General features: G+C 37.0%; 55 protein-coding genes and 2 pseudogenes (1 of these 57 only partly in view). 44 read left to right on the top strand and 13 right to left on the bottom strand.

The window, feature by feature from the left end; translation table 11 throughout:
- Positions 1 to 8: 8 nt before the first annotated feature.
- From XYLOR_RS05500 to XYLOR_RS13300, 3 genes are read left to right on the top strand one after another with little or no spacing between them, the layout of a single operon-like run.
- A complete protein-coding gene (locus XYLOR_RS05500) occupies positions 9 to 818 on the top strand; it encodes a DUF4843 domain-containing protein (protein ID WP_169730555.1) in 810 nt (269 codons plus the stop codon).
- An 8-nt stretch (positions 819 to 826) separates the two neighbouring features.
- A complete protein-coding gene (locus XYLOR_RS05495; protein WP_036877662.1) occupies positions 827 to 2,407 on the top strand; it encodes a PKD-like family lipoprotein in 1,581 nt (526 codons plus the stop codon).
- Positions 2,408 to 2,419: 12 nt separating this feature from the next.
- Entirely contained in the window at positions 2,420 to 3,535 is a 1,116-nt protein-coding gene (locus tag XYLOR_RS13300; protein ID WP_084608531.1) for a thioredoxin fold domain-containing protein, read from the top strand.
- Between the two features lie 413 nt (positions 3,536 to 3,948).
- Here XYLOR_RS13300 and XYLOR_RS05485 read toward each other — a convergent pair whose 3' ends face one another.
- Positions 3,949 to 4,533 carry a hypothetical protein gene (locus XYLOR_RS05485; protein ID WP_154655676.1) on the bottom strand — a complete coding sequence of 195 codons (585 nt, stop codon included), beginning with the start codon at positions 4,531 to 4,533 and terminating at the stop codon, positions 3,949 to 3,951.
- 1,063 nt (positions 4,534 to 5,596) lie between these two features.
- On the opposite strand from XYLOR_RS05485, the gene XYLOR_RS13295 reads away from it, so the two are divergent.
- Together XYLOR_RS13295 and XYLOR_RS13290 are read left to right on the top strand one after the other, a co-directional pair.
- Positions 5,597 to 6,601 (top strand): alpha/beta fold hydrolase, encoded by a 1,005-nt coding sequence (locus XYLOR_RS13295; protein ID WP_051508888.1) that lies wholly within the window; start codon positions 5,597 to 5,599, stop codon positions 6,599 to 6,601.
- Positions 6,602 to 6,903: 302 nt separating this feature from the next.
- Positions 6,904 to 8,070 carry a tetratricopeptide repeat protein gene (locus tag XYLOR_RS13290; RefSeq protein ID WP_051508887.1) on the top strand — a complete coding sequence of 389 codons (1,167 nt, stop codon included), beginning with the start codon at positions 6,904 to 6,906 and terminating at the stop codon, positions 8,068 to 8,070.
- A gap of 395 nt (positions 8,071 to 8,465) precedes the next feature.
- Here the strand turns inward: XYLOR_RS13290 and XYLOR_RS05470 are convergent, their stop codons facing one another.
- On the bottom strand, positions 8,466 to 10,541 hold the full coding sequence (locus XYLOR_RS05470) for a hypothetical protein (RefSeq protein WP_154655675.1): 2,076 nt from the start codon (positions 10,539 to 10,541) through the stop codon (positions 8,466 to 8,468).
- A 2-nt stretch (positions 10,542 to 10,543) separates the two neighbouring features.
- Positions 10,544 to 11,152: a hypothetical protein gene (locus tag XYLOR_RS05465; RefSeq protein ID WP_036877659.1), complete on the bottom strand. Its 609-nt coding sequence runs from the start codon at positions 11,150 to 11,152 to the stop codon at positions 10,544 to 10,546.
- Positions 11,153 to 11,922: 770 nt separating this feature from the next.
- Here XYLOR_RS05465 and XYLOR_RS05460 point away from each other — a divergent pair.
- From XYLOR_RS05460 to XYLOR_RS05425, 8 genes are all read left to right on the top strand, one after another.
- The gene (locus XYLOR_RS05460) at positions 11,923 to 12,339 is read left to right on the top strand and encodes a hypothetical protein (protein ID WP_036877658.1); all 417 of its coding nucleotides are present in this window, start codon (positions 11,923 to 11,925) and stop codon (positions 12,337 to 12,339) included.
- A 435-nt stretch (positions 12,340 to 12,774) separates the two neighbouring features.
- Positions 12,775 to 13,242 (top strand): D-Ala-D-Ala carboxypeptidase family metallohydrolase, encoded by a 468-nt coding sequence (locus XYLOR_RS13590; protein WP_036877657.1) that lies wholly within the window; start codon positions 12,775 to 12,777, stop codon positions 13,240 to 13,242.
- Between the two features lie 28 nt (positions 13,243 to 13,270).
- A complete protein-coding gene (locus XYLOR_RS05450; RefSeq protein ID WP_036877655.1) occupies positions 13,271 to 14,191 on the top strand; it encodes a DUF4373 domain-containing protein in 921 nt (306 codons plus the stop codon).
- A gap of 4 nt (positions 14,192 to 14,195) precedes the next feature.
- A complete protein-coding gene (locus XYLOR_RS05445; RefSeq protein WP_036877654.1) occupies positions 14,196 to 16,070 on the top strand; it encodes a bifunctional DNA primase/helicase in 1,875 nt (624 codons plus the stop codon).
- Positions 16,071 to 16,798: 728 nt separating this feature from the next.
- Positions 16,799 to 17,071 carry a hypothetical protein gene (locus tag XYLOR_RS05440; RefSeq protein WP_036877652.1) on the top strand — a complete coding sequence of 91 codons (273 nt, stop codon included), beginning with the start codon at positions 16,799 to 16,801 and terminating at the stop codon, positions 17,069 to 17,071.
- A 2-nt stretch (positions 17,072 to 17,073) separates the two neighbouring features.
- A complete protein-coding gene (locus tag XYLOR_RS05435) occupies positions 17,074 to 19,173 on the top strand; it encodes a VapE domain-containing protein (protein ID WP_036877650.1) in 2,100 nt (699 codons plus the stop codon).
- Positions 19,174 to 19,405: 232 nt separating this feature from the next.
- Positions 19,406 to 19,933: a host-nuclease inhibitor Gam family protein gene (locus XYLOR_RS05430; RefSeq protein WP_051508885.1), complete on the top strand. Its 528-nt coding sequence runs from the start codon at positions 19,406 to 19,408 to the stop codon at positions 19,931 to 19,933.
- Positions 19,930 to 20,571 (top strand): DNA/RNA non-specific endonuclease, encoded by a 642-nt coding sequence (locus XYLOR_RS05425; RefSeq protein ID WP_036877648.1) that lies wholly within the window; start codon positions 19,930 to 19,932, stop codon positions 20,569 to 20,571. Before XYLOR_RS05430 ends, XYLOR_RS05425 begins: the two co-directional genes overlap by 4 nt.
- A 113-nt stretch (positions 20,572 to 20,684) precedes the next feature.
- Here XYLOR_RS05425 and XYLOR_RS14225 read toward each other — a convergent pair.
- Positions 20,685 to 20,918, bottom strand: a pseudogene (locus tag XYLOR_RS14225) (transposase); the annotation flags it as partial.
- A gap of 353 nt (positions 20,919 to 21,271) precedes the next feature.
- Between XYLOR_RS14225 and XYLOR_RS05415 the strand changes: the two are divergent.
- The 10 genes from XYLOR_RS05415 (at position 21,272) to XYLOR_RS05370 (ending at position 30,143) form a co-directional block, all read left to right on the top strand.
- Positions 21,272 to 21,961, top strand: a complete 690-nt coding sequence (locus XYLOR_RS05415) for a hypothetical protein (RefSeq protein WP_154655674.1) — start codon at positions 21,272 to 21,274, stop codon at positions 21,959 to 21,961.
- Positions 21,942 to 22,790, top strand: a complete 849-nt coding sequence (locus XYLOR_RS05410; RefSeq protein ID WP_036877642.1) for a putative phage abortive infection protein — start codon at positions 21,942 to 21,944, stop codon at positions 22,788 to 22,790. Before XYLOR_RS05415 ends, XYLOR_RS05410 begins: the two co-directional genes overlap by 20 nt.
- A gap of 68 nt (positions 22,791 to 22,858) precedes the next feature.
- Positions 22,859 to 23,722: an abortive infection system antitoxin AbiGi family protein gene (locus XYLOR_RS05405; RefSeq protein WP_169730553.1), complete on the top strand. Its 864-nt coding sequence runs from the start codon at positions 22,859 to 22,861 to the stop codon at positions 23,720 to 23,722.
- A gap of 6 nt (positions 23,723 to 23,728) precedes the next feature.
- Positions 23,729 to 24,919 carry a hypothetical protein gene (locus XYLOR_RS13280; RefSeq protein WP_051508884.1) on the top strand — a complete coding sequence of 397 codons (1,191 nt, stop codon included), beginning with the start codon at positions 23,729 to 23,731 and terminating at the stop codon, positions 24,917 to 24,919.
- 108 nt (positions 24,920 to 25,027) lie between these two features.
- The gene (locus tag XYLOR_RS05395) at positions 25,028 to 25,360 is read left to right on the top strand and encodes a transposase (RefSeq protein ID WP_036877639.1); all 333 of its coding nucleotides are present in this window, start codon (positions 25,028 to 25,030) and stop codon (positions 25,358 to 25,360) included.
- A gap of 10 nt (positions 25,361 to 25,370) precedes the next feature.
- On the top strand, positions 25,371 to 25,715 hold the full coding sequence (locus XYLOR_RS05390) for a hypothetical protein (RefSeq protein ID WP_036877638.1): 345 nt from the start codon (positions 25,371 to 25,373) through the stop codon (positions 25,713 to 25,715).
- Positions 25,716 to 26,086: 371 nt separating this feature from the next.
- Complete coding sequence (locus XYLOR_RS05385; protein ID WP_036877637.1) at positions 26,087 to 26,494, top strand: pilus assembly protein HicB; 408 nt, start codon at positions 26,087 to 26,089, stop codon at positions 26,492 to 26,494.
- Positions 26,495 to 26,880: 386 nt separating this feature from the next.
- Positions 26,881 to 27,624 carry a hypothetical protein gene (locus tag XYLOR_RS05380; RefSeq protein WP_036877636.1) on the top strand — a complete coding sequence of 248 codons (744 nt, stop codon included), beginning with the start codon at positions 26,881 to 26,883 and terminating at the stop codon, positions 27,622 to 27,624.
- Between the two features lie 109 nt (positions 27,625 to 27,733).
- Positions 27,734 to 28,441 (top strand): hypothetical protein, encoded by a 708-nt coding sequence (locus XYLOR_RS05375; protein ID WP_036877635.1) that lies wholly within the window; start codon positions 27,734 to 27,736, stop codon positions 28,439 to 28,441.
- Between the two features lie 349 nt (positions 28,442 to 28,790).
- Positions 28,791 to 30,143, top strand: a complete 1,353-nt coding sequence (locus XYLOR_RS05370; RefSeq protein WP_084608529.1) for a S41 family peptidase — start codon at positions 28,791 to 28,793, stop codon at positions 30,141 to 30,143.
- Between the two features lie 260 nt (positions 30,144 to 30,403).
- On the opposite strand, the pseudogene XYLOR_RS13580 reads toward XYLOR_RS05370, so the two are convergent.
- Positions 30,404 to 30,526 (bottom strand): annotated as a pseudogene (locus XYLOR_RS13580) (energy transducer TonB); the annotation flags it as partial.
- 149 nt (positions 30,527 to 30,675) lie between these two features.
- Here XYLOR_RS13580 and XYLOR_RS13275 point away from each other — a divergent pair.
- The gene (locus tag XYLOR_RS13275) at positions 30,676 to 31,416 is read left to right on the top strand and encodes a hypothetical protein (RefSeq protein ID WP_051508883.1); all 741 of its coding nucleotides are present in this window, start codon (positions 30,676 to 30,678) and stop codon (positions 31,414 to 31,416) included.
- A gap of 42 nt (positions 31,417 to 31,458) precedes the next feature.
- On the opposite strand, the gene XYLOR_RS13575 is transcribed toward XYLOR_RS13275, so the two are convergent.
- Genes XYLOR_RS13575 through XYLOR_RS05350 form a run of 3 tightly spaced genes read right to left on the bottom strand, consistent with a single transcriptional unit; the run spans position 31,459 to position 33,485 of the window.
- Positions 31,459 to 32,217: an energy transducer TonB gene (locus tag XYLOR_RS13575; RefSeq protein WP_084608527.1), complete on the bottom strand. Its 759-nt coding sequence runs from the start codon at positions 32,215 to 32,217 to the stop codon at positions 31,459 to 31,461.
- A gap of 21 nt (positions 32,218 to 32,238) precedes the next feature.
- On the bottom strand, positions 32,239 to 33,018 hold the full coding sequence (locus XYLOR_RS14000) for an energy transducer TonB (RefSeq protein WP_245601952.1): 780 nt from the start codon (positions 33,016 to 33,018) through the stop codon (positions 32,239 to 32,241).
- 11 nt (positions 33,019 to 33,029) lie between these two features.
- Positions 33,030 to 33,485, bottom strand: coding sequence for an energy transducer TonB (locus tag XYLOR_RS05350; protein ID WP_036877633.1), 456 nt, complete (start codon positions 33,483 to 33,485; stop codon positions 33,030 to 33,032).
- Positions 33,486 to 33,772: 287 nt separating this feature from the next.
- On the opposite strand from XYLOR_RS05350, the gene XYLOR_RS05345 reads away from it, so the two are divergent.
- From XYLOR_RS05345 to XYLOR_RS05275, 15 genes are all read left to right on the top strand, one after another.
- Positions 33,773 to 35,011, top strand: coding sequence for a glucuronyl esterase domain-containing protein (locus XYLOR_RS05345; RefSeq protein WP_036880740.1), 1,239 nt, complete (start codon positions 33,773 to 33,775; stop codon positions 35,009 to 35,011).
- 825 nt (positions 35,012 to 35,836) lie between these two features.
- Positions 35,837 to 36,163, top strand: a complete 327-nt coding sequence (locus XYLOR_RS05340; RefSeq protein WP_036877631.1) for an ArsR/SmtB family transcription factor — start codon at positions 35,837 to 35,839, stop codon at positions 36,161 to 36,163.
- A gap of 94 nt (positions 36,164 to 36,257) precedes the next feature.
- The gene (locus XYLOR_RS05335) at positions 36,258 to 36,494 is read left to right on the top strand and encodes a thioredoxin family protein (protein WP_036877629.1); all 237 of its coding nucleotides are present in this window, start codon (positions 36,258 to 36,260) and stop codon (positions 36,492 to 36,494) included.
- A 5-nt stretch (positions 36,495 to 36,499) separates the two neighbouring features.
- A complete protein-coding gene (locus tag XYLOR_RS05330; RefSeq protein WP_036877627.1) occupies positions 36,500 to 36,922 on the top strand; it encodes a nitrophenyl compound nitroreductase subunit ArsF family protein in 423 nt (140 codons plus the stop codon).
- A 12-nt stretch (positions 36,923 to 36,934) separates the two neighbouring features.
- Positions 36,935 to 37,642, top strand: coding sequence for an aromatic aminobenezylarsenical efflux permease ArsG family transporter (locus tag XYLOR_RS05325; RefSeq protein ID WP_036880739.1), 708 nt, complete (start codon positions 36,935 to 36,937; stop codon positions 37,640 to 37,642).
- Positions 37,643 to 37,653: 11 nt separating this feature from the next.
- Positions 37,654 to 37,983: an arsenite efflux transporter metallochaperone ArsD gene (gene arsD / locus XYLOR_RS05320; protein WP_036877625.1), complete on the top strand. Its 330-nt coding sequence runs from the start codon at positions 37,654 to 37,656 to the stop codon at positions 37,981 to 37,983.
- 10 nt (positions 37,984 to 37,993) lie between these two features.
- A complete protein-coding gene (arsA, locus tag XYLOR_RS05315) occupies positions 37,994 to 39,706 on the top strand; it encodes an arsenical pump-driving ATPase (protein ID WP_036877623.1) in 1,713 nt (570 codons plus the stop codon).
- Positions 39,707 to 39,709: 3 nt separating this feature from the next.
- The gene (locus XYLOR_RS05310) at positions 39,710 to 40,171 is read left to right on the top strand and encodes an arsenate reductase ArsC (RefSeq protein ID WP_036877621.1); all 462 of its coding nucleotides are present in this window, start codon (positions 39,710 to 39,712) and stop codon (positions 40,169 to 40,171) included.
- 34 nt (positions 40,172 to 40,205) lie between these two features.
- The gene (arsB, locus tag XYLOR_RS05305; RefSeq protein WP_036877620.1) at positions 40,206 to 41,228 is read left to right on the top strand and encodes an ACR3 family arsenite efflux transporter; all 1,023 of its coding nucleotides are present in this window, start codon (positions 40,206 to 40,208) and stop codon (positions 41,226 to 41,228) included.
- A gap of 53 nt (positions 41,229 to 41,281) precedes the next feature.
- A complete protein-coding gene (locus tag XYLOR_RS05300) occupies positions 41,282 to 41,593 on the top strand; it encodes a helix-turn-helix domain-containing protein (RefSeq protein ID WP_036877618.1) in 312 nt (103 codons plus the stop codon).
- Between the two features lie 206 nt (positions 41,594 to 41,799).
- Positions 41,800 to 42,201: an HU family DNA-binding protein gene (locus XYLOR_RS05295; protein WP_036880738.1), complete on the top strand. Its 402-nt coding sequence runs from the start codon at positions 41,800 to 41,802 to the stop codon at positions 42,199 to 42,201.
- A gap of 407 nt (positions 42,202 to 42,608) precedes the next feature.
- Positions 42,609 to 43,430: a prolipoprotein diacylglyceryl transferase gene (lgt, locus tag XYLOR_RS05290; protein WP_036877616.1), complete on the top strand. Its 822-nt coding sequence runs from the start codon at positions 42,609 to 42,611 to the stop codon at positions 43,428 to 43,430.
- A 54-nt stretch (positions 43,431 to 43,484) separates the two neighbouring features.
- Positions 43,485 to 44,279 (top strand): PhzF family phenazine biosynthesis protein, encoded by a 795-nt coding sequence (locus XYLOR_RS05285; RefSeq protein WP_036877614.1) that lies wholly within the window; start codon positions 43,485 to 43,487, stop codon positions 44,277 to 44,279.
- Between the two features lie 5 nt (positions 44,280 to 44,284).
- Positions 44,285 to 44,992, top strand: coding sequence for an MBL fold metallo-hydrolase (locus tag XYLOR_RS05280; RefSeq protein ID WP_036877613.1), 708 nt, complete (start codon positions 44,285 to 44,287; stop codon positions 44,990 to 44,992).
- 157 nt (positions 44,993 to 45,149) lie between these two features.
- On the top strand, positions 45,150 to 46,214 hold the full coding sequence (locus tag XYLOR_RS05275) for an SGNH/GDSL hydrolase family protein (protein WP_036877611.1): 1,065 nt from the start codon (positions 45,150 to 45,152) through the stop codon (positions 46,212 to 46,214).
- Between the two features lie 6 nt (positions 46,215 to 46,220).
- Here XYLOR_RS05275 and XYLOR_RS05270 read toward each other — a convergent pair whose 3' ends face one another.
- The 4 genes from XYLOR_RS05270 to XYLOR_RS05255 are packed head-to-tail and all read right to left on the bottom strand — an operon-like array spanning position 46,221 to position 52,298.
- Positions 46,221 to 47,162, bottom strand: coding sequence for a DMT family transporter (locus XYLOR_RS05270; protein WP_036877609.1), 942 nt, complete (start codon positions 47,160 to 47,162; stop codon positions 46,221 to 46,223).
- On the bottom strand, positions 47,159 to 49,237 hold the full coding sequence (locus XYLOR_RS05265; RefSeq protein WP_036877608.1) for an acetate--CoA ligase family protein: 2,079 nt from the start codon (positions 49,235 to 49,237) through the stop codon (positions 47,159 to 47,161). Before XYLOR_RS05265 ends, XYLOR_RS05270 begins: the two co-directional genes overlap by 4 nt.
- Before the next feature lie 12 nt (positions 49,238 to 49,249).
- Positions 49,250 to 51,400, bottom strand: a complete 2,151-nt coding sequence (locus tag XYLOR_RS05260; protein WP_154655672.1) for a hypothetical protein — start codon at positions 51,398 to 51,400, stop codon at positions 49,250 to 49,252.
- Positions 51,369 to 52,298, bottom strand: a complete 930-nt coding sequence (locus XYLOR_RS05255; RefSeq protein WP_036877604.1) for a hypothetical protein — start codon at positions 52,296 to 52,298, stop codon at positions 51,369 to 51,371. The genes XYLOR_RS05260 and XYLOR_RS05255 overlap by 32 nt, the downstream gene beginning before the upstream one ends.
- A 145-nt stretch (positions 52,299 to 52,443) precedes the next feature.
- Here XYLOR_RS05255 and XYLOR_RS05250 point away from each other — a divergent pair, with 145 nt between their 5' ends.
- From XYLOR_RS05250 to XYLOR_RS05230, 5 genes are all read left to right on the top strand, one after another.
- Positions 52,444 to 52,896, top strand: coding sequence for an NfeD family protein (locus XYLOR_RS05250; RefSeq protein WP_036877601.1), 453 nt, complete (start codon positions 52,444 to 52,446; stop codon positions 52,894 to 52,896).
- A gap of 28 nt (positions 52,897 to 52,924) precedes the next feature.
- Positions 52,925 to 53,878, top strand: a complete 954-nt coding sequence (locus XYLOR_RS05245; protein WP_036877599.1) for an SPFH domain-containing protein — start codon at positions 52,925 to 52,927, stop codon at positions 53,876 to 53,878.
- A gap of 108 nt (positions 53,879 to 53,986) precedes the next feature.
- Entirely contained in the window at positions 53,987 to 55,153 is a 1,167-nt protein-coding gene (locus XYLOR_RS05240) for a trans-sulfuration enzyme family protein (protein WP_036877597.1), read from the top strand.
- Complete coding sequence (locus tag XYLOR_RS05235) at positions 55,150 to 56,325, top strand: MalY/PatB family protein (protein WP_036877596.1); 1,176 nt, start codon at positions 55,150 to 55,152, stop codon at positions 56,323 to 56,325. Before XYLOR_RS05240 ends, XYLOR_RS05235 begins: the two co-directional genes overlap by 4 nt.
- A gap of 75 nt (positions 56,326 to 56,400) precedes the next feature.
- Positions 56,401 to 57,486, top strand: a complete 1,086-nt coding sequence (locus XYLOR_RS05230; RefSeq protein WP_036877595.1) for a UDP-N-acetyl glucosamine 2-epimerase — start codon at positions 56,401 to 56,403, stop codon at positions 57,484 to 57,486.
- Between the two features lie 38 nt (positions 57,487 to 57,524).
- On the opposite strand, the gene XYLOR_RS05225 is transcribed toward XYLOR_RS05230, so the two are convergent.
- A protein-coding gene (locus tag XYLOR_RS05225; RefSeq protein ID WP_036877593.1) for an NADP-dependent malic enzyme crosses the window boundary here: on the bottom strand, positions 57,525 to 57,671 show its 3' end. The gene runs 2,148 nt beyond the window's last position; 147 of the gene's 2,295 nt are visible here — the last part of the coding sequence; the start codon falls outside the window, past its right edge — the gene reads right to left on this strand; the stop codon is at positions 57,525 to 57,527.

Genomic DNA, 57,671 nt, shown 5'->3' with positions numbered 1-57,671 from the left:
TAAATAATATGAGAAAAGTTTTAAGCACAATATTCATTTTATCGCTTCTAATATCAATGGCATCATGCGAGAAAGATTTACCATTGTATAGTGATACTACGTGCAGGTTGAATTTCTATTATAACTTGGACAATACATCAGAGTTTAAACCTGAGATGGCATTGTCATCATATTCATTTGTATATGGAGATCCAAACGTTAAAAGCGACACTCTATGGTTTGATCTTCATAGTATGGGCTTCGTTTCAGATCAAGACAGACCTATAGAGTTTGCAGAGGTAGACACTACTGCTAATATGGCAATACCAGGCAAGCATTACGTAGCATTCAACGATCCCTCTATAGCATCATATTATAAGATGCCTGCAGGGAAGGCAATTACCAAGATACCGGTGGTACTGTTAAGAGATGCATCTCTCAAAGATACGTCGGTCGTACTTAAATTCCGTATCAAGGATAATGGATATTTCACAAAAGGCTACGACTCTTATCAGACAAGAATCATAACATTCTCTGATCGCATGACAGAACCATCTAAATGGACTTATAACTACTCTGGAGACGATGACTATACTTTTAGCCTGGTCGATTATTTTGGTATTTATGGCGTAGTCAAACATAAGTTCTTGATAGATCATACCGGTAAGAAGTGGGACAATGATTATATAGACCAATTTATGACCGGAGATTCTAATTACCGACTATATATTCAAGATAAGATGATTACCGATTTGAAAACTCTAAATAGCGAAAGAGCTGCTCAAGGATTAGGTGAACTATCTGAATCAGATGGCACTATTGTTTCATTTAACAATTAAAATATATTATGAAGAAAAACATTCTATTTATATTAGTTGTGATACTTGTGTTATCACTGTCATCATGTCTTACTGATGATAGTTCAATGGGTATTGACAACGTAGGCAATATTACAGTTAGTGGTATAGCAGATTCATATACAGAAACCGCATATATTGGCCAGGTATTAAATATAACGCCTACTGTTAAAACAGATTATGCTGATAATGACATGCAATACCAATGGCTACTGTTAAGTAGCAAAACAGGCAGCACTACAGCAAACGGTGATACCATAGCACCTGTTATAATAGGAACGAGCAAGGATCTTAACTATAATGTATCTATTTCTCCAGGTACTTATCAAATACGTTTCATTGCAAAATCAAAAACAAATGGTTACACCGTATACATGGTTTCTTCACTTAAAGTGCTGACAAATTTTTCGCAGGGCTTTTATATAATGAAAGAGACAGCAGATCATAATACTGAGTTGGATTTGCTTAACAGCGATGGTGCTATGGAAAGTAATCTGTTTACACAAATTAATGGCAGTCCGATACAAGGCAAACCACAAAAACTTGATATAGACTATAATATGTATTATATCAATCCAGACGATAATGAAATGGAAAGTACAAACAGCATAACTGTTACAACACAAAATAAAAACATATGTGTAAGCCGTAGTACAGATCTGAAAACGATATTTGATAGGAGCAATCTTCTGTTTGATAAAATGGCTGATGACGAGATACCTTATGGCATCATTAATAATTCTGTTGGCTATTTATTCTATTATTCATCCAAAGGTATTCGTGCAATATCAGCCGCAAGTTCATACTCAAGTCCCTGTAGTGGTAAATTTGGAAAGTTATATGCTGTTTGTGGAGGTAGCAAATATATAACTCATGATATTGGATCTTATGGTGGAACAATATTTTGGGATGAGAAAGCGCATAGCTTATTTTTTACAGACTATAATGCCAATCTGTCAGAAGCACAATATGGTGATGGATCAGGACTTGAAACTACACAAAACCTTACCGACTATGATTGTCTGCATATAGGATATAATTATATGAATAGTTCAGGTACGGCTACTGTCATATTGCAAAACAACGCAACAGGTGCAAGATATTTATATCTTACCGAATCTAGCTTTGGACATATATCTTTGAATAACAGATACTTGATTAAGCCCAATACGCATATGTCACGAGCTACGGCTTACAGTACCAATGGCCTTACAGCCAAGTATATATATTGTGTAGATGGTGGCAAAATTTATGCCTCAATATTTGACAATAGTGATTTATCCGAATCAGAGATAAGGCCTCAGGGCATCAATGCAGATGAAACTATTACTTACGTAAGCAATCAGTTTTGGAATGGTGGAGATACTAGTTTTAACAACCTTATTATAGGGACACAAAAAGAAAATCAGTATAAGCTATATTTTTATAATATGGTTGGAGGTATACCACAAGGAGCCCCGATAAATGTAGTAAGCGGAATGGGTAATGTGAAGAGTATACGCTACCTTAATATGATGATAGATACAACGTATTGGGATTTTGGACTGCAAATATTCAATATAAACGATTAAGTAAAAATTAAAATGAAAAAGATTTTATTAATTTCTTTAGTTGCTATGTCATGCCTGATGACAAAAGCACAAACAAACTTTCGTGCAATAGGCTATGATGAAGCTATTGCTACGGCTAAGAGTGAAAACAAAATGGTATTTATTGATTTTTATACAGATTGGTGTGGACCATGTCGTTTGATGTCTCGTGAAGTCTTTCCAAATAAATCTGTTGGAGACTATATGAACAGTCATTTTGTATGTATCAAAGTAAATGCAGAAAAGGGCGAAGGTGTACAACTTTCAAAAACATATAAAATAGAGGGGTATCCTACATTCGTAATAATAAACTCAGATAAAAAAGAGATTTTAAACGTCTGCGGTTATCGTGAGCCGACTGCGTTCATCAATGAAATAGACCGCGCTCTTGACCCCGCTAAAAAACCTGAGATAATGAAAGAGCGTTATGAGAAAGGCGAACGTACACCCGGACTTATCAATGCATATGCATCTTACTTGATAGAAAATATACCTACCGGAAGAAACGTCTCGGAAGAGGATTATGACAAAAAGGTGTTTGAAATTAATAATATGGTATATGATTATTTTACATCATTATCTGATGCCGATCGCTTGAAACACGAAAACATGTTTATATATCAGTCTTTTCTTAACTCTCCATTTGACAAGCCTGCTAGATTTATGATGGCTAATCTTTCACGATTCAATGCAAGTGACAAGTCTGACATAGACTCTATTGTCTCTAAGCTCTACAACCGTGAGGTTCTAGCACTGCTTAGTGGTTCAAAAAACTATGATGAAGCTGAATTCTCTACTCTAAAAAAAGAAATCAAACAATTCAAACTTGATAAGAATGGAACGTTTGATGGTGCTTTGAAATTCATTGAAACGGAATCTAAAAGTGATAAAATAGCTTACATCAATTTTTGCGATAAGAATCTGAAAATATTGACAGATAGTCAAGTAGGCCTTCTTATGGCGAGTTTTTCAAAACATTTTACAGGTGCTGATGCTGCAACCAAAAAGGCTGCAGCAAAGTTCTTGAGAAATCATATAGGAGAACAGTCAGTTGATGTAATTTATTTCACTTCATCTCAAATTGGTAATTTGGAAGGTAGAGGTCATTGAGCTATTAACAGCATCTTGTTAAAAGCTTTAGATATTGTTGCAGAAAAACTCTTCACGTTACTAGCTCAGGATACCCAGAAAGAATATCTATTCCACGGAGCTTAATAGCGTAAAGAAATATCTATATAATAATACAGGCACTTGCTTAATTAGCAAGTGCCTGTATTGTTTTTATAACTGCATGGTCTCCTGGAGATTTAATGCATCAACGTAAACGGCATTATCTCCGCATGAGAATAGTTGTAACTTGTAAATAGAAATAACGAAATAGTTATTTGGTAAAGTAACCTTATTTCATGTGGAGCAAATATGCAAACACTTTCTTCCGCATAAATAGCAAAAGCAAGTTCATTATTTAAACTTTCATTAGGTCATAATGTTGTGACATTGTTCATAGAACAATGAATCAGAATTTAGTTAGTATAGATTAGCGCCTTTTTTGTATTGTTGGGGAAAAGCCATGTATTAAAAAATGTAACATCTGGTTCAATATCAATTATTTCACATGGCTGATATTGCTTGTTTATCTCTTTAATCAAATAGCGATGACCATTTTTTTCTATCAGCTTTAAAAAGAATTCTCCGAAAAGATTATACACACGATCAGGCTTAATGCTATCCAAATAATCGAATAATCTATCATTCGCTCTTTTGGTATAGCAGAAAGAATCATAATCGTCATATTTACCTGATAAATCCCAAATACCTTCAGGAGCCTTTGCCAAAACACACTCGAGTTCTAAATGATCGAAATCTATGTATTGGTCTATCTGATTATAAGTAGGAATCTGAGAGAAAGTCATCTTGCGATACTCCTTTTTGGTTAGGACGTAGAATATAGGATATGATGCTGTGACAGATTTGCGATGAAAATCAGGGATATAGCTTTCAGCCTGCTCCATCATTTTATTCACGCTTTTGTCTAGTTCGCTAATCTGTTGGGTAAAAGCAGACAGGCTAACGATTGATAACAAGATTAAAAAATAAATTCTTTTCATATTTCAATGTTTTTAACGTCATAAATTTATTTAATGGATAAGATCAAACGATTTTAAATTACCATAAAATCTCACAGTATTACCCGTTAAAGGATCAAACACATTTCAGACTGGCCTAAGGCTGGGAAACACAAACAAATAAAATAGAAGGGTAAAAACAGTTTTTTTTGTTATCATAACTTTTAATTTAGTGGTAATATAAACTTATACTTTTTATGAACACCTCAACTATAATAAGTTGCTCGACGTCTTTATATATCGTAAAATTAAATTAAATTAGTGCTGCATGTCTCAAGTAATGATTAATTACGATATTTTTGCAAATATAAAAAATAATATTAAAACATATGCTATATTGTAAGTTATTTAAGTTTTTTTTATAAAAATAGTAATATAAATGCTTAAAAGTGTAACAATATGTATTGTATGAGATTTAAAAAGTGTTTTCTTATATCATTAATATATTTCACAAAGTCAAGTCAAATAACTATTAAGGTAAAGTTTTACTTTTAACTGCATTTAATTTACAGTACAGATATAGTAACAAAAGAATTTTATGAGTATCTCATTAAAAAGTTAGAAACAGGCCTTACCCTGTAAAAGTTGTTTTAAAAACCACAAACCATTGTTAGTTATAGAAATAATACTTAGGTGTTATCTAAAAACATCCATATAGAGTTGTTTTAAAAACCACAAACCACCGTTATTTTTAGCTTGTAGTTTTTAACCCTGAATCCCATCATCTGACTATCTTAAAAACTCAACATGCAGTTTTGAAATAAAAGCATGATAACCTATTCCTCTTTGAAAGATTTAAACAGGTGCCACAAAGTGTGGAGTGAACCTGGAAAGTTGTTTTAAAAACAACAAACCATTGTTTGTTATACAATTAGTTTTCTCAAATCAAAGATGAGAAAATATCTATTACATGAAATATTTTACCAAAAGAGGTGATACGTTCAGATTTTATTGTTATTTTTGCCGTGTCAGAATAATTTTGTATGTTAAAGCTTCGTCGTACTAAGGTGGGTGGATTTTCTGACCACAAAATCAAAATACTTATATGGATAAAACAATAAAAATTTCTCTGAAAGTTAGGCTAAAACATTTGAGGTACAACACTCAGAAGTGTAAGCCATTTGCAGTTCTTTTCATCCTTTGCGCTGCCTTTTTGCTGTTAACCCAATGTTCTGCTCCTCATACCTTACCATATTCAGTATGTCCCACGACTGTCCCTAAGGGAATTACTTTATTATCAGTCAAGATTGACGGATTGGATGCCGATTTCTTTCACGGAACATCTACCACTCCACAAAAGGCTATAGTTCTGTTAGGAGGATCTGAAGGAGGCAGAAGTTGGAGTTATCACCCAGAGTTCATCCAGGAACTTATTGATCATGGGTTTTGCGTTTTATCGCTGCCATACTTTGGGACAGATAGTCTCCCGAAAAATCTTAGAGGCATATCCTTAGAATACTTCCAGAAGGCGTTTCGCTGGTTGTCTGCACAAAAAGATATGGTGATTTCTAACAATTATGCACTGGTTGGTGTTTCTCGCGGAGCAGAGCTGGCATTACTTTTAGGGAGCCGGTATCCGGAGGTTAATGCGGTGGTTGCAATTGACCCAAGCTCAGTTGTTTTCCCTGGCCCCCCAACTGGTTTATTCGATGCCTTGGGTAGGCAACATTCTGCATGGAGTGAGAAAGGACGAGAACTACCCTTTGTGTCGATACCATTTTCTTGGACTTCAATTAAAGGAATGTTTTCTGGCAATAGAACACGGATGTTTGAAAAAGCGTTGCAAGACACAATAAAGGTAAAAGCCGCTACAATTCCTGTTGAGAAAATACATGGACCTGTTCTTGTCATTTCTTTCAAGCGCGATCAGGTCTGGCCATCACCTTTAATGTGCGAGAAAATAGTAGCACGCTTACACGACAAAAACTTTAAATTTTATTATGAACATGCAAGTTATGATGGAGTGCATTCTGATTGGTCAATCAAAGCTTGTCGGACAAACATTATTTCATTCTTAAGTGAACAATTTCTTCCGGTTGAATCAAAATAATGAAAGACTTAGATTCAATATGTACTCAGTGGTTTGATCTTTCCAGATTTTATTACGAGAGTTAATAATGATACAATAGCTCCAGACTCTTCTTGGGAAATAAGGGGAAAACTTTTAATTTTTTATTTAGATAAAGCTAAACCTTATAAACCGGAGGATGGTCCAGCATTGTAGAAAACAAAGAGGTGAGTTGATAGCTTGCCTCTTTGTTTTTAATATAAAGTTCCACAATCATATGTACGTTTTGTAAAATAATTATTACTTTTGCAACTTAAATATGACATTCTTAACAATATAGTATCATGAATAAAGCAATAAGATTCGCCTTTTTATTAATTTTTTCTATTTGCTTTTTTACTTGTATTCCCACGCAAGCAAAAAAAACAGACGTAAGTAATGAGTCTCATATTGAGAACACATACAAACAAAAAGACTCTTTAATAGATAAAATTAATAACTTACAACAGAAACAAGAAGAATTAAAGAGTAAGTATAATGATTTAAGTGAAATTGCAAAATTCAATATAGAGCAATATCATGAGGATACTACTTCTATGATTAATTTCTATACTTGGTTTATTGCTCTCGTTATTGGTATCGTCAGTATCTTAATTCCAATTTTGATTAATAGAAATTATGAAAAACGGTTCATTTCTAAAATCAAAGAATTCGAAATTAGAATAGAAGAGATTAAAGAACAGATGAAAGCAGAAGTACAAAAAGATAAAGATTCAATTTCTGAGTTAAAAGAAAAGATTAATGGCGATATGAAGAAGGCGCAGGAAGCAGCAACAATATCTGAGGCAATACAGTATTTTGCTCAAGCATTGAGTGAGACTGATCCAAATAAACAAATTGAATTGTATAATAAAGCAATTGTATTGAATCCTAATTTTGCAGAAGCATATAATAATCTAGGAACTTTAAAATTTCAATTAATGAAATTCGAAGAAGCTATAGAAAATTTTAATAAGGCGATTGAATTGAACCCTCATTTAACTACTATATATGACAATAGAGGAAATGCAAAAGTTAATTTAAAAAGATATTTAGACGCTATAAATGATTACAATAAAGTTATTGAGTTAGATCCTAATTTTGTTGGCATATATAATAAAAGAGGCTTATGTTATGTTTTCTTGGGGAAATATAAAGAGGCTATCGAAGATTTTGATAAAGCAATAGATTTAAATCCAAATTTTGCAGAAGCATATCACAATAGAGGGAATGCCAAATCTAATTTGGACAAGAATGTAGAAGCAATAGAAGATTATGATAAGGCGATTGAATTAAATCCTAAATTAGCAGAAACATATAATAATAGAGGAAATGTAAAATTAAAGCTTGGCAATTATTTAGAAGCAATAAAAGATTTTGATAAGGCTATTGAAATAAATCCTAATTATACTTTAACTTATAAAAATAGAAAAGAAGCACAAGACAAATTAAACGAGGAGAATAAGGCATAAGCTGTTCCATTTATACGTATAATACGTATGTGATTTGTTCGTAAAATGGCAATGTCAATGCCATAAAACAGTTGCAAATGTATTCATCTGATTGATGCCCAAAAGTCTTTATTAAAGCGTTAGAGACGTTGTCTTTCGTATTCTGCGTACTTCGTGATATGTCCTTAACCACAGAGGGACAAGTTTTTTGTCCTTCTATCTCCTTATGCGTTAAATCTGAACGTATAGGCAATGAGAACAGTGAATAGTTAATTATCCGATTAACTTATAAAATTTCTTGAGCAACCGGTGGGCTGGGTATGTAAAAAATCGAGAGATAATTTGATCTATATCCGAACCAAAGGTTTGATAGCAAAGTGGAAATACATACTTAATATAAATTTTCCACGTTTTTGTTAACCTGTAATTATTATTAGTGTGCCATGAGGTTTCTCTACTATGGGGGATTCCATTGTGATAGTTTGAACAGCATATATCTTATAAGAAATGTCATCACTTTTTGTAACATATGCATAAAGGTGATTGTATTTGTCTATCTCTTTTGGTTCAATAAATATTTTCTCATTTTGATCAATCAATTCTTCTCCATTAGGACCAATCAATTGTTTACCATTTGGATAAATAGATGTCTCTCCATTTGTATTAGTAAAGGATGTCTTTTCTATACAGAAAGACGGCATATCTTTCTTTTTGCAAATAAATAAACACTTCTTTATATTACAATTACCAACAATATATATATTAGCATCTGTTTCAAAATTAATATTTCTAGAGATATCTATTATACAATCATCCGTGGTTAATTTTTTAGAAGCAAGTTTTTGCTCTAATTCCGTATATTTGATAGGTTTTGTTTCGTATTCAAATGAATTGAAAAGTTGGTAAATGCATTTCGAATTTGCAATATATTCAAGTCTAGTAGATAATATTTTACCTATGAATGGATTTTCGTCATCACACTCCTTTTTTAAACATCTTTTTTCAAGCTTTTCACAACTTCCTATATTGAATTCTTTTTTATTAGTTGACTCAGAATCAGTTGTTGTAAACAAATCAGATTGGGGTAAAGCATTATAATATATAAGATTATTATAAATATTTTGGAGTTTGTTTTTGTCATAGCTATCTCTATTTATAATCTCATTATTCTTTTCATTTAAATTTTCTATATTGCTATCAATAAGCTTAACCACAGTTGCCTCTTCAGGAACTTGTGACAAGCTGAAAGCTTTCAACTTGTCACTTTTATACCACTCACTAACAAATTTTTTTATTGTTTTCATGCATCTGATGCAAGCCTCATTTTTATCTATATTATTGGCTGGTAATGGTTCCTCTAGAGGACTCGAATTATAAGCATTATAATAATCTATGGACCATAAGCGAATAAATAAGAGAGAGAGATAATGGTATAATTGATTTTCAATATCTTCATCTGCATTTATCCCTATATCAGAATCAAACATATTAAATTTAAAAAATGAATAAGGATCCTCAGAAAAATATAATGCAGTATCTGTGATTTCCTTAATTGTTCCTGGTATAAGTGGATAGCTTTCTGGAAATGTTTGAGTAAAATTTATAATGTATTTCAAATAAGGGTATTGCTTCTTATAAACATATAATGTTCCCAGCATTATATTGAAATGATAAAACTCTGTTCTTGCATGTTCTTGTGTATCATCATTTGATTGTAAGCCTTCAAAATTATTAATATAGTACGAACTAGCAACTTTCCAATATCTTTGCAACAAAATAGTATTTTCTACAGTTGAAGCATTTTTTAATATAAAAAAAAGGTAAAGATAAGTTCTATTAGAGATAAATTTATTATTAACAGTAAGAATGGTATCTACTATATTACTAAAATCCAAATGTGTTAATTGTTTATCTGTATTTTTTATAATTACACTTATTTGGGATAAAATATCATATAAAAAATCAGAATAGACAACATACGTTCTACTTTTAGCTTTTTCTTGTTCTTTCTGAAAATATTTACATATAACAGATACAGATTTTTTATATATATATTCTTTTCCTTTTTTATATGCAAATTTTAAGATATCGAAAATTGCATAGCAATTATCTTTTGTCATATTTTTCTCCAAATAGGAAAACAAACTATCAACATTATAATAAATTGATATTTTATTGAAAAGTAATATGAGCAAAATAACTAGAAAAACAATATATCCTAAAAAGAAAGATTGTGCATAATATAAAAAAATATAACTTGTAAAGTCCCCTAATATAAAATGAGAAAGACATATAAGACAGGCGAAAATTATCAACAGTGTTTTGAAGCTTTTGAATATATTCTCATCGTAAAATTGTTTGGTTAAATATTCTGAATTATATTTTTCATCTATTCGTTGAATACTCTGAAGAATTAAAGGGAAAGCCATACCAAACATAGCGGCAAATATGGTAATGACAAATGTGTATGTATTTGAAAAGAAATTAAACATAATTATTTTATTGAATCTTTAGTTACTTTTGAATAGCTTTGCTGAATATATTTACGAGTTCCACCGAGAGCAATTTTTCTTATAATGGATCGATTGATTTTGTGATTTTTATATATTATTATCAAAGAATCTTTAGTCCTCTGTTTTATGGCATTTTTAATAATTGCGTTTAACTCAACTATTTGCTTATTATTTTCTTCTAGATCCTTTTCTATCATTTTATTGATTGTTATCAATGATTCAACTTTGTTATTAGTAACAAGATCTTGCTTCTGAGAATTATTAGAAATAATCTTTTTACGAAAGCTACAAGTAAGTGATGTAATGCATATTAATGCAATAATAATTACGCAGACCATACAATGCTTATTAATAATTTGTTTAAAGAACTCTTTAATCTTGCCAGTCTGACTTTTTTTCAGTTTTGGTGGTTGTACAAATTTGGCTTCTGTTGAAAAAACATCTATATTTTGTTCTTCTTGTTCTATCCACCTTTCGACAACTATTTGAGGAATTTTGTATATTTCGGATATTTCTTCTGGACTTTTCCCATTATGGGACTCCTTCAAGATCTCTTCTTTTAAGTCGTTGTAATTTTTTTTTGTTGGCATAAAGAATATATTGGTTTTAAATTACGGTTTCATTTATTAATTTTATTTTAATGCAAAAATATTCTATTTAAGTCTAGCTTTTCTATTGCTAGTTTTAGCCATAATAAATGAACTTTTTGTAATATTCTGCAAAGATATAAAATAATTGTTAATGCTCAAAATTTTATTATCATAATATATCTAATCTTCTTTATGTAAATCATCATTATTGTATTATTCCAGTGTAAAAAAGGTATGATAGTATTCAATAGCTGAATAACAATTAAAGCATTTGTGATCCGTAATATGGTCACCTTATTTGATGAATAAACAGCAAATGCATGTGACTAAATGCACCGGATATTTATTTACATAAGTGATAATAACTGATAATTTATTACCTTTGTACTTGCATTTACGTAAGTATTTGCGTTATTCAAAATTAGCTCAGACACCTTTGATATTTAAATAGACACAAATAATGAGTTGAGTTTGAACCCACAACTAGGGCGTATACTTGATGATGTGTTTGTGTTAGTTAAGAGTAACCATCAAGGGTAATGTCATGTTTACGCCTTATTTTTACATACATATATGATATGTACGCGTACGTATCAAGACCCACCTATGTATGTAATTTAATTTCGTTTTTGTAAATACGTATTAAATATTGTAAATGAAATACTATACGTCGATGTAATGATTGTATTTTGTACATTAATTTATGCATGTAATATTTGTATCTTTTATGATTTTTTTGTACCTTTGCATTTATAAAACTTAAACATACAATGGATCCTATAGGAAATAATCAAACCAAAGTTCTAACAAACGAAGAATGTGTTAATCACTTTATGATGCTATGGCGTGTTTTTCTACCACCCGACGAAAGCAAAGTAGAACTATTCAAAGACCTTATCACAAAACTTTTTGAGGATGAAGTGATAAAAGGTATTATGAGAGACGATAAATTCATTATATTACCGAACTTTGGAGTGCTTGACAAGAAGCATTTTTATAATCTTGTTTATAATGTGTATTCTAAATTTTTAAAAGAAAGCTTGTCTATTAGCTATTTTGAAAAGGTGGCGTCTAGCATATTTTTTTATAATGGAAAATCGAGTAAAACCATTTACAAAAATATTTGCAGGCATAATAATAGCAAACCCCCTAAACGGTATAATATTTTTTTTGGAAAAACCAAATAAAAAAGGGGTTAATTTATGCCACTTTTGGCATAAATTGACCCCTTTTTTTGTTTGGCGAGGCTTTGTTTTATCAGTACCTTTGCAATGTAGAAACAACGTCGTTTCTATGCAAACTTAAAGCCAATGAAAAATATTTCATCAGTGGATAATCATTCCGCAGCATATTGGTTGCTGCCGATAAAGCGAATGACAGATCCGGTCCTCCCACCTTCGGGTGGGGGGAATTCTAACTACAAGAATTTCTCAGGTGAAAACTTTAAACCGCCACAAGTTATTATCAACGTTTTTATCAATATCAATAGTTAACCGCAAGGCGATATTGCTCAATGGTTAATTGATATAAGTCTTTATTTTAGTGATATCTGACAGGGTGCGTGGAAGTACGGAACTTCTTCGTACGGCCACCGCTCTGTCTTTTTTTTAACACAAATCAAAATGGATAAATTGGATATTCATCAATTACTATCAGAACATTTTATGTTGTCTGAATTCATCAGGTCGCATACAGCGGATAACCTGCACATCAACAATACCCCGGATGAGGGTATCATCGAAAATCTTAGAAAACTATGCACCTGCATATTGGAGCCTACACGTATCATGCTGAAAGAGTCTATCATAGTGACTTCAGGTTATCGCTGTAAGCTGCTCAACAAGCGCATTGGCGGTGTTGGCAAGAGCCAGCATCTGTCGGGCAAGGCTGCCGACCTGCATATACGCAGCAAGGAGTATGCCGTGAAACTGTGGCAGATACTAATGACCAACAATCATGTAGACCAGTTGCTATGGGAGCACGACCACCGTGGCAGTGAGTGGATACACGTGAGCTACTCAGACCACCCAAGGCACTTTATAGACCAGAACTTCAAGGCAAACGCCACAATAAATAAAACACTAGATTAAGTATATCAAATCAAAAATAATAAAGAGTATGAAAAAGAAAAGATCAGGCTACATTCAGATAAGTCGCAAACTTATGGAAAGCAAAGGAGTATACGAACTAAGACGCGCCGAAAAGGCAGAGGGCCTAGGTGTATTTATGATGATAGTTTTCGAACTGGCAAAGTATGAAGACGCTATCGGTAATGAAGAAACCCTGCTGATAATATCAATGCTGGCACACAAGAAGAAATCGTACGTATGGCATATCATCAAAGACTTCGGACTTTTTGATGTAGAGGGCGAACATTTCCAGTGCCGACTGCTACAAAAAACATTCAATATTGAGACCATTCTTGGTGACACGCCGTCCGGTGGTGAATCAACGGTGAATGAACGGCCACTCAATGGTGAATCAACGACGCTCTATAAGGTACGCGCAGAGGCGCGCAGATCTCAGATACAAAATACAAGAATACAAAATACAAAGAATATTGGTACTGGTGTACCAATAAGAACCACTACCAGCACCACAGATTTTCATGAATTAATAGAAGATATTTTCCGTTCACCGGATTGGCTTGAGAAGATAGAACAGCGAATGGCTCTTTGCATATGCTCCAACAAAATGATCAGAGAATTTGTAAAACGCAGTTTTATTGATGAGATAGAGATGAACGGATGTTACGATGACGGCGAACCGTTTACCATATCACGTGCCAAGCGCTACTTCGTGAACTGGATACGTCCGGGCAAGGCTCCACGTGAGGAACTGAACAAGAAGATTAACAATATGCTCCGCTTCAATGTAGAGCAGGCTAAGAGAAAGGCCGGCAAACCGTTTGACGGCTACGGCACGATAGATTCGAAGGGGCGGCGCAGAGGGCCACACGGTGAGATTGTACCGATGGATGCACCTGCCTGTATGGACGACATGATGGAATGGAACAACAAAACGCAATGCTGGGAGTAGGGCGATGAAAGAATACAAGGAGACAAAGCGTGGATTTCTGATTGTACCCAAAGCTGACTTCGACTTAAAGCATATCAAGGGCGATATTGCCCGCAGTACGTGTCCTGCATGCCGTGATGATCGTGGTCATCCGGGCGATACCTCCGTCAAGCTGAATCTGAAGACAGGTATCGGTAAGTGCTTTCATTGCGGAAGGACGTTCATCCTCAAAGAGAAATGCCGAACCTATAACGACCGTTCACGGCCTGTGCACAAGCACGATTATAAGTTGCCTAAATGTGACGACCTCAAGATATTGCACTCGCCTGATATCATAGCCTATCTCAAGAGCCGTAAACTTGACGACGAAGACCTCATGATGAGGATGCATGTGATGGAGGGTGTGCGCAACTTTAAAGGCTTGGATTTCGCCTGCATGGCTTTCCCCGGATACGATGGCAAAGTGGCTGTAAACTGTATGTATCGCACTGTAGACAAACGGCTACTTCAGGACTCGGATTGCGAGCTGATACCATGGAATATTGATGCCGCCCTTGGGCAGACCGAACTGTTCATCACCGAGGGCCGTATGGATGCTCTGTCGATAGCACACTGCGGATATGAGAATGTGATAAGCGTAGCCAATGGGTCGAACTTTGAGGTCTGCAATTTTGACCGTTTCAAGTATTCGCATCTCGACAATCTGAAGACTATCTACATAGCCGGCGACATGGATACTCCGGGACAGAAACTACGTAAGAACCTTGCTCTATACTTCGGTGAGAGCCGTTGCAAGATAGTAGAGTGGAGCTGGCCTGTAGGGAAAGAAATGGAGGAGGTCAATGATGCCAACGAGTGTCTGATAGAGGGCGGTAAGGAAGCCGTGAAATACTGCATAGACAACGCGGTAGACTGTCCGCTGTCGGGTGTCGTTACTCTGACTGATGTAGAGGATGGCATGGATGATATCCGTGATAACGGACTGCCTGATGGCAAGTCGATCGGTCTCTATGAACTGGATAACAACATGCGGTTTCTTGAAGGGCAGTTTATCGTCCTCACCGGTTCGCCCGGTACAGGTAAGAGTACTTTCGCCGACTTCATAGCTGTTCGCCTGTTGGTCAGATTCGGATGGAAATGTGCGGTATTCTCGCCTGAGAAAAGGCCTATACAGGAGCATTACACTGAGTATGCCTCAAAACTTTTGGGTTATAATGTGCATGATAAAGTGAACGTGCACGATGGGGCTTACGATCGGTGCAAGAGGTATATGGACAGTAATATCTTCCACATAGGCGGTGACATCAAGAAGGATATGCCGACGATACTGCATACGGCAGAGCAGTTGATCATCAAGGAGGATATCAAACTGTTGCTCATAGACCCGTTTGCGTATATCGACCTGAGCCATGAGAGTGGCGTTACCGACTATGAGAAGATAAACGAGAACATCAGGATGCTGGCCGAATTTGCCACCGACAAGTGTATCTGTGTAATACTGGTAGCGCATCCCCGCAAGCCTGTTCTGCTATCGAGCGGCAAGATGGCGATGCCCACACTGTACGACATCAGTGGCAGTTCGATGTTCTACAACCTCTGCGATACTGGTATCATTATGCACAAGGACGATTCGATAAACAGAATCGTGGTTTACGTAGACAAGATAAGGAGTCAGCCGAGGATGGGAACCGTAGGTCATGCAGCCATATGTTTCGACCCCGAAAGTGGCAGGTACAACATCTGTCATGCCGACACGAGTGATGCCAAGATGGTTAGGTATATCGACTATACGATCAATCACAAGAACTGGGTACCAAGGAATGATGCTGAACAGGGTACATTCAACTTTGAGGATGATGATGACATACCGCCTGTCAAAGGGGATGGCTGTCCGTTTTAAGGATTGCTAATCCTTAAGATCTATTCTTCGTGGTTGCTGGCTTGTTCATTTTCTTTTGTGTGTACAAAAGAAAACCGAACCAAAAGAAAAAACGCAAACACGCTGCGAAGCTACTCCGCTCTGTCATTCAGCTAAAACGAAGAACTCGCTGCGCTCAGACAGCTTCGTTTCTTAACGCTTCATTCGGTCGCTCTCGTTTAACGCTTCTCCGCTATCGTTTGCAAGCTCGCGCACCGTTATCGCTCGCGCACCGTTTCGCTGCTGATGCTTTTGTGCATGCGCTTCGCTGTGCTGACGTTACTCATTCACGCATACGGCTGCTGTGCCAGTGCTACTCATCCACTTATACGGCTTCGCTGTGCTGACAAAAAGGAAGTAATAAAAAGAAAAATCAACTCAAATGAAAAAAGATGAAAAAATCGGAAAGGAGGAAAGGGAAACAAGAAAACTAAACCAAGTTTTATAGATCGGGCTACACTCCCGACTCATCAAGTATGTGTATATTGCGGTCAGGACAAGCCTGTCGAGGAATTTGAACGGATGAAGACAGGAACCTATCGCAAAGTCTGCAATACGTGCAAGTACGAACACTATACGTTGCCTGCTTATTACAGACGAAAAGCTAAGGAATGGGGACTGTAAATCGGTTTCCCTGCCCTTTGCAAAACAAAAAAATAAAAAATAACTACCACTTTACCACTAGGTAAGCTAAATAACACAATATCAGTATGATAGTATTTTACGAAAATAGAAATAAATGCCACAAAACGTCACTCAAATACCACTCAGGAGTTATCCTCATAAATCTCAAAAGCATAGCTCTTGAACTATGGGAGTTATCTCTCGACCGGGTGAAAGCTATCCCCCGACACCTCAAAAGCATAGCTCTTAAACCATGGGAGCTATCTCTTGACAACGTGATAGCTATCATCCCGAAAGTGATCGCTATCTTCTTGAAAATAAGAGCTATGCTTTTGAAAATAAAGACGAATGTAGACTGAAAATGGGAATAAGATTAGACTATTTATGTAAGGGCGAACGCAAGACGAAAGGCGTTTCGCTCGATGAACTCTTCGAGCTGTTGCATTCAGGCAAATACACCAAACAATGCAACAACCTGCAGTGGAGACTACGCTCAGGTGTCAATCTGGAACGTAGCGCCAACATCGAAGATGCCGATAAACTGCCGATAGCACGGTTCACGATCTCCGACGAAGGCAAATACACGGGTTATGTGATGCTCAGTTTCAAGACCCATGATGAGGTGCAGAATGATGCGATAAAGAAGGCGGCATCATTACTGCCGCAGACACTGATGTGCTTTACAGGCAGCAGCGGACGCTCTGTGAAGATCATCGTGACTTTCACACAGCCCGATGGCACCTTACCACAATTTGAATCAACCGATACCCCTTATGGAAATAATTCTATCTATTATCATCAGCATGCATACTATATCGCATCAAAGTTTTATACCGCCCAACTGGGTGTTGAACCTGAACGCAAATCCCCACGCATCGAACGCGGTTGCCGGATTGGTACAGATGCTGATGTATATCTCAATGTAAAGGCTCTGCCAATAGTGCTTGAGCAACCGCAGTCGTCGCTGACCAATAGTATAATCAATGGTTCAACCAGACTGCATAAGTTGTTCGTAAATAATGAGTTATCGTATGCCGACAAGTCGCTGCCAGGATATGATGATTATCAGATGGCGCAGACCAAATTTCAGTATTGCTACCGCAATACCATACGTTCTTTTGGAAAGTCGGATGGCAGTAATGACTTGGATCTCTTTATAATGGCCCTTGCCCACGAATGCATGAAGAACGGTTTGTCGCAGGAGTTTGCCGTGAAACGCGTGCTCCATATCACCCCTTACAGTGACTACGAAATGCTAGTGCGCGGGTGTTTCAACAACATCTATAATGTAGGCAAAATAGGCAGTGATTCAGCTATTCCCGAACCATCTATCGAGATGGCACAGCTGCGTGATTTCCTCAAACGAAGATATAAATTCAGACGAAACAGCATTACCAACCAACTGGAATATATCGAAGAGGGCATGTATATGTTCGACTGGTCGGCGCTGACCAAAGAAGCCACCAACCGCATCGTGATAGATGCCTTGATGGAGGGCATCGTAATTTGGGATAAAGACGTAAAGCGTTTTGTAGAATCCACCTACATCAACGATTATGACCCGGTACACGACTATCTCGGTGCTCTGCCGGATTGGGATGGTAAGGATCGTGTTAGCGAACTGGCAAGAAGGGTGCCAACAGCCAATGCAGACTGGGAGCGAAACTTCCATACATGGATGCTCGGCATGGTGGCTCAATGGATGGGTCTGAACAAGATACACGGTAACGCAATGGTGCCTCTCATCATTGGTGCCCAGGGCGACGGCAAGTCGACGTTTTGCAAACTTCTTCTGCCTGAAGAGCTACGTAATTATTATACAGATCGTCTTGACTTTGCCAATAAGAATGATGCAGAGAGGGCCTTGAGCCGCTTCTGTCTGATAAACATAGATGAGTACGACAGCATCACCAAGCGCCAGACGGCATTCTTGAAGCACATCTTGCAGAAGACATCGGTGATGAGCCGCCAACTTTACTCATCTGTAATCACAGATAATACCCGCCACTCCGCCTTCATAGCCACGACCAACGACATGACTCCTCTGACCGATCCCTCAGGTTCGCGAAGATATATGTGTATCCGTACCACGGCCAAGATAGACACCCGTACGCCCTACGATTATCCACAGATCTATGCGCAGCTCAAGGCAGAGCTGCAGCAAGGCGTAAAGAGTTGGTTTGATAGTGAAGAGGAGAGCGCCATCCAGCTCCAGAATCGTGACTTTGAGCAGTACGACATCATGCAGGAGGTCTTCAACGAGGTGTACCGCAAGCCCAAGCATGGTGAGAATGGCGAATACTTGATGGTGAGTACCATTCTGCATAACTTGCACCTGAAGTACAAGAGTCTGAAAGAAGACAAATCGAACTATCAGAAATTAGGTCGGTACTTGATGCGTCAGAGTTTCAAGCACAAAAAGATGAATTACGGATCAGTATATTACGTAAAATCAAATTAAATATTGATTTTAGAGTGGTAGCACAGTGGTGTTTTGTGGTATTTCATACCACGTGAAAGCTGCATAAACACAGGGCAAGTGGTAAAGTGACATTTATTTATAAAAAATCCCCTTAGAAAAAGTGATTTTATTCTCCCTCGAAGATTTGAGGGAGTACGGCAAAGCCGGGAGGGATGTGATGAAAACACCCGGCAAATAAACAGTAATAATAAACTTAAAACCAATAAAAAGAATGACAAGAAAAAGAGGAACAAAACTAAAAAGTGAAGAAACAGATTTACGCTTTAAAGCAGAAAATCTGCTTTCAGATTACGTCCTAACCGTAAACCAGTACAACGGTTACATGGCCGAACTGGAAATGCAACTCACAGAGATCAGAAAACAATACGAGTTCAAACTAGACCAAAAGAAAACAAAAATTGAAGAAATAAAATTTAGTCTTCAAAAATTTGCAGAAGAGAATAAAAATATTTACTTTTGTGGTGAAAAGAAATCCATGAACCTATTGCATGGCACAATAGGTTTCCGCTTAGGCAATCCTAAACTAAAATCAGCAAAAGGTTTTACATGGAAGTCAATCCTCGAACTCGTAAAAGACCGTATGCACAACTACATCCGAACCAAGGAAGAAGTGGCAAAAGACAAGATACTTGCAGACAAAGATAACAAGGACATCAAAGAACTGATAACTCAGTGTGGAATTGAAATCGTACAAGAAGAATCTTTTTATATAGAACCAAAAGAGGAGGATGAAAAATGAAAACATCAAAATCAGTTGATCACCGGATTAAGTGGATAGCAAAGTCTATCCACTTGCACACAGCGTTACTCATCGTATTACTGTCTGTATGCATTCAGAACGCCATCTCTCAGAATATCGAATCGTACGATACGATATACAAAGAGAAATGCTATACATCGTATTATAACAAGCACCTTACAGGGCCTAGTTATGTAGTCTACAAACTGTATAAGGGTGGGGGTAACATACCGCGCAAAGGCATGCGATTTACCATACCCCATGTACACTTCCATTATGCAGGAACTGCTTACGACAGAGGGCACCTCTGCCCGGCCCAAGACTTTGCCTATAGTTGGGAGCTTGAAGAAAGCACCTTTAGATATTACAATGCCGTGCCGATGACCAAAAATCTAAACCGAGGCATATGGGAGTGCTACGAAGACAGCGTACGGATGTTATCTCAGACAGACAGTCTAGTAGTGATTTGTGGCGGTTGTGATTACAAAGGCGGTCTAGTGCCCACGCATTGTTTTAAGGTCGTTAAATCGTTAAAGGATGGCCATATCTACTACTCCTTACTATTTGATAATAAGAAGAAAAACTGCAAGGCATATAAATGTGACAGGCTTATTGTTTTAATGAAAAAGATGAAATAAGATCATGTTATATTTCAGAACATCAGGTGGTGGTTTACAATTTCAAATTAATGTAGGGGCTATACCTTCTTATGTTGTTCCATCAAATGATTACTATGGGTTTAATTATAAAATCAAGTAATGTTATAATTATGTACAGGACGTGGTGTAAACTCGGAAAGACCAAGCATATATTGCATATAAGGATTTTCACTGATAGCCTGAATCGTTTCACGGCCGGAAAGATTCATCTTATGTTTTATCAACAAGGCACCTATAATGATACGCGCTGACTTATTACCGGCTCCACCATGTTTGTTATTAAGACGATTATTGTAAATTTGCTCAATCTTATCCCAAGGAAGAGAATCGCCTAGTTTTACCTAACGATTGTCTTTGGGTAGTCCTTCCAAGGAGGTCCAGGATAAATCCAATACTAGCTGTTTATGTTGAGAACTATACTTCATTTTCTGCTTTTTAACACCTAAAGGGTACAATTTTTTCTGCAATATAGCAAATAATAAGACACTTAATTTATTAATAATCAGTTAAATATAATTATTCAGCAGACCCTATATACTCAAGATAGACCGTGAGTTGCTTTGCCTTTTATTGTTCAATCATACTACGAGAAATAATAAATTTAAGGCTACAGATGGGATCAATAAATAACATTGATTGAGTAAAAAAGCAAATGGTACAAATTGTAAACGATAAATTTATGGAAAAGAATATAACACATTATTCCTTGTTTATAAAATTTGGCGAGAAGAAATGGATGAAGAATTTATTTGAGGAAGGAGAACTTTTCTTAAATACAGTCGATTCTTATACGAAAGTAGAAAACAAAGAGATAGGTGATTCTTGGGAAGATGTTGTACAGGTTGACCAAATAATAAACTTTAAATTACAAATTAATGACCAAACCTTATTAACAGCTCCATCTGGTAATGTTCAAATACATATTCCAGATTTACGGCAAAATTTATATTGTTTATGGTCGATGAGCGATGAATACGTACTAAAAAATATCAATAAAGAAGATAATTCGGTTATCATTAACACATCAAACTATAATGGTTTTGTAGACAAGGGCGTTGCCTGTTCTGTCGTAATAATCAATCTCGATGAATTCATAAAAAGAGTTGAGCGAGAATTAAAAAGAAATAATCTCAAATACCAAAAGGGCCGAGTAAGCTATTATGACGAAAATACATATAAAGGTCTTGTTACTCCTTTTATGAAACGTAAAAAATATGAGTCACAAAATGAGTTTCGCATATTAGTAGATTACCCACAAAATATGCCTTTGAAGATTCATATTGGAAATATGTCAGATATTGCTTCTTATTTTGATGAAGAGATGGAATTGAGGCTAAAATTCGAAATAAATGAAGAAATTAATATTTGAAAGGAGAATTTGGATGAATATATTTATTAAGAAATATTGGTTGTGGATATGTATAATAGGAACAACCTTTATAATGATTCCTATTGTAATCGGTATCATTATCAATTTAAATATTGATAGTGATTGGATACAAAAATATATAGTTGGTAAAAATAATGATTGGTTATCCTTTCTTGCCACATATATTGGAGCCTTTGCAACAGCAGCAATGGCAATAGCAACATTTATTACTTTAAAGAATAATAAAGAACAAATTCAAAATTTAGAGAAACAAAATTTTGAGAATACGCTATTTAATTTATTAGATGAATTAAAGGCTACCTTGAAGAATGTAAGATTCGGAAATGAAAATCCTATTTACGGTACAGAAGCCCTCAAAGAATTATGGGAATATTTTTGTGAAGATTTACATATTGAATTATATTTTGATGGTAAAGATAATGATGTTAGATGTATAAAAAAAAGGCTAAGAACAAATGAAGATATAAATAATAAGGAAATCGTTAGTTCTATTTTTCTCACTAGAATATGGAATCTGACATCTGATTTTAATACATATTTTCAAACATTACTCACTGTTGTTAAATATGTTGATGAAAGTACATTTGATTATACTACGAAAGCAAAATATATGAAATATATTACAAGCCGTCTACTAGAGAATTCATTAAGATGGTTATTCTATTTTTGTGTCTTTGATACAAATTTAGGCGAGCTAAAAGTATTAGTGGAAAAGTGGGGGCTTCTTTCTAATTTAAGAAGAGAAAAGCTTGTTAACAGTGAACATGCCGAATGGCTTTCTAGTAAAGCATTTAAAATAGATTATTAAATATGAATAGGTCTACATATAATATAAATTCTACGTCTTTATTCCATTATACAAAAAAATTCTCAGTTTTGAAAAGCATTATAAAAACTGGATTGAGATATTCATACTCTTATGAATCACTTTATAATGAATTCAATTTAGATGATGCTAATTCTATTGTCTCAACTGATGCAAATAAATCAGGAGTAGCCATTCCGATGGTTTGTTTTTGTGATATACCAATATTACGAGCAGAGCAACATAAGAAAAAATATGGAAGTTATGCTATAGGATTGGATAAAGAAAATTTAATTAGTGTTTATAAACAGACGCTTAATCCAATAAATTATATTTCTTCTAATAATCATTATGGAATGATGAAGTATTTCTTGAATATGAATACTTTTGATTTAAGATGTGAAGAAATAATCAACATGTCAAAGGATGAGCATTATAAACAACTTATTCAAGAGGGAAATATGAAAGCAATTTATGAGGATGCAGAATACATAAAGAAATTTGATCATATTGTAAATAAAGATTTCTATACTTCTACACTTTTAGGCTTTACAAAGCCATATTCATATATTAATGAGCATGGAAATGAAGTATGTAATTATGATGAACGTGAATGGCGTATCATTATTTGGGATGAATTACATAATGAAACAAATTGGGAATGGGATATATCAAAAGAATTTTTCAGTTCCAACTATGAGATATGGAATAAAGAAATCGAAGAATCTGAAGATAATTATATTGATGGAAAATATTATAAAGACATAAATGAATTAATAAAGCATATTATTGTCAATAAAGATAAGGAGATAGTTAGTTTAGTTCGGTTTATAGAAAACTCTCCTGTAATATTCGGATGTGCTATTACTAAAGATGAAAAAGCTACATTAATTAGCAAAATCACATCTTTTGAAAGGATTAAAAAAGACTATTAGAATTTTATGAATAAATCAAAAATGAAGTCAGTGGATCTGTCTCAAATAAATATAGATAAAATAAAAAGTATAATATCAGAAAATTCATCTGATATGGCATTTGTTATAGGAAATGGAATTCATCGATATAACAATAATAAAAACTGGTCATGGGAATATTTGTTGAAGATTTTTTGGAATGGAAATGAACATGAAAAAATTGAAAAGATTCCTGATGGTATATCGTTTACAGAATTTTATGATATAATAGAGATGCATTCCAATGATATTTTTCGGAATTTATCTTCTCTAAGATTATTAGATAATAATATGAAAATAAATGATACATTTATGAAATTACCGGGTAATATAAATGATTTAAACGAGATTTATAGGTCTAGATCTAAAACAGGTGAAGATGTCTTAAATAAGAATATGATAGAAATTCCTTATAACTTTCAAAATCCAATTTATAAAGAGTTCGCAAAAGGGAGTGAGCTATTTCAAAAAATACAAGATTTTGAGAGGGAGAGAATGAAGGGACTCCAATATAAAATCGCGGATTTAATGATGAAGCTAAAGCCTGATAATCATCATTTTAAAATTACAGAGAGAATTCACTGTCTTAATATTCCAATACTTACAACAAATTATGATTATGTATTAAATGACTGTCTTAACTTAAATTATTATAGAATCGGCAAGTCAAATTTCTCAACAATTCATCCTTGGTCTGGATATTTTGGTTTAGAACAACAATATCATATTCCTGATGGGTTTGGAGTATGGAATATAAATGGAACTATTAAGTATCCACAAAGTATTAAACTTGGATTAAATCAATATATGGCAACAGTTGTAAAGGCAAGAAAAATGATTCAAGGAAACAATGTCGAATCTAATGAAAATTATAATGGGAAAAATACGTCCAATTGGATAGGGAGAAACACATGGCTACATTTGATCTTCAATAAGAACTTATTCATTTTTGGACTTGCACTAGAAGAAAATGAAATACCTTTAAGATGGTTATTAATTCAAAGAGCTATCTATTACACAAAATTTCCAAACCGAAAATATAATGGATGGTACGTTACTACAGATAGTGAAATGAAAGACAAAAAGAATGAAGGGAAATTTTTCTTCCTAAAAAATATGGGCTTTGAAATTATACCATTAAATGATTACAAAGATATTTATGAAAATATATGGGATTAAATAGGGTTTGCTGAATAATTATATTTAACTGATTATTAATAAATTAAGTGTCTTATTATTTGCTATATTACAGAAAAAGTCGTACCTTTAGGTGTTAAAAAGCAGAAAATGAAGTATAGTTCTCAACATAAACAACTAGTATTGGATTTATCCTGGACCTCTTTGGAAGGACTACCCAAAGACAATCGTTGGGTAAAACTAGGCGATTCTCTTCCTTGGGATAAGATTGAGCAAATTTACAATAATCGTCTTAATAACAAACATGGTGGAGTCGGTAATAAGTCAGCGCGTATCATTATACGTGCCTTGTTGATAAAACATAAGATGAACCTTTCCGACCGTGAAACGATTCAGGCTATCAGTGAAAATCCTTATATGCAATATATGCTTGGTCTTTCCGAGTTTACCCCACGTCCTGTACATAATTATAACATTACTTGATTTTATAATTATGTATAAGTTTACGGAAAAAGAAAAAGAGAGATTCTTAGAAGATACCAACAAAAAGTTGGCAAAGATACCAGGATATAATATATCGGTTCCAGAAATAGAGATCAAATTTAACGATGTCTATAAAGATGATAAAGGCTATTACTACCGTATCCTCTTGGAGCGTAATGAATATCGTGATATCTTTTTAGGGGAAAACATGAATGATGCATTAATAGGATTTGCCATGGAATGGATTTGGACTTATGCTTTAAATAATGCTAATAGTATATATCCAGAGGAAAGTATGTCACAAATAGATATTATTAATAAGTTTAAAGCATTTTGTTCACCTTATTTAGATTAGGATTACCATAAGAGACAAACCTATTATTCTTTATGTCAGGTCCACTAAAAAGACCTTTTAAAATAAGGTGATAGATTATTTTTCTTAAAACTGTAAGGCATATAAATGCGATACGCTTATTGTTTTAATGAAAGAAGAACATCAAAGCCGTAAATAAAAATTTACTCAACAAAAGATTGATATACAATTTAGTTCTGCCAACAGGTTTATATAATGTTAAAGTTGCAAAATCGTTACTATTATATTTTGTTTATAGTTGCGAAATTGTTACCTTTGTGCCTATCAAACGGCAAGCGGGGATTTAATCCCTCTTGCTTTCTGATACTGATTAAACGATAGGGACTTTGATATTTAACTTAAATATTGAGAATATGAAAGTGACGGCTATTATTGAAAAAGGAGCTGACGGAAAATATGCCATTATCAGCAATGAAGAGATTGGTGATTTCTGTCTGGGTGGCTTTGGTGACAGCGTAGAAGAGGCTAAGGCTGATTTGCAGTCGGTCATCAAAGAGGCTCAGAACGAGTATGTAAAAGAGCATGGTGAACTTTCTCAATCGTACAAGACCATTACAATATCCTATAAGTACGATCTGGCGGCATTCTTTAATTTCTTCGATTGGATAAATATTAGCAAGTTTGCCAAGGCAGCGGGGATCAATGAGAGTAAGATGCGCCAGTACAAAGTTGGAAGTGCATTTGTAGGAGAAAGGACAAAGGATAAAATACAGGCGGCAATAAAGCGGATGAGTGCGGAACTCGCTTCTGCTTCATTATAAGAAAAGAACTTTTATCAAGTGGCACGTGTGGAAGTAATTTCACACGTGCTTTTTTTATATCTGAACTTCACAGATATAATACCGTGTTGTTTATATCTCTCCCAGTTTCGCCGTACACCCCTAAGCGCATAGGGGAGAAAAGTTGTTCTTATTTGAAAGATTTAAAGGAATACTGAAGATATGGTTCTGTGATGAGAGAAAATAAAAGTAATGCCTGTAATGGTATCTGCAAATAATAGTAACTGATGTCTTCTTTGTTTGTAAAAAGACTAAAATTTATCATTTCTGTTATTTTTTGACCTAAAAAATGAATGTTTTTGTTACGAATATGCTATTGTTTTGACTTTTTTGTTATCTTTGCGTCTAATCTTAAAAATTTAAAATTAATGGAAAACGAATATGATGATTCTCTAACGAGAACGAAAGATGATGAAAAACTAATTGAAAAAGAAGTATTATTTTTACCATGGGTAGGCAAAAATTATTCCTATGGTATAGGGTATAATAAAGAAGGAATACTTTTTTATGGTGATGAAAATCACAAAGGTAAAAAGATATTAGCACTTGGCGAATATAATCATTGGAGTACTAATGAAGAAACTTGTGGCCATGATGGTGAGTGTTTTAACGGTTGTAAAGGACTAGATAAATGTTCTCAGATAACAAGACATGCAGTTTGTGATCATCTTAATATAAATGTATCACGTAAAAAATGGATGAATGCTTATACAAAGTTTGAACGATCTTTGATAGGATCTGAAACTACTTGGGATGACAGCTCTAAAATATGGGATCATATAATGTTGTATAATTATTTACAGGTGCCTTTTAGTCATGCAAGAATGAATCCTAAAAATGAAGATTATAAAGAGTTTAAAGAACAATTCTTTTATGTTCTGAAAATATTTAAGCCTGATTACATCATTGCATGTGGGCATCGTCTGTACAATTTCCTACCTGATTCTTGTTGGTCAGAAGGTGATAAGTTAAAAATTGATGGTGAAACTATAAAGAATGGTTCGTATAAGCTTGAGAATAATAATGAATTTAAGATGTATGCAGTACTTAATCCGTCTGCAGGTTATTCTTGGGACCATTGGAATAAAGTTATCAAAAGTATCATTAAATAATAAATAGTTTTAAGTTTAAAGAATCTGCTGAACATAAGATAATTATATCTTTGTAAATAAATAGATACAACTCATATATTTATATTACATAACCTTAAAACCAACAAAAATGAATAATGTTAATATCCTTGGATATTCAGAAAGGGGAGTGATGAACGCTCTTTTTTATGGTATCACTTATGAAAAAGATGAGAAAAAACAACGTGCAGCTATTGAAGCAATTATCAATGCTGAAAGTACAAATGAGACAAAGACTAACTATCAAAAGTTTGACTTTTATATGGAATTCTCTTTGTCTGAGTTTGGAAGTCCTGACTTAACAATTATAGCAACTGATGATAACAAAAAGAAAACAGCTTTTTTTGTTGAGGCGAAAGTCAGCAATGGAAAGCGCTATAACATAAACAATGAATATCGAAAATTCGATCGCTATCTGAAAAATGAAAACAATGACAAAAATCACGCTTCAAACCTTTTCTTTCAGTTGGGATTAAAAAAATGTTATCTTCAATTAATAAAAGAATCTGAAGTAAATAAATTAGGGCGATTAATAAAGGTCAGTGATAATCCCAGGAAACTAGGTGATAATGTCGTTGTTAAGAAGTTATCTGAAATTATTAAGACTTGTAATAGTTTTAAGTTTTTAGCTATAATTCCCAAACAAAAAGAACAATTAAAGGAATACGAATTTTTCTCTGATGTTAAATTTTTATATTGGGAGGATCTTTGTGAAAAAGATTCTTTATCTCCATATTTGAGTGATGTTATTAAGTTTAATGGGAAAGACAAGATAAGCCTAATTTTTAATCCTAAATAATAATCTTTATAGTTAGTCAATAAAATATACAAACTCAAATTATAGGTTTGAGTTTGTATCTAATTTAATTATTTACTCTAATCAAAACGCTAAAGGAGTTAAGTGCAAAGGAAACCTCTCTACTCACAGAGGTAACAATTAAAGCAAACATTTAATACACACAAATGCTACTGACAATCGAAAAAATCAGTTTTCACGAAAAAACTGCGTAAGTATTAAATATTTTATTAACTTTGTAAAATCTTCTTCCACTGGAAGGGAATCCGATAAAAATGCCAATGGACTCGTTGGAAATAACAAGCATGATTATTACGCAATTGTATTATCCGTTTTAATTCAGTTATAAAATATGAAACTTACAAAAAATCGCTTATCACAAGTTTTGAGAAACTTAAGTACCATGAAATTATCCCTTATATTAATGATACTTTTAGTTAATGCACTTCCCTCGTATTCTCAAACACAATACTTTATTAAAGATAAAGAAGGTCTTAATTTTGTTATAAATGTAGATATTAACGGGAATATTATTAACGGCTATACAAGAGAGAAAGCGCTATTGGATTACATCTCAAAAGTGCAATATACAGTAGTGAAAGCATTAACGAAAATCAAATATCCAGAAATTATCAGGTTTAATGCTAAATTAGAAAATGGAAAATTTGAGGGCGATTATTATGCTTTATACAATTATCATAAGGTAATCGGGGATATTAAAGGAGATTCCATTTGTTATTCAATATTTGATAATAACAAACTTATGAAAAGCTATAAAGGCGTTAAAATAACGAATTATATAAAGAAAGATTATGTGAAGTTAGCTAATGATGTTATTAAATTGACAGAAGACAGCATTTATGATACAAAGATTATACAATCAAAAGAATGGAATAAATTCAAACAGAAATTTGTTCATGATGCAACGAAAACTTATGATGATTTTGAATTTCAAATAGGCTTTATGGCTTCTATACGCGGGCTTGGTTTATCACACTATTATATAGTTAAAAATGACACAACGACTACAACTGACAGAATAGGAAATTCTTCCTTAAAGGAAATTGACAAAAATACAGCTGTACTGAAAATTAACAGTTTTGCAAGTGAAGAAACAAAAGTTCTAAAACCTCTGTTAGATTCTATCAGGCAAAAATCATATAAGAATCTGATAATAGATTTAAGAGATAATCCCGGTGGCACTATCGAACCGGCATTCTTGGTAGGTAATTTTTTAACGGATAAAGAAATAATAAACGGCTTTTTCCCAAAAAGGACATGGTATGAAGAATTTAATAGACTACCGGATAAAAATGATATAAAATATTTTGACTTGATAAAAGATTTCCATAAAGATTACAAATTAAAATATGGATTTTATATTTCAAGTGAAGGCACAAAAAATTGTTTTAAAGGACAGACATATATTCTTGTTAATAATAAGACAGGCAGTGCATGCGAAGCCTTAGCGATTAGTGCCAAGGAGCATCATTTAGCAAAAGTTGTTGGTGAAAAGACAATAGGAAGACTTTTGTATATGAGCTTTGCTAAATTAGATAAAGACATAGCTTTAATTATTCCTTCTTATGATTTTGTTTCTTATAACGGATATCGAGTTGAAAAACATGGAGTAGAACCAGACATCAAAACAAAAAGAGGAAAGGAATTAGAAAAAGTCTTGGAAATTATAAAGAAGAATGAATAAAAGTTCCTTTACCAGGAACCATTAAAAGAAATACAAGTTTTTCTCTGATGTTAAATTTTTATATTGGGAGGATCTTTATAAGAAAGATTATAAAGAGAGTCTTTATTTTCTGACTTGAAGAAGACAATTGATTTTAATGTGAGTATAGATGATAATAAAAGCCTAATTTTTAATTCTGAAAAATAAGAAGACTTATAGTTACACATCAATAAAAAGTACAAACTCAAATTATAGGTTTGAGTTTGTATCTAATAAAGTAATTACTGCAATCTGAACGTTACAGGAACTGTATAACGGACTCTTACATTTTGGCCATTACGTTTACCGGGAATCCATTTTGGCATGCTATTTACTACTCTTAAAGCCTCTTGGTCTAAAAATGGGGAGTACTATAGTTTTTGTTGTTTTTTTAAAGACTGAAATTTATCATTTCTGTTATCCTTTGACCTAAAAATAAATGTTTTTGTTATGAATATGCTATTGTTTCAACTTTTTTGTTATATTTGCGTCTGACCTTTAAAAGTTGAAATTAATGGAAAAAGAATATGATGATTCTCTAACGAGAACGAAATATGATGAGAAATTAATCGAAAAGAAAGTATTGTTCTTACCATGGGTAGGTAAAAATTATTTCTATGGTATAAAATATGAAAAAGATAAATTTATTTTTTGTGATGAAAATCACAAAGGTAAAAAGATATTAGCACTTGGCGAATATAATCATTGGAGTACTAATGAGGAAACTTGTGGCCATGATGGTGAGTGTTTTAAAGGTTGTAAAGGACTAGATAAATGTTCTCAGTTAACAAGACATGCAGTTTGTGATCATCTTAATAAAAAAGAAGACCGTGAAATATGGATGAATGGTTATACAAAATTTGAACGATCTTTGTTAGGGAAGGAAACTAATTGGGATGATAGCCCTAAAATATGGGATCATATAATGTTGTATAATTATCTACAGGTGCCTTTTAGCCATTCAAGAATGGACCCTGAATATGAATATTATAAAAAGGTTAAAGATCAATTCTTTTATGTCCTGGAAATATTTAAACCTGACTACATCATTGTATGTGGGTATCGTCTGTTTAGATTTCTTCCAGAGTTATACTGGTCTGAAGGTGATGAGTTAACAATTGATGGTGAAACTATAAGGAATGGTTCGTATAAGTTTGAGAACAATAATGAAATTAAGGTGTTTGCAGTACTTAGTCCGTCTGCAGGTTATTCATGGGAATTCTGGAATAGAGTAATTAAAAGTATAATTAAATAATAAATAGTTTTTCTTTTAAAGAATCTGCTGAACATAAGATAATTACTGCAATCTGAACGTTACAGGAACTGTATAACGGACTCTTACATTTTGGCCATTTTGCTTACCGGGAATCCATTTTGGCATGCTATTTATAACTCTTAGTGCCTCTTTGTCGAAAGCCGGATCAACTGATCTCGTAACTTTGGCGTTAGTAATGCTTCCATCCTTTTCTACAATAAAAGTTACTATTACTCGGCCTTGTGCATCAGATTCTGTCGGGTATTTAATGTTTTTGCTTATATAATCCATCAGTGCTCCATTGCCACCCGGAAAAGAAGGCATCTGCTCTACAACATCAAAAACATGGTTATCGCTATCGTTGTTTTGTTGAGAAGATACTTTTTCGTTAAGTTGACCTTTAATGAAGTCTAATACTGCTTCATCAACTGAATTTGGAATAATATATTCAAATTCATAGAATCTATTTGTTTCACTATTAATTAAGTCATCATCCTTGCTATAAACATATGTAGCAAGATTCCGACACTGTTTCTTTTTCAAATTGTATTCCCTTAAATATAAAAAATATGATAATCCGTATCTTTTTGATTGCTTAATTGCTTTCTCCTTTTCTGCTATGCCTGCCTTTGTATTTCTATATGTGTACTTTACCCAAACTCTGTATGTACCATTATTTTCAGTTATGTCATTGTTAGCGTATACATCCATACTATTAGTTGATTTCACTAATATGTAATCGCCTGCAAAAGTAAAGACAGGGCAAAGCATAATTAGTAAAGTTAAAATGGTTTTTTTCATGATATTATTATTTTTTTATTACTATCTTTTGAATGTTACAGGAACATTATAAAGAACAGCCACATTTTCGCCATTACTCTTAGCCGGAATCCATTTTGGCATATTATTAATAACTCTTAGTGCCTCTTTGTCCCAATAAGGAGATACTGACTTTACAACGAATGCGTTATTGACACTGCCATCCTTTTGTACAAGAAATGTTACTATTACGCGCCCTTCTACGCATTTATCCTCAGTTTCTGATGGATATTTTATGTTTTTGCTTAAGTAAGACTCTAGTGCTGCATTGCCACCGGGAAAAGACGGTATCTGTTCAACTGGTTTATCATTACCGTAATCGCTGAAATTGCTTATGTTTCCTGGATGTAATCTAAATGTGATAGGAATAGACATACGAATTCTTACTTTTCGACCATTACTCATCATAGCAGGGCTCCATTTCGGCATATTCTTTATAACTCTTAATGCTTCTCTGTCTAAATCCGGATCAATAGGTTTATCAACGGATGCGTTAGTGATACGGCCATCCTCTTCTATGAAAAAAAATACTTTTACACAGCCTTGTATACCCATCAATTCAGCTGCATGCGGATATACTATACTGCTGTTTAAATAAGTTATCAGTGCTTGATTGCCACCGGGGAAAGATGCCATTTTTTCAATAGCATCAAAAATATGCACATCGCTATCATTCTTTTCGCATGAGTTGATAGGCTTTGTAGATCCTAAAGATATGTAATCGCCAGCAAAGGCAAAGACAGGGCAAAGCATAATTAGTAAGATTAAAATGGTTTTTTTCATGATCATCGCTGTTATTGCCTTTGTATTTCTGAATTTAATCTAAATTCTACAGGGAGAGAGAAACAAACTCTCACATTTTGACCATTAATCTTACCGGGAATCCATTTCGGCATCTTATTTATAAGTCTTAATGCCTCTTTGTCTAAAGACGGATAAACAGACTGTTTAATAGATGCCTCAGTGATACTGCCATCGCTTTCTACAATAAAGCTTACTATTACGCGCCCTTGTTTACCTTGCGATACAGCTGCTTCAGGGTATCTTATATTACGGTATAAATAATTGAGCAGCGCTTGATTGCCACCCGGAAAAGAAGGCATCTGTTCAGCAGTATCAAAAACATGTACAGCACTATCATTTTTTTCGGATACATTCATACTCTTAGTTGATGTTACATGTGTGTAACCGCTTGCAAAAGTGAAGACTGGGCAAAGCACAATTAGTAACGTTAAAATGGTTTTCTTCATTGTATTAGATTTATTTTATTAATAATATGCCACAAAGGTAAATACATTTTTTAATAAATGCAAACAAAAAATGTATTTTTTTTAATGAATTTATATACATGCCTCTAATTGCATCGTAATAAAGATGAGCATTGATAATCAATCATATTCTCCTGAAAAGCATTAATAGTATGGGTTCCGGTATAGATGATAAATAACAGAACGTTAATGATACAATAAATAAGGATAACGTATTCGTTTTTTTTGTAATTTTGTAGCATATTTGTTAAGATATAAAATCTATGATTATGACTATTACCAAGAAAAAGACATTATTGATGGCATTGATGTTGGCTGCTACAAGTCTGAATGTTAACGCTAAGAAGGTGATTCCTCCATTTGTGTATCACAGTGAGAATACAGTTACCGGCAAAGCTCCCCTTAAATGGTTAAATCCTGAACAACTGCCTGTTATACGGAGGTTGCCCAATCCTCTGGCATGGGCTAACGGTAAGGGGGAGGTCAAAAACTTTGCCGACTGGGCTAACCGGCGAGAGGAAATATCACAAATGATTCAGCATTATGAGATAGGAGAGAAACCAACTGTAGATAAAAGCTGCATCAATCCATATATGATAGGTGACACCCTGTTTGTAGATGTAACTGTAAACACTCATACCATTAGACTGAAATCATTTATCCGTTACCCTAAGGTGGGGAAAGCTCCATACGCACTGATGATAGGTACAAGTCATCTGTCGCTGCCAAAGGAACTATTTGAGGGTAGGCCTATTGCTACGATGGAATTTAATGAGGCTCAGGTGAACAACTACTCGCAGTTTGGCAAGCCTGCCGGACGTGGAAATTATGCCTTCGACAAACTATACCCTGAATTGAAGGATAATGGTGCTTACAGTGAATGGGCTTGGGGATTAAGCCGATTGATAGATGGACTGCAGATGCTCGGAGCTGAAAAGACGAAGATAGATATGAAGCATATCGGACTGACCGGTTGTTCTTATGCCGGAAAGATGACGCTGTTCTGTTCTGCTTTTGACGAGCGTATTGCTCTTACTATAGCGCAGGAGCCCGGAGGTGGTGGTGCAGCGGCATGGCGTGTGTCGCAGACCAAGGATGGTGTGGAAAATATTGATAAGACGGATTATAATTGGTTTAAGCAGAGTATGAAGACTTCGTTTGGAGGTGATAACGTATATAAGTTGCCGTACGATCATCATGAACTGTTGGCGATGATTTGCCCACGTGCCTTATTGGTGTTGGGTAATACGGATTACAAATGGCTGTCTGATGAATCAGCATACGTATCTATAAATGCGGCGAAGAAGGTTTGGACAAAGTTTGGCATTTCGGATAGAATAGGATATTCTATAAGGGGTGGTCATCCCCATTGTCAGTTGCCTAAAGAGCAGTACCCTGAGGTTGAGGCTTTCATCGATAAGTTCTTGTTGGATAAGAAGGATGTCAATACAGAAAACATAGAAATAGCTCCTATGTTCAAAGATAAAGTGTCTTTGACAGAATGGTAAAATAGGGGGTTGTGGCGTTTTTTGCAACACCACAATGGTTTTTCCATTCGTTTTTCTTTTCACGATTTCTCATTTTTTTGCCATTCGGGTTGTCGTTTTCTCGACATCTCAAATGTTTTCCATTCGGTTAGTTCTTTCACAACACCCCAAGACCCCTCTTGCCTAAGAGGGGCTGTAACTCACTCTAAATCTCTCCCTTTAGAGGAAGAGACTTATAGCGCGCCCTCCGGCGCTTGTACATTAGGGTACAATGACCCATCAGAGGGTCATTGTGATTGTCTAAGGTGCTGCGGTGAACGCAGCGCCTGTGGCTCTTCCCCTTTGAAAGATTTAAAGGGGTACCCTTTAGGGCGGGGTATGTGAATAGAAAGCGGACCCAACCAATATTGAATAAAGATGATATATCCTTATTTGATTCACATTCTCCGTCACTTCGTGACACCTCCTTAAATCTTTCAAGGAGGAATAGAAGCAGCGCACTGGAACGCTTGCGGAGATAAGCAGCGCAAGCGATAACAGTGCGTAAGCCTGCAAACGATAGCGTAGAAGCGTTAAACGGGAGCGACCGAATGAAGCGTTAAAAAACGAAGCATGTCTGAGCGTAGCGAGTTCTTCGTTTTAGCTGAATGACAGAGCGGAGTAGCTTCGCAGCGTGTTTGCGTTTTTTCTTTTGGTTCGGTTTTCTTTTGTACTCACAAAAGAAAATGAACGCATATCACTTACGAAAGAAAATAAACTTATTAGTTAAATATCGTAAATTATTGCAGATAAATTTGCAAAATAAAAATATTGTTCGTAAGTTTGCGAACAATATTTAAAGAAAAGATGGAAAACGATAAAAATTATACGGTAAAGCAAGAACAACTTGCTCGTTTTGCCAAAGCCTTAGGGCATCCGGCAAGAATCGCCATTATGCAGTTTCTGGCAAAGCAGGAAACATGCTACTTCGGTGACATACATGAAGAACTGCCAATCGCCAAAGCTACCGTTTCGCAACATCTTAAGGAACTTAAAAACGCCGGACTGATACAGGGCGAAATAGAAACTCCAAAGGTGAAATATTGTATCAACAAAGAGAACTGGAAAATTGCTCAGGAACTTTTCGGTGAGTTTGTAGGACAGTGTATATGTAAAAAAGAGAATTGCTGTTGAAGTAGCTCTTTTTTTTATGTATTGAATGATCGTTGTTTTGCGAACTACGATTATAGAAAACATTGAATGAAACATTATAAACAAATTATTAATTATGGAAATAAAAGTTTTAGGAACAGGTTGCAGCAACTGCAAAGCACTGTATGCCAATGTAGAGAAAGTGATGAAAGACATGGATATTAATGCCGTGTTGGTAAAAGAAGAAGACCTGCAAAAGATAATGGAGTATAATGTAATGTCGCTTCCGGCATTGGTGATAGACGGCAAAGTTGTAGCCAAGGGACGTATTACTGAGAGTGAAATAAGAAACATATTAACTACAAACAAATAAAAGGTATGAAACGTGTTATTATAATGTCTCTATTGGGACTGATTTGCCTTACAGCTGTAAATGCACAAACAAAGAAGGTGGTAAAATCAAACAACGCTACGGTGGAAGTTTTGTATTTTCACAGCAAGCAACGTTGTCCTACTTGTATAGCAGTAGGAACGTATTCTAAAGAAGTAGTAAACAAGGATTTTGCAGCTCAGGTGAAGAGTGGGGCGGTAAAGTTTAAGGAAATAGATATTTCAACTCCACAGGGAGAGAAACTGGCTGACAGATATCACGTAACCTGGTCGTCGTTGTACGTGAACAGATGGCAGAACGGCAAAGAGGTAAGAAACGATATGACCACTTTCGGTTTTGAAAATGCCCGTACGAATACACCTGCTTTTAAGAGCGGATTAAAAAACAAGATCAGTAAGCTATTAAAATAGCATAAAACGATGATGGATTTCTTACAACATATATTAGACAACAGCAATATTCCTGTACTTACCGCTTTTGTCTTGGGATTGCTCACGGCTATCAGTCCCTGTCCGCTGGCAACTAATATAACTGCAGTTGGCTTTATCGGGCACGACATAGAGAGCAAACAGCGTATCTTCTGGAATGGCATTCTATACACGGTAGGGCGTATCATTGCCTATTCGGTACTGGGAGCGATATTGATCTATATACTAAGGAGTGGTGCCGATATGTTTTCTATCCAGAAAGGAGTGAGCCAGTGGGGAGAAATACTAATCGCTCCGGCTATGTTGCTCATCGGACTGTTCATGTTGTTTGGCAATAAACTGCGACTTCCCAAGTTCGGGTTCTCCGGAAATGTAAAGTCGGATAAGTTGAAGGGCGTATGGGGAAGCCTGCTTCTGGGCATGCTCTTCGCAATGGCTTTCTGTCCTACGAGCGGTGTACTTTACTTCGGAATGTTGATACCGATGTCGGCTCAAGCTACCGGTGGATATCTGTTGCCTATCGTGTTTGCTTTTGGCACCGGACTGCCTGTGATACTTGTAGCGTGGCTGCTTGCCTACAGCATGGCGGGAGTTGGCAAGTTCTATAACAGGATGAAGGTGTTCCAGAAATGGTTTAATATGATTGTCGCTATCCTGTTCATTGCGGTAGGCATTTACTATTTTATTGTATTTAACTTATAATTCATATAATAATGAAAAAGATAGAAATATTCGACCCTGCTATGTGTTGTCCTACAGGGCTTTGTGGAACAAATATCAATCCTGATTTAATGAGGATTGCAGTCGTAATAGATAATCTAAAGAAAAGAGGCATCACCGTAACCCGTCATAACTTGCGAGATGAACCTCAAGCATATGTAAGCAACAAGACAATTAACGACTATCTGAAACAATATGGGGCGGAAGTTTTGCCAATAACTCTTGTGGATGGTGATATAGCTGTGACAAAGGTATATCCAACAACTAAAGAAATGAGTGATTGGACAGGCGTCAACCTAGAATTTATACCTATTACTAAATAATAAGAGAACAATGGAAAAATATAATATATCGGATATAAACTTAACGAAATATCTTTTCTTTACAGGAAAAGGAGGCGTAGGCAAAACTTCTCTTGCTTGTGCCACAGCTGTCGGTTTAGCGGATATAGGTAAAAAGATATTGCTTATTAGCACTGACCCTGCTTCAAATTTGCAAGATGTCTTTAACCAAACCCTAAATGGTCATGGTACAATCATAAAGGAGGTTCCGGGGCTCGTTGTAGTTAACCTTGACCCAGAACAAGCAGCAGCGGAATATAGAGAAAGTGTTATCGGTCCATATAGAGACAAATTGCCCGAAAGTGTCATTAAGAACATGGAAGAGCAATTGTCAGGATCATGCACTGTGGAAATCGCAGCTTTCAATCAGTTTTCTGATTTCATTACCGATGCAGGGAAAGCAAAAGAATTTGATCATATTATTTTTGATACAGCTCCTACCGGACATACTTTACGTATGCTCCAGTTGCCATCTGCATGGAGTACGTTTATCAGTGAAAGTACCCACGGGGCGTCTTGCCTTGGACAATTATCAGGCCTGGAAGAGCGTAAGGACATTTACAAAAAGGCTGTCGAAGCACTTTCGGATGCCAATGCAACACGATTGATCTTGGTAAGTCGTCCGGATGCTTTGCCTTTTAAAGAGGCTATGCGCTCTTCGCATGAATTGCAATTACTTGGAATTAAGAACCAGTTACTTGTTATAAATGGGATATTGGAAAAAGTGGATCAAACAGATGAAGTATCTAAACAAATATACGAGCGGCAACAGCTCGCAATAAAGAATTTACCCGAAGAATTATTGAAATATCCATCTTATTATGTTCCTCTGCGGTCATATAATTTATCTGATATTACGAATATCCGTCATATGTTATCTTATGATAACTTTACAGATAGTACAACTTATAAAAGAATTACACAAACCAAAGATATAGATGAACTGGTCAATGACTTATATACATCGGGAAAACGAGTTATCTTTACGATGGGAAAAGGTGGTGTGGGTAAAACTACTTTAGCTACCGAAATAGCTCTTAAATTAAAAAAGATGGGGAAGAAAGTGCATCTTGCCACAACCGACCCGGCTAATCATCTGAATTATAATCTTGTTATGCAAGCAGGTATCACAGTAAGTCGGATAGATGAAACAGAAGTGTTGGAATCTTATAAAAATGAGGTGCGCAATAAGGCCGTACAAAGCGTTATGCCAGAAGATATGGCGTATATAGAAGAAGATTTACGTTCACCCTGTACACAAGAAATTGCTGTTTTCAGAGCGTTTGCGGAAATAGTGGATAGGGCAAAAGACGAAACGGTAGTTATAGACACAGCACCGACAGGTCACACTCTACTATTGCTAGATGCGACAGAAAGTTATCATAAAGAGGTACAACGTACAGAAGGGGATATCCCTGATTCAGTAAAAAACCTGTTACCACGGTTGCGCAATTCGGATGAAACGGAGATAATCATTGTTACATTGCCTGAAGCTACTCCTGTATTTGAAGCAGAGCGTCTGCAAAAAGACTTACAACGGGCAGGAATTTATAATAAATGGTGGATCGTGAATTCATGTTTATCACTGACAAATACAAATGACACCTTTTTAAAATCAAAAGCTGAATCGGAGTATAAATGGATCAAAAGAGTAGAACAATTATCTAATGGCAATACTGCTTTGGTAGCATGGAAAAATATATAAAAGATGAACAGAAGAATATTGATATTATGTACAGGTAACAGTTGTCGCAGTCAGATGGCACAGGCATTTATGTCATCTTTTGATAATACATTAGAGGTCTTTTCGGCGGGTACAGAACCAGCTGAAAAGATAAATGAGATTGCTGTTAAGGTGATGAATGAAGTAGGTATAGATATTAGTCATGCCTACCCAAAGAGTGTGGAGATATATCTGAATGAGGAATGGGATTATGTGATTACCGTATGTGGAGGGGCTAATGAGAATTGTCCGAGCTTTGCAGGCAAGGTAAAACATCGTTTGCATTTCGGATTTGATGATCCGGCTGCAGTAACAGGTGATACAGAATTCATTATAGACGAGTTCCGTCGTATCAGAAATGAAATAAAAAACTGTTTCTTCTCATTTTATATGAAAGATATAAAGAAGATGGAATTACCAAAATGTTCGTGTAATGATTCACTATAATCATTTAAACAGACGTTATAAATAAGGATGCAAAATGAAAAAATTGGCGTTTTTGGATAGATATTTAACATTGTGGATATTTCTTGCGATGTTTATAGGTGTAGGTATAGGGTATATCTACCCCGGAATAGTAGACTTTTGGGGACATTTTGAAGTAGGTTCGACGAATATCCCCTTGGCTGTAGGATTGATACTGATGATGTTTCCGCCTTTGGCTAAAGTAAAATATGAAGAACTGGGCCGTGTATTCGCAAACAAAAAGGTACTTGCAATCTCATTGATACTCAACTGGGTTGTTGGTCCTATATTGATGTTTACACTTTCAGCTTTATTCCTTTCTGCTTATCCTGAATATATGTATGGACTTATCATGATAGGGTTGGCACGTTGTATCGCCATGGTGCTGGTGTGGAACGACCTCGCGAAAGGCAGTAGCGAATATGGTGCCGGTCTAGTGGCTCTCAACAGCATATTTCAGGTACTGTTCTATTCTGTCTATGCTTATTTTTTCATTGCAATATTTCCCGACTGGATAGGACTTCCTGCCACAGATGCGGTGAGGAACATCACGATGTGGATGATAGCCAAGAGCGTGCTTGTATATCTGGGTATACCTTTCGTGGCTGGTTATACGATAAGGAGACTGCTCCGCAACCTGAAAGGTAATGACTGGTATTACAAGCGTTTCGTTCCGAAGATAAGTCCGATAACACTTATTGCTCTTCTGTTTACAATTATAGTAATGTTCTCATATAAAGGCGAATATATCGTAAAACTCCCGTTTGACGTTCTGCTTGTTGCAGTACCGCTGGTCTTATATTTTGCCATCATGTTTTTCTCATCGTTCTGGTTTACAAAACACATTGGGGTGCCTTACGACAAGGCAGCCTCGATAGCATTCACTGCCACCGGAAACAATTTTGAACTGGCCATCGCTGTATCCATCGCTGTTTTTGGCATAAGTTCCGGCGAAGCTTTCGCCGCTGTCATCGGACCACTTGTAGAAGTACCGGTCTTGATCTTGCTAGTGAAATATGCGTTGAAGCATAAAAAATAAAAACAGATAGTAAAAGTTTTCAAATAATGAAACTTTTACTATCTTTGCATATTATGAATACAAAAGACAACATGATAACTGATATCAGTGCAGAACTGGATAATGAATTCGGAAAGGAAGGTACTACCGAACGTGCAACGTTTGATGATGATGCATATGCGTTTTATTCAAGTCAGATTTTACTTAAGGCCCGCAAAGAGGCTAAAATTACCCAATCAGAGTTGGCAAAGAAAATAAATACCACAAAATCTTATATTTCAAGAATAGAAAATGGTACGGTTAATCCTAGTGCAGGTATGTTCTACAGGATTATTAATGCATTGGGTATGAGGGTAGAGATTGTAAAACCTATATTAAATGTATAGGTTTTTAATGTTATAGTCATTTTGGATTAGCGCCACGGGCAGTATTGTTGCAATCGGCTGTTAAATGTATTACCTTTGCACTCGCAATCAAGAAACAAACATCTTATTGCAGTAGCGTTCAGGAAACTCCTGAGCCATAGTGATCAGGGCTAAGCGCTTAGCCGAATCACGATGATTGTATAACCATTTAACGAAAGGATTGTAATATGCCTATTCTTTACAAATTAGCAAAAGACAACCGAAAGGCCAGCCGTACAGCAGGTCAGTTCTTCGCCCGTGCCATAGTCACTAACGTGATAGACACAGAGGGACTTGCCGAGATAATGCAGCGTAACAGTACTGTGAAAAAGAGTGATATCTTAGCTGTATTATCAGAACTGGTAGAGACGATGACAGACCAGTTGCAGAACTCTACAAGAGTGAAGCTCAACGGTTTTGGAAGTTTCAAGATTGGAATAAAAGGTACAGGAAGTCAGACTATCGACACCTACTCGGTAGGTAAGAACGTAAAAGGTCTTCGTGTAAACTTCTGCCCTGAAACCAAGAAGGATGCCTCTGGTACAAGAACCAAGAAGTTCTTGAGTAATGCCACAGTGCAGGGCTCCTAAGAATGCCATTGTCGGTGAGAAAGAAACTGCGAAAGCTAAGGCTGGTGGTACTCCATCTGCGAAATCCTGACAAGGACTGCCTGGAATAGGCAGTTGCAGGAAAGGAGGACACAATGTCAAAGATTTCATCCACCAACTGGGGCAAGCTGATACAGGTACTTATAACTGTACTCAGCGCCCTGGCAGGACTGGTAACAGGAACTGCGGTAGCAGCTAATTAAACCGAAAGAAATGTCTGTAACGGCATCTGCGAATAATAGTAGCAGATGCCGTTATTTATTTATTGTAACAAGGCTGAAATGTCTCTCTTTTGTTATTTTGATCTTAAAAACCAATATATTTGTTACGAATTTGTTGCCGTTTTGACTTTTTTGTTATCTTTGCTTTCGATTTAATAATTTAAAGTAATGGAAAATATACTATATATTTATTGGAATATAAGTCCATATATATTGAAGTTTGGAAGTTTTACTCTTGGATATTATAATCTCTTATTTGTTGGTGGAATAGTAATTTCTAGCTATATTATAAATAGGCTTTTTAAGAAAGAAGGAATACCCGACGCCTTGTTTACCAAACTTTTTCTGTATTGTTTCGTTGGTATTGTAGCCGGGGCTAGACTAGGGCATTGCCTTTTTTACGAACCTGAATATTTCCTGGCTCATCCACTTGAAATGATTTTACCAATCTCTTTTAGAAACGGAAGTTTTAGTTTTGGATACAGGGGACTGGCAAGTCACGGTGGTGCTATCGGATTGTTGATAGCAATATTTTTGTATTGCAGACAAACAAAGAGTCCTGTATTAAAGACTCTTGATTATATCGGAGTGGTAGCTCCATTAGGAGGCATGTGTATAAGAATTGGCAATTTTATGAACTCTGAAATTATTGGTGATGTTACTGATGTTCCGTGGGCAGTAGTTTTTGAGCGGGTAGATATGAATCCACGACATCCGGCCCAATTATATGAAGCGTTAGCTTATCTGGTGATTTTTATAATATTATTTACCTTATATAAGTACAGACGTTCGGAATTTAAATCAGGCTTTTTCTTTGGCTCAAGTATCTTTCTGATTTTTATTTCACGCTTTTGCATTGAGTTCATAAAGGAAGCTCAAGAAAGTTTTGAAAATTACATGACTCTTGATATGGGGCAGTTATTAAGCATTCCTTTCATAGTAGTTGGACTGTATCTTATCATTGCCAAAAAAGCAGTAAAAAGTAAATAGCATATTAACAAAAGAATTATATATTTATTAAAGTAGAAGTTATCAATAACAGTTATGAGCAAAATAAAATTATATCAAGTAGATGCTTTTACAAGCACCTTGTTTTCTGGTAATCCGGCAGCTGTATGTGTATTGGATTCTTGGATTGATGAAAGGCTGATGCAGAATATTGGCACTGAGAATAATCTGGCTGAGACAGCTTTTTTAGTGCCTCACGGGCAAGATTATGAGATAAGATGGTTTACACCGTCTGTAGAGGTTGACCTATGCGGACACGCTACTCTGGCATCTGCATTTGTGCTGTTTAATGTGCTGGGATATAATGATGATGAGATTAGATTTTATTCATGCCGAAGCGGATTATTGACAGTAAGAAAAAGAGATGACTTGCTGATGATGGATTTCCCAACCGATGATCTGCAGTTGCTCTCTGAAGAAAATAACGCACAGATAGAAAAATGTATTGGTTTAAAACCGATAGAGACATACAAGGGTAAAACGGATTATATCACAGTGATAGAGACGGAATCTGATTTAAAGCATCTACAACCGGACCTGAATGAGGTATCAAAATTGAAGGGCAGGGGACTGGTCGTTACTGCAAAGGGTGATGATGTCGACTTCGTTTCACGATTCTTTGCACCTCAAACAGGAATACCTGAAGATCCTGTTACCGGGTCTTCGCATACATCACTGTTGCCTCTATGGTCAAAGAAACTGAATAAGAATACCTTTGTAGCTCGCCAACTGTCAAAGCGAGGAGGACAACTCTTTTGTGAATTTAAAGGCGATAGATGCCTAATAGGTGGTAATGCAAAATTATATCTGACAGGAGAAATATCCATATAGTGAATATGAAACTGATTTATATATATCATAGTGGGTTTGCCCTAGTGGGCGATGACATAACTATCATACTGGACTATTGGAAAGACCCCGCAGGCGTGATTCCCGGTTTGCTACGCAATAAGGGGAGCATCTATGTGATGGCATCACACTTCCATCCCGATCATTTCGTACCTGAGATACTGAAATGGAAAGAGATGAGACCGGACATTAAGTATATCCTGTCTAAAGATATTCTGCGCCATCATCGTGCTCAGAAAGAGGATGCGCTGTTCATGGCTAAGGGAGCTGAGTATAAGGATGACAAGATAAGCGTACAGGCTTTTGGCAGTACGGATATAGGGGTGTCGTGGTATATTGAGACCGAAGGGAAGAGAATATTCCATGCGGGCGACTTAAACAACTGGCACTGGGCTGACGAATGTACCAAGGAGGAGTCGATGAAGTTTGAAATGGCTTATCTGGGTGAACTTAAGGATATCTGTAAGGTGGTAAAGACACTGGATGTGGCTATGTTTCCGGTTGACAGCAGATTGGGCAGCGAATATATGCGCGGACCGAGACAGTTTATTGACAGTGTACCTACAAAATTGTTTGCGCCTATGCATTTCAGTGCTAACCCTAATGATATGGCTAATGCCTTTGAACCGGTCTGCAGGGAGCGTAATGTTGACTTCTTCTGTATAAACAAAGAAGGGGATAGCATTGATTTTTAAATAGGGATTAAACAAACGGAAGTCTTATATTACTTATAATAATTACTGATGTGATGAAATGGCAGAATATGTTGAGTGATTCTTTCTGAAAATAAATGTTTTGCTGTATATTTGCATAAAATTTGATAATACAAAGAAAGTATAATTTAATAATACAATGAAAAAACTGTTATTCGTGATGATGCTCGCTGTAGCATCTATCAATTGCGTTGCTCAGCAACCCAGTCAAGTAGTTTCGGCTGATAATGCTAATATTCATTATACAGGCCGCTTTAGTTTCAAAAACAAGAAGGCTCCGTGTATGGTTTATCCGGGTTCGGCTATTGAGACTAATTTTACAGGCTCGTCTATAAGGATGAAGGCTAAACCAAACAGTGGGTATTTTATGGTTACTATTGACAATGATAACCCTGTAAAGGTGAATTTCGGACGGAAAGATTCTGTGATGACACTTATCAAGGGACTAAAAAAGGGTAACCATAACTGTAAGGTGATGCTGGCTTACGAGGGATATATCAGACGTCCTGAATTCCGTGGATTTATCATCGACCGTGGCGCAAAGATTCTGCCTTATGTGAACAGGTATAAACTGAAAATGGAGTTTATCGGCAATTCGATAACTTGCGGTTACGGTATCGAGGCAGGCAACAAATTGATGCACTTCAGCGACTCTACCGAAAATCATTATTATACCTATGCAGGTATCGCCGCACGCCGACTGAATGCCGAAAGCATGGTAGTAGCCCGTTCGGGTATCGGTGCATACCGCAATTATAATGGTCCGAAGGCAGGCGATAAGGATATCATGCCACGCTGGTATGACTATACACTGCTTTACGACTCTTCAGAGTTGTGGAATAGCAAGCGCTATACACCAGACATCGTTTGCGTAAACCTCGGCACGAATGATCTGAGCACTCCTAACTATGACTTACAGTTGTTTAAGAGCCATTATATGGGCTTTATGAAGCACCTGCGTGCCATATATCCCAAGGCTAAGATTGTGATGCTGACAGGTAGCATGCTTAACGGCAAACCTCTTATGGACCAGAAGAAGGTGCTTGATGAAATCAAAACAGAACTGGGTGACAGTGGTTTCTACCGCTTTGACTTCACACCTATGAATGGTTCTCTGGGTTATGGTGCCGACTATCACCCATCTATGCTTCAGGCACGCAGGATGGCAGACGAGCTTGTGCCTTTCATCAACAGAATAAGATAGAGGCTGTTAATGCCATCTCCATTTCTTCACTTTATGCCCTACATAGACTATGGCATTGGCGAAGGAATGGAGATTGAAAGCCTTGCTTATGATAATCAACATTACTGCCGACAGAATAAGAACTATGCCTACGGCGAGGCGCTCTGTGAAGGCTTCGCCGAAAATGGTGATACCTATGATGACAGCCGTAACAGGTTCTAAGGCTCCCATTATGGCTGATGGGGTAGAACCAACAGACTTGATGGCTATTGTCATCATTACCAGGGATATTACGGTTGGTACAAGAGCCAATATCATGGCGTAACCCCACATCTCCGGTCGGCTAAGCCACTGTATATGGTTGCTTTGCGAAGTTAGCGAAAAGAGACCGATGGCTATTGTTCCTACCAGGGTGATATAAAATGTAAGTTTTATGACCGACATCCTGAGTTTCGACTTATTAAGCGTGATTATGTATATGGCATAGGTCAGCGACGATACCATAACCAGAGCGACACCGGCTGCACTCAGTGTGGAACCATTGCCGCCATGGTATAAGAGGGTTATACCGCCGATGGCCAGGGCGATAGACAGCATGGTGACTATAGATAGCCGTTCTTTGAAAAGTACTATCATGAGTACGGCCACCATCACAGGATATACAAATAGCATGGTTGAGGCTATGCCTGCATCCATATACTGAAAACTGATAAACAGGGTGAGTGATGAGGCTGAGAAGAGTATGCCTAATATACTTACTATTAATAATTCTCTCTTGCTTACAGCAAACGACTTGCGCTGTACTATCATCATGCCGAAGAGTATCAGCATGGCTAGAATGTAACGATAGAAAACCGCCGAGTTGGAGTTTATCCCATCCCGATAAAGAAGCAATACCCCTAGCGGATTGGTTCCATAACATATTGCAGCTATGATTCCGCAGAGGTATCCCTTAAAAGTATTGTTCATTTATTGTTGTTGTTGTCTTTTTTGATTAGTATCCTTGAGTCGACTACTGTTACGTCTTGTTCTGTGGCCAACAGTGGATTGATATCCAGTTCTTTGATTTCTGTAGCAAAACGGAGCAGTGTAGACAGTCTTACTATTGTTTCGGCATATTTGGCTTCATTGATGCCTTTCTTGCCGCGGGTGCCTCTTATTATCTTGTATGCCTTCAATGAGTGTATCATAGAGTAGGCTTCGTCGTACGACAGTGGAGCCAGACCCGAAGATATATCGCGGAGTACTTCGACGAAGATACCTCCCAGTCCGCACAGTACCACGTGACCAAACCGCTCTTCGTATTTGGCGCCAATAAACAGTTCGGTGCCTTTGAGCATTGGCTGTATCATAACCGATACGGCATCTTTGATTGACATCATCCTGTCGAACTCTAAGGCCAGGTGGGCTTCGCTCTTGATGTTGAGGGTAACACCGCCTACATCGCTCTTGTGTATCGGACCTACCACCTTGACTACTACCGGGAATCCTGTTTTGCGGGCAAATGAGAGTATTTCGTCTTTGTTGTCTGATACAAACTCAGGCACAGTAGGTATACCTGCTGCGTTAAGCAACTCTTTAACCTTCTGTGGCTCGATGTAACCATTGCTGTGTATAGAGTCTATGATGGTGCGTATACGTGGAACGTCTACTCCGAAGAGTTCTATCTCAGGTGGAGCAGGTTGCGGGGTGTGCATGATGCGGGTAAGGGCTGTGGCAAGGGTTACCTCATCACTGAAGTTGACATGGCCTTTCTTAAGGAACTCATCTACTTCGGGGCCTGCTGTATGCAGTGACGGCAATATCGGGAATATCGGTTTGTCGCATGTCAGTATCTTCTTGTGTAGAACATCGTATGCCTCGTACAGGGTTACAAGTCCCGGAGTACCGAATATTACGGCAATGGCGTCTACATTGTCAAATCGCTTGTCGCAGTATTCTATAGCCGTATCGAGCTGTTCGGGAGTTCCGGTGGCAAGTATGTCTATAGGATTGCTTACGGATGCGCCGGGGAAGAGTTTGCTCTTCAGTTCTTCGGCAACTTCTCCTTCTAATTTCGGTACATTAAGACCTCCTTTAGACAGTGCGTCGGTGAGCATTACACCGGGGCCTCCTGCATGGGTGACAATGGCAAAATTGCGCCCTTCAAGATGCGGCAGTGTCATGATGCAACCTACCGTTGTGAGTTCCTCTCGTGAGAAGCATCTTACGATACCGGCCTTTCTGAAGAGAGCCTCTACAGCTGAATCGCTTGTGGCTATCGCACCTGTGTGTGACGATGCCGCACGACTGCCGCTCTCGGATGTGCCCGACTTGATAGCTGCTATCTTGCATCCTTTGCGGATAAGTGATGATGAGTGGAACAGGAGTTTATCGGGGTCTTTTATGTTTTCGATATATAGAAGCTTGACTTTCGAGTCGGTCGTTATATCAAAGTTTTCGTCCATATATTGCAGCACGTCTTCTACACCGATCTGCTTGCCGTTGCCAACACTCCATACCGAATTGAACTGAAGACCTTTGATGACAGCCGACTCAAGGATGAATACAGCCGTAGCTCCAGAACTGGATATAAAATCAACACCTTTACGGTTGAGGTTGGGTATTGGTTGGGTGAACACACTGTGATGGCACATATTGAGCATGCCTATACAGTTAGGACCGATAAGGGCTGCACCGTTTTTGTTGCATATGTCAAGGATGCGCTCTTCAAGAATAAGACCTTCGTGAGTCTCTTCGCCGAATCCGGCTGATATGATGATAAAGGCTTTCGTATTCTTGCCCGTAGCAAGAGTCTCTACCACGTCGGGACAAAACCTGGCCGGTATGACCAGGATAGCCAACTGGGTAGGGGGAATGTCTTCTACATCGTTAAAAACTTTAATGCCTTGTATTTCGTCTTCCTTAGGATTTACAAGTCGAAGAGTACCCTTATAACCACCGCTTAACAGGTTGCGGACGATAGCTCCGCCCGGTTTGTGAGTGTTGTTTGAGGCACCTACTACAACTATACTTTCTGGATGTAGTAATTCGGGAGTAATCATATATTATATCTTTTAATTATTTCTTGATTTATTGAACTGTTTCAGTACATCACATCTTGTGACATAGATACTTGGTGACGACTGTGGATTGCTGATTTCAAAATCGGCCAGTTCTTCGAGTGCTTTGTATTGTCTTGATGACTTGTAGTATTGTGTTACATACTTATTGGTCTTGTCATTCCACACTTCATCATACCATGCATCAATAGGGATGTATGCAAGGGCGTAGAGTGATTTTTCTTTGAGAGTGAAATCTGTACTGTTCTTTGCTATCTTGAGATAGTTGACAGCTCTTGCCACAAAGTCGGCCTCGCCTACACGTGCGCTATCGCCGATGCTCCATGCGTAGTGAGTGATAAACCAACAGTCGCCAAGATGACTTGCCTGATAGTACATCGTGGCTATATCGTATGCCATTTTGATGCGCTCCTGATCGTTAAGCACAGTAAACTTGTTCTCCATATCGTTCATCTTTTGGGCAAACAGTAGCTTCATATTGTATGTAAGGTGCGTACCAGACTGATTATCATAATCAGGGCGACGCATATCATAAAACCATTTCTCTTTGGAAAATGAACGTGACGCCATATGCTTACTTATGTTCTGGTGGTCAAGGTATGAGAGTGGTACCTTTTCAAGGTATTCAATAGCCTTGGCGTATTCGCCACTGCACAGATATTTTGTGCCGATAATATCGTTGAGGTAATTGCTGTCACGGCTTATGTGTGACAGTATCCATGCATCAATACTATGTGAAGGTGTCTGTTGAATGTAATCAATGTAACAACTTGTAGAATAAGCACTTAATGAATCAAGACGATAAAAATAATCTGTCCTGTATTCAGGATTCCACGTGTTGTCGTAGTAAGGCTGGGATGACTGCATGGCTGACTGCTGATGGCGTATTACACCAACTAGGGCAGTGGCTACATCACTACGGTTCCAACTCTCGTATTTCTTGACCAGTTGTATGTTTACCAATCGGTCTAAGACTTCTGTATAGTGGTTGGGATAATAGTTGCTGCCGGCGAATTCTTCTTTCTGCGCTTTATTGTAAAGCCATTCCAATTCTCCAGCTAGATAGTTATCAAAGGATTCTGAATTATTGGCATTGGCCGAAGATATATAAAGGCGTATTGCCCTTGCGTTATCCATCATACGAAGAGTACCCATCATATGACCTGACTCATCGATTTCTTGTTGTGCCACACGAGGATCTCCAAACATGAAGTGTAACCATGCTGCAGCCGATTTCCATAATACAGGTGAGCTGGTCTTGCCTTCGGCTACAACCCGGTTGGCAAAATCGCAGAAGTCGAGTATCTCCTTGCGATATATCTTGTTGACAAACAGTTTACCGTAGATATTCATACCGCCGGTAGTCTGTGCATGTTCGTCGTCAGCAGTCTCCTGTGCGTTGTTGACAAACTCCTGTACGAGAAATGGCAGGGTAGGTGAATTGTTGTTGCGCTGATATACGGCCTGTATGCCTTTTAGATTTCTCTTACCATTCATCCAAGTACTGATACTTGGTATGTCGCCAAGAGAGGCGAAGATATCGCAGGCCTCATCACCACGGTCTGTGCGGGCAAGGCAGCCTGCATATATGTCTAGCATCATGTCTCGGTATACCGATTTAGGCATTTTGCTGGCATCTGTGTTCCAAAATTTTACGTTAGTGGCATACTGCTTCAAAAGCATGTTACAGCGCATATACAGCAGGGCATACTGACTACGAATTTTGCTACGGGTATTTATGTAAGCTGCATTGCTAACACTTTTCAGGGTGTTGGTCCTCCATATCAATTGTTGTTTGGTAGGGTATGTCCATGTCTCTTTATAGCTATCGGCTACCTTAAGATACAAGTCTAACAGTCTGATATAATTAAGCATGGCCTTATCGCCTTTACGTTGAGCATAAGCACGCAACTTGGCCGACTGATACGAAGTGATTTCGCCTGCGGTATATGCACTCCAGTTAAGGTTGATCTTTCTGATGAAATCATCCTGATTGATACGGGTCAGATAGTTATTACCGTTTAGTTGACGGTCGTAAACACTGAACATATAATAATTGTGCGTAGTCTCGCTTATACAGGCACAGGCGTAAGCACTGATACCTGAGAAAAGGCTAATGACTATAAATCTCTTTAATTTCATCATTTTTATATCTTTTAATGTTACACTTGTCAAGGGTATATAATATCACGTTATTGTTAATGCTTGGTCTTTCTCTTATTACAGCTTGTTTCACTTTCAATATGTCTTTGGCACTGCACTGCATGGTTACGATCTTGTCTCCGGGATACGTCTCAATATCATTGCCATGCATGAAACCTACAAAATGACCGCTACGGTATACGAGACGCCAACTGAATATAGGGTAGGCCACATTCATCTTCAATGGATAGCTGCCAAGGTTCTTCAGGTATGGTGCTACATCACGAAGCCTGAGTATAGGATTGCTGCAACGCGGGTCTTTCACATCACCGGTATTGTACATCATAAGTGTGCCGTAATCAACAGGAGGTGCCTGCATTGACAGTTGATGTAAACGTATGGTGGCAGATAGACTGATGTAATGCAAGGCTGCATATTTGCGGATGTCTCTAAGAAGAGCGAAATATTTGTTTTGTGAGCGTGACGTCCAGTCGCAGTCTATCTGAATCTCTTTTGTTTCGTATATATCGTTAGTGGCATTGATCTGCAAGATTCTGTCTACTATATTCTTTCCGAGAACCGATGTATCATACTTAAGACTTTCTTCCATTATATAGATTACAGGGATAACACTAACGCCGTGCGGTATCTTACCGTTGAATGTTATAGTAGCATTTGGCATAATCCCGGAACCCTCTGTAGGTACAACATCAAAGTATCTGATATACATCTTTTTGACGTTATTGCCGATCAGAAAATCAGTCTCACTTTTATCTAATGCAAACGATGTACGCCAGTAGTAGACCGAATTGCCATTTGGACTAATATCTTTACCGCGGCCGCTACATGCTGCCATAAGCAGAGTCAACGCTGAAAACAATATATAACTTATTTTGTTCATCTACATTAAGTGGGTGATAACTAGTTAGCAAAAGTAATATATTAAATTCTTCCAGCCAAATATTTTTTGTAAATACATGCATAATGTATGGTATAAATTGATTTTTATTTTATATCTTTGCGTCATAATAATAACTTGAAAGACAATGATTGATTATTTATCACAAAATGTATGGCAGATATGGGTGTTTTTTGCTATAGTAAGTCTTATTATCGAATTAAGTAGCGGTACATTCTATATAATGTGTTTTGCTATAGGAGCCGGAATAGCTGCTATTGCATCAGCTATAGGACTTGGTATGGTGGCTCAGATAATAACGTTCGCCGTTGCATCAGCAATATGTATTTTTATGGTTCGTCCGATGGTCATGAAATATCTACCGGGACATAAAGGCACTGCACGTGAAAGTAATGCTGACGCGCTGATTGGTAGAGAAGGACGGGTGAGTGAAACCATCGTAAGTGGTGGTTTCGGCAGGGTAGCCATTGATGGTGACGACTGGAAGGCTCAGAGCGCAGACGGACAGGAAATAGTAAAGGGAGATAAAGTAAAAGTGATAAGTATGGAAAGTATAATTGTCACTGTATCAAAGATTTAGAGTATTAATCATTAATATTATATTTAATATGGAAATTACAACTTATGTTCTAATCGCAATAGTAGTTTGCGTACTGATATTCGCCAAGATGAGTCTGGTGATTATTCCACAGTCAGAAACGAAAGTAATAGAGCGTCTGGGGCGTTATTATGCCACACTAAAGCCGGGTCTAAATATCATCATACCTTTTATTGATCGAGCTAAACTTATAATAACGATGAGTAGAGGCAGATACCTTTACTCTAATTCTATTGACCTGCGTGAACAAGTATATGACTTCGACAAGCAGAATGTGATCACTAAAGATAATGTGCAGACAGAAATCAATGCTCTGCTGTATTTTCAGATAGTAGACCCTTTCAAGGCTGCTTACGAAATTAACAACCTGCCTAACGCCATAGAGAAACTTACACAGACAACACTGCGTAATATAATAGGCGAACTGGAACTGGACCAGACGTTGACATCACGTGATACTATCAATACCAAACTGCGTGCTGTGTTGGATGACGCAACAAACAAGTGGGGTATAAAGGTTAACCGTGTGGAACTACAGGACATCACTCCTCCAGCGAGTGTGTTACAGGCAATGGAGAAGCAAATGCAGGCAGAACGTAACAAGCGTGCAGCAATCCTTACCAGTGAAGGCGAAAAGGCTTCTGCAATATTGAAATCGGAAGGAGCAAAGATGGCTACAATAAATAATGCTGAGGCTGACAAACAGATGGCCATCCTTAATGCTGAAGGTGAGGCACAGGCCCGTATACGTAAGGCTGAAGCCGAGGCTATAGCTATTGAGAAGATAACAGAGGCTGTAGGTAAGACTTCTAATCCTGCCAACTATCTGTTGGCTCAGAAATATATCGCTATGTTGAAGGAGGTTGCAACCGGTGATAAGACGAAAACTGTATACTTGCCATATGAGGCTACCAATCTTCTTGGCAGTCTGGGAGGAATAAAAGAATTGTTTAAAGACAACTAAATATACCACATGTTTGGTATATGTGTAACAAATAATATTTTATAACACTTTTTCTTTTGTCTGTTTCTTATAATATTTTAACTTTGCATTTCTTTTAAAAAGTTAAGTATGAAGAAACAGACAAAAGCTATAGATGAGCCTTTCTGTAGGAAGGACCCTTATGGGGCATTAAGTATGCCGGTTTATAATTCAGTAGCATACGAGTTTGATAATGCTCAAGATATGGCTGATACTTTTTGCGGCCGAATGAAGGGTCCTGACTATTCTCGCACGGAGAATCCAACAGTAACATATTTTGAAAACAAAGTGAAGTCGCTTACAGGTGCGGCTGATGTTGTCGCGTTCAATTCAGGAATGGCTGCTATAAGCAATGCTCTTATGGCTGTAGTTTCTGAGGGGAAGTATATAATAGCATCACGCCATTTGTTCGGCAACACATTGTCGCTTATTACTGGTACACTGAGGAGGTTTGGGGTAAAAGTGATACTACTAGACCTTACTGATGCTAAAGCAGTGGAAGAGGCTGTAAACAAAGATGTTTGTTGTATTTTTCTTGAGATAATGACAAATCCACAGTTGGAGGTAGCTGATCTTAAAGCTCTTTCTGTTATTGCACGTAAGCATAACATCCCTCTTATTGCAGACTCGACAACGATTCCTTTCACAGAAACAGACTTGGGTGGACTGGGTGTAGACGTAGAAATAGTATCAAGTACTAAATACATATCTGGTGGCGCTACATCACTTGGCGGACTTGTGATAGATTACGGCAGGTTCGACTTCGTTAGTTGCAGGTTGCGTGGTGAGCTTCTCTTTAATATAGGGGCATACATGACTCCTCAGGTGGCTTATATGCAGTCGCTAGGACTTGAAACACTTGCTGTGAGATACAACAAACAGGCAGAAAATGCTTTATGGCTTGCCAATGAACTATATAAGTTGCCCGGCGTAAAGGTTAATTATGTAGGACTTAAGGATAATCCATATTACGAGATATCAAGAAAACAGTTTGGTGAGACATCTGGAGCGATGCTAACGATCGATCTTAAAGATCGTGATGCCTGTTTCCGTTTCCTAAACAATCTGAAACTGATAAGGAGAGCTACAAATCTATTTGATAACAGAACTCTGGCAATACACCCTGCAAGTACAATCTTCGGATTATTCACAGACCAGCAGCGCAAAGAAATGGACGTGCTAGACACTACAATACGCTTGTCTGTAGGACTAGAGGATGTAGAAGACCTGTTAGATGATATAAAACAAGCCCTATGATAAAATATAACTTTGACAAAATAGTAGACCGTAGCGGTACAGGAGCACTGAAGTTGGATGTGCTTAAGAAACGTTATGGACGTTCAGATTTGCTGCCATTATGGGTAGCAGATATGGATTTCGAAACACCTGAGTTTATCGTTGATGCGATAAGTAAAAGATTAGAGCATCATATATTCGGATATACAGTTGAACCGGAAGACTACTGGCCTACAGTGATAGACTGGATAGAGTCGCATCATCAGTGGAATATCAATGAAGACTGGATAACGTATATTCCCGGTATTGTCAAAGGCATAGGAATGGCTGTCAATGTGTTTACTCAGAAAGACGAGAAAGTAATCATACAGCCTCCTGTTTATCATCCGTTCAGACTTACACCAATAGGTAATGGGAGAGAGGTAGTCTTCAATCCATTGAAGAGGAATGAAGACGGGACTTACGAGATGGATTTTGATAATCTGACGGAGGTAGCAGACGATAAGTGTCGTATGCTTATCCTCAGTAATCCTCATAACCCCGGAGGCATAGTATGGTCTAAAGAAACACTAGTACGCCTGGCTGATTTTTGCTACGATCATAATATATTAGTCTTATCAGATGAGATACACTGTGATATGGCAATATATGGCAATAAGCACATACCATTTGCTTCTGTATCAGATAAGGCAGCACATTGTAGCATCACATTTGGTGCACCTACGAAGACATTTAATCTAGCAGGTATAGTAAGCAGTTACGCAATTATTCCTGATGATAAAATAAGGGCACAATACTTCGGATGGCTTAGGGCCAACGAACTGAATGAGCCTACGCTGTTTGCGCCTATAGCTACTATTGCAGCTTTCAGATATGGAGAAGAGTGGCGTAAGCAGATGCTGGAATATGTTGAAGGTAATATTGATTACGTAATTGAATACTGTGCTAAGAATATACCTCAGATAAAACCACTCCGTCCGCAGGCTTCTTTTCTGTTATGGTTGGACTGCCGCGATCTGAATCTGAATCATGAGCAACTCAATGATCTCTTTATTAATAAGGCTAATCTAGCTCTTAATGACGGTGAAATGTTTGGTAAAGGAGGTGAAGGTTATATGCGCCTGAATGTGGGTTGTCCGAGGGCACTGCTGAATGAGGCTATGGACAGACTTAAAACGGCTATAGCTAAATAAATTACCTTTAAACTTATTTATATCCATAAAATATTTGTACTTTTGCATCAGTAAACCAATAAATGTTTAAAGAGTATGAATGTATGTATAGTAACAGGAGCACGACCTAATTTTATAAAAGTTGCACCTATAATATGGGCTATTAACAAAGCTCGAAAAGAGGGGAAGAATATTGCCTATAAACTGGTGTATTCAGGCTCTTTATCGGATAAGTCGTTAGAGTCATCCCTGTTTGATGACCTTCAGATAAGGCAACCGGATGTATATCTTGGAGTAGACTGCCTAAGTCTTAATGAACTGACAGGTAAAGTGATGGGAGAATTTGACAAGTATCTGGACGACAATCAAACCGATTGTGTAATTGTTGTTGATGATCTTGCTTCTACAATGGCCGCTGCTATCGTTACAAAGAAAAAGGGCGTTATGTTAGCACATCTAGTGGCCGGTACACGTTCTTTTGATATTAAGATGCCAAAAGAAATAAACCGCTTGGTTATAGACGGACTTTCTGATCTGCTTTTTACAGCCGGTATGGGGAGTAACAGTATAGTAAGTCGTGAGGGTGCTAATATATCTCAGGTCTATATGGTTGGTAATATACTAATGGATACTCTGAGATTTAACCATTCGCGTCTGCAAAGACCTGATGTGCTAGACAGTCTTCAACTTAATGGAGGACAGTATATGGTATTCACTCTTAACCGTAAAGCCATTCTTGGTAATAGAGAAAACTTACGGAAGATGCTGAATGAAATGCTGCGCGTCTCTGGTGACATTAATATTATTGCTCCTTTGAGGGATGAGGCACGTGTGGTTGTAGAGGATTTATTGCCGGTAAATAATACATTCCAGATAATTGACCCTCTTTCATATCTTGAGTTCGGATATCTTACATCTCATGCAATGGGCATAATTACAGACTCTGGCAATGTAGCCGAGGAGGCAACATTTAACGGGATACCATGTATAACACTTAATAGTTATACAGAGCATGTGGAAACTGTAAGTATTGGTTCGAACGTATTGGTAGGTGAAGACCCTGATATGCTTGCACGATATGTGGAAGATATTAAAGAAGGCAGATGGAAAAAATGTTCACTCCCTGACAGATGGGATGGACGTACGGCCGAACGAATAGTAAGTATACTCTGTGAAAAGTAAAAAAATATCCCTTGAAATTTCAAGGGATATTTTTTTATTTATTTATTGATCTTGTCTTTGACCTTTTCTACGTATGCATCGATTACTGCTACAGCTGTGATATTTACTATATCACGAACCGAACATTCGAAATCGGTGAAATGTATTGCCTTGTTCAGACCCATCTGGATCGGGCCTATTATCTC

It is taken from the genome of Xylanibacter oryzae DSM 17970 (assembly GCF_000585355.1).
GTDB classification, from domain to species: domain Bacteria; phylum Bacteroidota; class Bacteroidia; order Bacteroidales; family Bacteroidaceae; genus Prevotella; species Prevotella oryzae.
This window is presented reverse-complemented; position numbering and strand designations above follow the sequence as displayed.

What these genes read in the sequence shown, in the direction of transcription:
- XYLOR_RS05500 (WP_169730555.1), top strand. Translation starts at nt 9, where the DNA reads ATGAGAAAAGTTTTAAGCACAATATTCATTTTATCGCTTCTAATATCA.
- XYLOR_RS05495 (WP_036877662.1), top strand. Translation starts at nt 827, where the DNA reads ATGAAGAAAAACATTCTATTTATATTAGTTGTGATACTTGTGTTATCA.
- XYLOR_RS13300 (WP_084608531.1), top strand. Translation starts at nt 2,420, where the DNA reads ATGAAAAAGATTTTATTAATTTCTTTAGTTGCTATGTCATGCCTGATG.
- XYLOR_RS05485 (WP_154655676.1), bottom strand. Translation starts at nt 4,533, where the DNA reads ATGAAAAGAATTTATTTTTTAATCTTGTTATCAATCGTTAGCCTGTCT.
- XYLOR_RS13295 (WP_051508888.1), top strand. Translation starts at nt 5,597, where the DNA reads ATGGATAAAACAATAAAAATTTCTCTGAAAGTTAGGCTAAAACATTTG.
- XYLOR_RS13290 (WP_051508887.1), top strand. Translation starts at nt 6,904, where the DNA reads ATGAATAAAGCAATAAGATTCGCCTTTTTATTAATTTTTTCTATTTGC.
- XYLOR_RS05470 (WP_154655675.1), bottom strand. Translation starts at nt 10,541, where the DNA reads ATGTTTAATTTCTTTTCAAATACATACACATTTGTCATTACCATATTT.
- XYLOR_RS05465 (WP_036877659.1), bottom strand. Translation starts at nt 11,152, where the DNA reads ATGCCAACAAAAAAAAATTACAACGACTTAAAAGAAGAGATCTTGAAG.
- XYLOR_RS05460 (WP_036877658.1), top strand. Translation starts at nt 11,923, where the DNA reads ATGGATCCTATAGGAAATAATCAAACCAAAGTTCTAACAAACGAAGAA.
- XYLOR_RS13590 (WP_036877657.1), top strand. Translation starts at nt 12,775, where the DNA reads ATGGATAAATTGGATATTCATCAATTACTATCAGAACATTTTATGTTG.
- XYLOR_RS05450 (WP_036877655.1), top strand. Translation starts at nt 13,271, where the DNA reads ATGAAAAAGAAAAGATCAGGCTACATTCAGATAAGTCGCAAACTTATG.
- XYLOR_RS05445 (WP_036877654.1), top strand. Translation starts at nt 14,196, where the DNA reads ATGAAAGAATACAAGGAGACAAAGCGTGGATTTCTGATTGTACCCAAA.
- XYLOR_RS05440 (WP_036877652.1), top strand. Translation starts at nt 16,799, where the DNA reads ATGATAGTATTTTACGAAAATAGAAATAAATGCCACAAAACGTCACTC.
- XYLOR_RS05435 (WP_036877650.1), top strand. Translation starts at nt 17,074, where the DNA reads ATGGGAATAAGATTAGACTATTTATGTAAGGGCGAACGCAAGACGAAA.
- XYLOR_RS05430 (WP_051508885.1), top strand. Translation starts at nt 19,406, where the DNA reads ATGACAAGAAAAAGAGGAACAAAACTAAAAAGTGAAGAAACAGATTTA.
- XYLOR_RS05425 (WP_036877648.1), top strand. Translation starts at nt 19,930, where the DNA reads ATGAAAACATCAAAATCAGTTGATCACCGGATTAAGTGGATAGCAAAG.
- XYLOR_RS05415 (WP_154655674.1), top strand. Translation starts at nt 21,272, where the DNA reads ATGGAAAAGAATATAACACATTATTCCTTGTTTATAAAATTTGGCGAG.
- XYLOR_RS05410 (WP_036877642.1), top strand. Translation starts at nt 21,942, where the DNA reads ATGAAGAAATTAATATTTGAAAGGAGAATTTGGATGAATATATTTATT.
- XYLOR_RS13280 (WP_051508884.1), top strand. Translation starts at nt 23,729, where the DNA reads ATGAATAAATCAAAAATGAAGTCAGTGGATCTGTCTCAAATAAATATA.
- XYLOR_RS05395 (WP_036877639.1), top strand. Translation starts at nt 25,028, where the DNA reads ATGAAGTATAGTTCTCAACATAAACAACTAGTATTGGATTTATCCTGG.
- XYLOR_RS05390 (WP_036877638.1), top strand. Translation starts at nt 25,371, where the DNA reads ATGTATAAGTTTACGGAAAAAGAAAAAGAGAGATTCTTAGAAGATACC.
- XYLOR_RS05385 (WP_036877637.1), top strand. Translation starts at nt 26,087, where the DNA reads ATGAAAGTGACGGCTATTATTGAAAAAGGAGCTGACGGAAAATATGCC.
- XYLOR_RS05380 (WP_036877636.1), top strand. Translation starts at nt 26,881, where the DNA reads ATGGAAAACGAATATGATGATTCTCTAACGAGAACGAAAGATGATGAA.
- XYLOR_RS05375 (WP_036877635.1), top strand. Translation starts at nt 27,734, where the DNA reads ATGAATAATGTTAATATCCTTGGATATTCAGAAAGGGGAGTGATGAAC.
- XYLOR_RS05370 (WP_084608529.1), top strand. Translation starts at nt 28,791, where the DNA reads ATGAAACTTACAAAAAATCGCTTATCACAAGTTTTGAGAAACTTAAGT.
- XYLOR_RS13275 (WP_051508883.1), top strand. Translation starts at nt 30,676, where the DNA reads ATGGAAAAAGAATATGATGATTCTCTAACGAGAACGAAATATGATGAG.
- XYLOR_RS13575 (WP_084608527.1), bottom strand. Translation starts at nt 32,217, where the DNA reads ATGAAAAAAACCATTTTAACTTTACTAATTATGCTTTGCCCTGTCTTT.
- XYLOR_RS14000 (WP_245601952.1), bottom strand. Translation starts at nt 33,018, where the DNA reads ATGAAAAAAACCATTTTAATCTTACTAATTATGCTTTGCCCTGTCTTT.
- XYLOR_RS05350 (WP_036877633.1), bottom strand. Translation starts at nt 33,485, where the DNA reads ATGAAGAAAACCATTTTAACGTTACTAATTGTGCTTTGCCCAGTCTTC.
- XYLOR_RS05345 (WP_036880740.1), top strand. Translation starts at nt 33,773, where the DNA reads ATGACTATTACCAAGAAAAAGACATTATTGATGGCATTGATGTTGGCT.
- XYLOR_RS05340 (WP_036877631.1), top strand. Translation starts at nt 35,837, where the DNA reads ATGGAAAACGATAAAAATTATACGGTAAAGCAAGAACAACTTGCTCGT.
- XYLOR_RS05335 (WP_036877629.1), top strand. Translation starts at nt 36,258, where the DNA reads ATGGAAATAAAAGTTTTAGGAACAGGTTGCAGCAACTGCAAAGCACTG.
- XYLOR_RS05330 (WP_036877627.1), top strand. Translation starts at nt 36,500, where the DNA reads ATGAAACGTGTTATTATAATGTCTCTATTGGGACTGATTTGCCTTACA.
- XYLOR_RS05325 (WP_036880739.1), top strand. Translation starts at nt 36,935, where the DNA reads ATGGATTTCTTACAACATATATTAGACAACAGCAATATTCCTGTACTT.
- arsD (WP_036877625.1), top strand. Translation starts at nt 37,654, where the DNA reads ATGAAAAAGATAGAAATATTCGACCCTGCTATGTGTTGTCCTACAGGG.
- arsA (WP_036877623.1), top strand. Translation starts at nt 37,994, where the DNA reads ATGGAAAAATATAATATATCGGATATAAACTTAACGAAATATCTTTTC.
- XYLOR_RS05310 (WP_036877621.1), top strand. Translation starts at nt 39,710, where the DNA reads ATGAACAGAAGAATATTGATATTATGTACAGGTAACAGTTGTCGCAGT.
- arsB (WP_036877620.1), top strand. Translation starts at nt 40,206, where the DNA reads ATGAAAAAATTGGCGTTTTTGGATAGATATTTAACATTGTGGATATTT.
- XYLOR_RS05300 (WP_036877618.1), top strand. Translation starts at nt 41,282, where the DNA reads ATGAATACAAAAGACAACATGATAACTGATATCAGTGCAGAACTGGAT.
- XYLOR_RS05295 (WP_036880738.1), top strand. Translation starts at nt 41,800, where the DNA reads ATGCCTATTCTTTACAAATTAGCAAAAGACAACCGAAAGGCCAGCCGT.
- lgt (WP_036877616.1), top strand. Translation starts at nt 42,609, where the DNA reads ATGGAAAATATACTATATATTTATTGGAATATAAGTCCATATATATTG.
- XYLOR_RS05285 (WP_036877614.1), top strand. Translation starts at nt 43,485, where the DNA reads ATGAGCAAAATAAAATTATATCAAGTAGATGCTTTTACAAGCACCTTG.
- XYLOR_RS05280 (WP_036877613.1), top strand. Translation starts at nt 44,285, where the DNA reads ATGAAACTGATTTATATATATCATAGTGGGTTTGCCCTAGTGGGCGAT.
- XYLOR_RS05275 (WP_036877611.1), top strand. Translation starts at nt 45,150, where the DNA reads ATGAAAAAACTGTTATTCGTGATGATGCTCGCTGTAGCATCTATCAAT.
- XYLOR_RS05270 (WP_036877609.1), bottom strand. Translation starts at nt 47,162, where the DNA reads ATGAACAATACTTTTAAGGGATACCTCTGCGGAATCATAGCTGCAATA.
- XYLOR_RS05265 (WP_036877608.1), bottom strand. Translation starts at nt 49,237, where the DNA reads ATGATTACTCCCGAATTACTACATCCAGAAAGTATAGTTGTAGTAGGT.
- XYLOR_RS05260 (WP_154655672.1), bottom strand. Translation starts at nt 51,400, where the DNA reads ATGATGAAATTAAAGAGATTTATAGTCATTAGCCTTTTCTCAGGTATC.
- XYLOR_RS05255 (WP_036877604.1), bottom strand. Translation starts at nt 52,298, where the DNA reads ATGAACAAAATAAGTTATATATTGTTTTCAGCGTTGACTCTGCTTATG.
- XYLOR_RS05250 (WP_036877601.1), top strand. Translation starts at nt 52,444, where the DNA reads ATGATTGATTATTTATCACAAAATGTATGGCAGATATGGGTGTTTTTT.
- XYLOR_RS05245 (WP_036877599.1), top strand. Translation starts at nt 52,925, where the DNA reads ATGGAAATTACAACTTATGTTCTAATCGCAATAGTAGTTTGCGTACTG.
- XYLOR_RS05240 (WP_036877597.1), top strand. Translation starts at nt 53,987, where the DNA reads ATGAAGAAACAGACAAAAGCTATAGATGAGCCTTTCTGTAGGAAGGAC.
- XYLOR_RS05235 (WP_036877596.1), top strand. Translation starts at nt 55,150, where the DNA reads ATGATAAAATATAACTTTGACAAAATAGTAGACCGTAGCGGTACAGGA.
- XYLOR_RS05230 (WP_036877595.1), top strand. Translation starts at nt 56,401, where the DNA reads ATGAATGTATGTATAGTAACAGGAGCACGACCTAATTTTATAAAAGTT.